The organism is Calyptranema fuscum S582 (assembly GCF_055793305.1).
This window is the reverse complement of record NZ_JBSLYH010000019.1, coordinates 57,672-115,342: the sequence shown is the minus strand read 5'-3', so window position 1 is coordinate 115,342 and position 57,671 is coordinate 57,672. Positions and strand designations below refer to the sequence as shown.

Sequence of the window (57,671 nt, the reverse complement as noted above, 5' to 3'; positions counted from 1 at the left end):
ACTGATTTTGGTGAGTTCCCAGTAGGTCAGACCTGCGATTCGGGTGACGCGCCGGGGGAGCTGATTTTTCAACGTCTTGGCACGAAACAATTCTGCCATCGTCAGGTTGTTCTCTGCCGCCATACAGCGTACCTGCTCTTTCTCCTCAGCGTTGAGGGAGATATGGAACTTGATGGGACGTTTCTGGGAGGACATTCCAGCCAATCAGGAAGACGGTGAGGAGTCTTCTCTAGCTTTGCTGTTCCTTCGTTGACTTGTGATCGACCAGTCGGCTATCTTTTTGATTTCTGCATCGGGCAATAGCCTTCTATGGAAAAACAAAACTCACGGGTGTTGCAATAACACCATTATTTTATCCCAGTAGATGAATATACATTACAACATGGCTTGCTCTGCATCCTGGATTTTGAGCGGGTACTGTAGTCTGCTGTAAGAATGTGGGCCATGGGTGGAATGCTGCGAGAAACCTGTGGGCATTTGAGGGCATTGAGTGTCAACAAGTTCAGCTTATTAGGAGTTCAGCGCCTTGATTGGGTGGTCAAATGAGGGTGGAGACGAACCATTGAGGGAAACTGTGGTCATTTGTGAACCCCTGTGTGTGAGAAAATTCGGGTTTCTCTTTTCTATCCACATGGATGATGAGCATTCATTCAGTGCTCGCTAAGTTGAGGAAGCGCTAACCTAACTGATTAACCCGTGATGTCTGACCTCACGTTGACTTTCGATCCAGGCTCCTCACTCAGTAAAGTGATCTATCACTTAGCGGATGGCAGACCTCGATTGCTGCTTATGCAGCCTGAAGTGATTGAACTCAGCTTGAGTTCAATTGATACCCACTTGAGAACCAGAGGAAGCCTTGGTATTACCCGACCTGAAGATGATGTTTGGCTGCAATGTAGTGATAGTCAACAGTGTCAGGTGGTTGGTTATTTAGCGCGTCAGTTTCTGGCAGCCGTGCGGATGAATGAAGTGAAATACGAGCGGGCGTTGTATAAAGTGCTGGCAGCCGTAGGAGCGATCAACCAACAAGTAAATTTGCCTCAAAAGTTTTCTATCGCCATTTCTGTCCTGTTACCTTACGGCGAATACCAAAATGCTCAGCGCCTTCAGCAACTCCTGAAGCAACATCTCAAGAATTACAGCTTTCGGGGTGAGCGTCTCCAAGTCAAGTTAGAAGCCTTTGAGTGTCGTCCAGAGGGGGGTGGATTGGCAATGGCACGGGTGATGCAGAACGGGGCGGAGTGGTTCCAGCAACAGACGCTGGCTGTGCTAATGTTTGGGCACCGAAATACCAGCCTGCTACTGTTTGAACGGGGCAAGCTGGCGATCGGTAACACCACCGATTTGGGCTTTCATCAACTGGTAGATAAGGTATTAAACCGAACCTCTGGTCAAAGTGCTGATTCATTAACAAGCGCAATCTATAGTATTGACAATCAAATCACCCCTGATAATCCACAACTTCAACATCTGGTAAAAACGCGATCGCCTACTGAACAAAAACTAGAACGCGAACAAATTGTCACTGCTATTTTGACTGCCAAAGAGGAGTACTGGTCACGATTGCAAGATTGGCTTGACACTATGCTGCCAAATGTCACCGAGGTGATTATTTCTGGTGGGGCTGCTCTTTACTTCCATGATGAATTGGAAAGTTATTTCAATCAAACCCCGACTTATTGGGGTACTGACCTTCAGCGACGATTACAAGACCTGTTAGGACTGGATTATCGCTCGCACCGTTCAGATGCGGAAGCGCTTTCCTTCCGTTTAATTGATGCTTTTGGAATGTATTGCGACTTTGTTGAACAGTTGGCGGAGGTCGCATGAACGAGATCGCTCAAACCTCCCGCAAACGCGAAGATTTCAGCTTTCGCTATTCGCCATACACCGACACTCCAGACGGTGTATTGACAGCATTTCTAAAGAAAGGTGATGGCGTGAGGCAGGGTAAAGAGTTGATGTTAGAGTCCGCCAGAGCTTTTTGGATGGTAGCTGCTCATCAGGCAGAAGGTCTGTTGAGCCAGGAAGAACTACGCCAACTGGGATTGAGCTGCTGTCGCGCTTTGGAACGTCAGGCAGACTATATCCGGGAATGTTTACAACTGCCGATTCCTGCTGCTGAATCTTCAATTGAATATACCAATGGCGATCGCCAAAATGGCAGTAACAAGTCCGCTGAACGGGCAACCCGAACAATGTGGCAATAGGAGAGCGCAATGGCAATCATTCATTTCATTGATGGTGAAAAGGGCGGTGTCGGTAAGTCTTTATTTGCTCGGGTGATGGTGCAATATTGCATCGATCGCCAGCTTCCCCATGTGTTGGTAGAAGCCGATCGCAGTAATCCTGATGTAGGGGAAGTCTATCCTGAAGGATGTGAGCGAGCTGTCTTTAGTGAAGCTGAACGCAAAGCCTACGATGCCGATCGCATCTTTGACTTGGCGATCAAAACTCCAGTCATTGTGAATCTTCCTGCTCAGGTCTTTTCAGCTGTTACCGATTGGATTGAACGCAATGGGGTGCTGGAGATGGGGGCACAGCATGGAGTCAGTATCTGCAAGTGGTTTATTTGCACTGGCGGTTATGACAGTGTGCAGCTGTTCATCCAATCCTTAAAACGGTTTAATGGCAGAGTGCAACACGTCTTTGTTCGTAACTGGGGACTATGTGATGATTGGTCTCATCTAGATAGTAGAGAAGAACTCCAACAACTTCTGGCAAAGCAAAAAGTTCCAGTGCTTGATTTTCCTAAATTCAGCTACAGAGAGCGAGATCACCTGGATGCCAAGCGAATTCCTTTCTCTGAAGGCAGAGAAAGCAGTGAGTTAGGTGTTTTGGGCAAGCAGCGACTCCATACGTTTCTGAAGGGTGCTTATCAAGCGATCGATCAGGCAAATATCTGGAAGCTTTCACCATTAGAAGTTAGTCCTTCAAAAGCAACTGCGATCGATGCCAATGGCACATCGGCGGAGGCTGGAGAAGCTGATACTAAAATAGTTGAACCAGCGACAAGTAGCTCTAAATCTCGCAATAGCAAACGTTCTAGCTAAGGGAGGTGAAAGCTCATGACCCATTCCCAACCAGTAGAAGAACCTCTGGATCTAGACGATCAATTTTTAGAATCGATGGCTGCTAGAGGCAAGGGACTGAATCGAATTCCTTACCCAACCCTGCTCGATCTAGCAATTCGCGGTAAGGATGATTCCTTTAAAGCCAGGGTGTGGGAGATTGTAGTGCAAACGGGAATTGACCCGGATGATCCAGCTTTTTTGATGTTGGTTGCGACTGGCAGGCTAGAAGTGCTACTGGAAGACAGTCCCAAAGAGATGGAGACGATGTTTGATCAGTGGCAGACACAGTTGTATGACCGGCTCCAAACCTATGAGAAGGTAGCAGTCAAGGGACATCAAAAGGCGATCGCCCAAACAGTTTCTGCTCTGATTCGCCGTACTGAGTTTGAGCGAGCAATTCACTCAGTTCCTTCACTGATTGCGGCGGGGGTATTGCTCCTAATTACAGCTGGACTGGGAGGACTTCTAGGTGTGGTTGGAATCTCCTGGTATCAATCCAGTCGCCCACTCGATCCCACCGGACCGCGACAACTGACGCTGGAACAAGCCAAAGCATTAGATTGGGCAACTAGTGCTGAGGGACAGTTTTCCCGCAATTTAATGAGTTGGAACCAAGACTTATTGAGCCGAGATCGCAATGGTCGGCTTGCTTGTGCCGACGAGGTTAAACGATTGGGTGTCACCCTAGAAATGCAGCCTGGTCGAAAAGCAACTGCTGGATTCTGCACGTTATGGGTTCAGCCTCCCAATCAACGTGAGTTTGCACCCGTTCAAGGAAAATGAGTATCTATCCAAAATTTGAGGGGATTTACCGATGAGATCTTGTAAAGCTACTCAATACTGGACAGTCGGGGCATTGGTAGGTCTGCTTATCGTTGGCTGTTCTCCTCGCACAACAACAGAAGCAGGAAATGAAGCCACTCAAGCGCAAAGTTCTTCAATTCCAGAGTATTCACCGCTATACAACGTGGATATCAAGATATGCGGCAACATTGTTGCACCACTTGAAGATGGAAAACGCTGTATCACGACTCAGCTTCAACTTTGGGGTCCAGTTGGGGAGGCAAAGTTAGTTCAAACTGGAGTTTCCCTACCATCCGTGTCGGCTGTGCAGCATAAGGTCGCCATCGCCTCCAAAGGGTGCTACCCAGCGTACTCCCAGCCTTCACAAGCACAATTTTATTGGGCAGATACGATTATCCAGGTTAACCGGGGTGGAAAAACTACGATCGAGGTGAAACCTACTCAACTTTCAAATCAGCAAGTTCATGAATTAATCAATGGAAAGCTTTCAAACTCAAGCGTTCCGACCTTTGGCGGTGTTGGTTGCGAACCTGTGCCTGCTAATTGAAATCAAGCATGTTGCTACTTACAAAAGTATTTCTGAAAAACCATTACACCTTAAAACAGCTCACTCATCTGTTTCCGTAGAGGTTTCAATTGCTTTCGCTGCAAGCGTATTTAATTCTATTTCAAGTTGCTCAATGCTGGGTAAATTACTTTGTAATGGCTCCGGAAGCTTATCATTCAGCCGATAAGTTGCAACACCAATTGGTTTTTGCATCGGTTGTAAGGCATACTCAACCGTTGTTTTATCTTTTGTTTTGCAAAGGATGATTCCAATCGTTGGATTATCTATTTCAGTCTTTAGTAAGTTATCTACAGCCATTACATAGAAAGCCATTTTTCCAGAAAATTCCGGCTCAAATTCTCCCATCTTTAAATCAATTACTACATAGCAATGTAAACGGACATGATAAAACAACAAGTCCAATCGGTATTCTTTATTACTAACTTCAATAGGGTATTGACTACCTAAAAATGAGAAACCAACACCCAACTCCAATAGGAAATCACGGATATGATCAACTAAAGCTTTTTCTAATTCGCGTTCTTGAACGTCCCGACTGAGGCTAAGAAATGAAAAGTTATAGGGGTCTTTGAGGAGTTGATGAGCCAAGTCAGACTGGGGTTGAGGCAAGACTTGTTCAAAGTTAGTAATTGCGCCACCTAAGCGATTATATAATCCACTTTCCATTTGATGAACTAGAACATTTCGGCTCCAACCATGCTCAATCGTTTGTTGAACGTACCATAGACGTTCTTCAATATCCTTGACGTACTCTAAAATCCGAACATTGTGTCCCCAAGGAATTTGTCCAACCAGTTGTTGGACAATTTTTTCATCCGAATACGCTTCAGCAAGGGCACGCATATACATCAGGTTAGAACGGGAGAATCCTGTCATATCAGGAAACTCTTTCTTGAGATCTTTTGCTAATTTCTCAATAACTTTTGCTCCCCAACCCTGTTGCTGTTGCCGTGCCAAGATTGCCTTACCAATTTGCCAGTACAGAACAACCAATTCTCGATTGACCGCTGAAGCTGCCCTCATCTGAGCAAGGCGAATCTGCTCTTTTAACTCTCGCAAAAAGCTGTCATAATCGCTGGATGATAGGTTGCTGCCCATATTGACGATACATTTGCATTAAGCCAGCTTTCACTATAGCAGCTTACAAAGCCTTTCCTGATAGGGGTTTCCACAATTGTCCAACAGGTGTTGGACAATTGTGGGTGGGCGGGTGGCAATAGAAAACCCTGACTTATCGCCAGGGTTAAATGGCAGCTTTTGAAGTTGCTCAAGAATTAGTCATCCAGGTTGATGTCTTCTTCCAGGTCAACTTCAAACTCCTCATCTGCATCCATGTCATCCTTTGTACTCAAACCGTTTAGCGCATTCAAGCGCCCCGTGCGAGTTGCCTTGTGAGCGGCACGGCGATCGCGCACTTCATCCAGATTTTGCAATCCGTAGAGCTTGCGAGCGTAGGTCAGCAGATCGCGGAGCGAGGTTTCGGCATAATCTTGGCGGAACTGGGCATTGTGCTGTTCCCAATCGAACTCCTGTCCGTTGAAACGAGCGGATGCTGCCAGTTCCCGTCCAGACTCCTCCCGTAGCACTTCAATCACCATCAATCGAACTTTCTCTTGATAGGGAATCACCCGTTGCAAAGCGGGTGTGTGCTTCGGTGCCTTGCGTGCAGAGGGTTTTGCAGATTTGCGTGTTGCAGTTGCAGTAACCATGAGAATTGCTCCTTTATTGATGAGTTGGATTTCTCACCGCGATCGCATCGACAGATGCCTTCCTCATTCAATTTGAGATTCACTTTCTCTACAGTTGTTGCTGTTCTCCACTTCAACGGGTCAGGGAGGTGGGTGGGAAAAAAGAACTCTGCATCAGTTCAACTAATGCAGAGTAAGCAATGAGGCAGTGAGCAAGGCTGAATGGGTACTATTCGTCCTCCTCCTCCAGATCCTCGTCTAACTCTTCATCCAGGTCATCATCCAATTCGTCGTCCAGTTCATCGCTAAGGTCATCATCAAGATCATCGTCAAGCTCTTCATCCAAATCATCCAGTTCGTCATCCTGCTCTGCTTGGAACGAGTTGCGACGTTCCAGTGATGCCCGGTTAAATTCCACCAGATCTGCAACGGCTTGCTCTGGGTCAGTACGAATGGTGTCATATAGCAAGCTCATAACAACCGCTACGACTTCGGGTGGGTACTTCAGTGCATCTGGTTGTCCGAATAATCGTGGGAATACCTTTGTATTCCATCGCTGCCAATCGAACTTTTTGTTACCACCCTTCTTTTTCACTTGAGCGGCAATGTCAAGTCCAAGTTTTTCGCGAGTGGCGTGTCCAATCTTGGTAGAGACACGAGCATCTCGGAGTTGCAGCTTTACACCGTACTCTTTAAACACCAAATTCCGCAGCTCTTTCAGCAGTGTCGCTGCATGACTTTCCGGTGGTCCCTCAGCGGCGGACGTTTTGGCTTTGGTGGCTGAGGCAGCACCGTTGGGCTTAGCTGCTTTAGAGGTAGCACCGTTGCGAGTGCCATTAGGGGTGCGAGGTTTTGTGGTTGTTGCCATCTTAATAAACTCCCAAATTTGAGGATTTCACCCCCTCGCCGCATTAGCGGCATTTCCCTCCAACACTCCATCACAGTGTTAGGTAAAAGTGTCCAGTTGACTGAGGCAAGGAGTATTTTTGTTTCGTTAGAACCAATGGAAACCCTTAAAGTTTCAGATCATGCGACAGTTGCAGGATTGGATAAAACTGATTGAGCAGAACGCTCCAATCGTGGCGTTAGAGTATCAGACTCCCGATCGGATGGCAGTGTTGAACCAGTTTTATCGATGGGGTGAAGTGCAAAAGCTGCCAGTGTATGTCTGGAACCCTGGTTTCTCAACAATTCAGCAGTTGGCAGCACTTCAAGGACAAACGATTCTGCAATCTACAACGCAAACGATCGAGCAAGACATCCTCCAATTCTTGTTAGAGCAGCCAAAACCTGGTATTTACCTTCTCGAAGGAGTTTTGAATAGCACGGTTCCAGAGATGAGTCAGCAACGTTGCTACCAACTCCTAAATGCCTACCATCAGGCGCTATGGAACTCAGTGCCTCAATATTGGGTTTTGCTAGAAACTTACGTTCAATTGCCACTAGAACTGCAACCATTTATTCCAGTACTGTCTCATACACTGCCTGATCGTCAGCAAGTACAAGCAATAGCTACCCAGTTCTGCAATCAGCATCCGTGGCTGGGTAAGGATGATCCAGAAGCTAAACAAAAACTGATCACAGCTTGTCAGGGGTTGCCAGTGGGTGAAATTGAAATGGTGCTGGGCAGACTGTTGACGTTTGCGAGTACCCCTGAGCAACTGGTTCAACTGATTTTGGATCATAAGATTAACAAGCTACGGGGACGGGGATTAGAGTACATTGCAGAACCAGATGTACCCACCGCTGCCGGATTGGATTTGCTAGAGCGACGGTTGGAGGCGATCGCCGCTCTGTTGCGACCCGAAGCTCAACAATATGGGCTGAGATTACCTACGGGTATGGTGCTGTGGGGACCACCCGGTACGGGCAAGAGCTTATCTGCCAAATTAGCGGCTAAAAAGATGGGATTACCCTTGCTGGCTGCAAATTGGGGAGTTCTTTTGAGCAGTGCTAATCCTGATCGCGCTTTGAAGGAGTTTATTGCCGTAGTCACATCTCTGGCTCCTTGTGTGCTTTACTGGGATGATTTTGACAAGGGCTTTGCAGGCTGGGATTCAAATGCCGATGGTGGGGTAGCCCGTCGTCTTTCGGCAGCTCTACTGACCTGGATGCAGGAACACCAGGAACCGATCTACACGATCGCGACTGTCAATCGTTTGGGGCTGCTACCACCTGAATTGGTACGGCGATTCGAGGACATCTTCTTCGTGGACTTGCCCCACGAGGGAGCCAGATATGAGGTGTTCAATCTGCATCTGGCAAAGTACTTCTTAGCGTTTCAAGAGAATGGTCAATCTCCCTGGAACGACGACCAGTGGCGCAGGCTATTAACGGAGTACCGAATCTGTACCCCTGCTGAGATTGGAAATGCGGTGCGGCGTTGTGCAGAGGAGGCATTTTACAAGGGCAAACCAGGGCGTATTGAACTGGAGGATTTGTTGGAGCAGCGACAGCAGTTTACTCCAGCAATGGAACGGGAGTCAGAACAGATGCAGGCAATTCGGAATTTGGCAACCTATGCAAGACCTGCGAGTGGGGGCGATCGATCAAGATTTGCTTATGTGCATCAAGAGTTGTTCGCGTAGGAGAAGGACTAGGCTACTGTAAGAGAATTGCGATCGCTTCCACCAACGCTTCTGGCTCCACAGGTTTCGTGATGTGTGCCTGGAAACCTGCCTGACGTGCCTTTTGCTGGTCAAAGTTTCTAGCATAGGCAGTCAGGGCGATTGCTGGAACTTGTCCACCCTGGCTAGGAGGGCGAGAGCGAATCTGCTGCATCAGCATATAACCATCTATGTCTGCCATACCAATATCACTGACAATAGCATCGGGAATGAACTGATCCAGCGATTGTAGTGCCTCCAAGCCAGAAGCAACCGCTGTCACCTTTGCCCCGCTTTGTTCCAATAGAAACGCTTGAAACTCACGGGTATCTGGCTCATCGTCTACCAGTAGGATTTGGATGCCATCCAAAGGAATTTCTACGTCTGCTTGCGTGTAGGCTGGTTCAGCGGCAATTGCCGTTCTCTGCTGAATGACAGGCAATTGCACGATGAAGGTTGCGCCCTGATTCTCACCCCGGCTCTCTGCCCAAACGGTGCCGCCATGCAGTTCGACAATTTGGCGCACGATCGCCAGTCCCAATCCCAACCCACCAAACCTGCGGGTGGTCGAGCTATCTTCCTGCCGAAAATACTCAAAGACATGCGGCAAGAACTGGGGGTTGATGCCTTTGCCCGTATCGATGACGCGAATCTGAGCCAGGTGATCCAATTGCCATAGTTCAACCGTTACCTGTCCGCCGATGGGTGTGAACTTGACGGCATTGGTGAGCAGGTTCCATACGACCTGCTGCAAGCGAGCGGCATCCCCAGAGGTGGAGGTAATTGGGGTATCAAGGTTAAGTGTGATTTGAATGTTCTTGGCTTCTGCTGCCAACCGCACCGTTTCAACCGCAGCAGAAATCACAAAGCTCAAACTTGTGGGAGCCGCTGTTAAGGACAGCTTGCCCTGCATAATGCGGGAGATGTCGAGCAAGTCTTCGATGAGCTGCGATTGCAGTTTGGCATTGCGCTCGATCGTTTTCAGGGCTTCGGTTTGGCGATTTGCGTCCAGTTTGCCGTTCTGTAGTAAGCGCGTCCATCCCAGGATGGGGTTGAGGGGCGATCGCAGTTCATGCGACAGCACGGCTAAAAACCCGTCCTTAGTCTGGTTCGCTCGTTGTAGTTGCTCTGCCTGTTGCTGAATTGAGGTCAGCAGGTTGGATCGCTGTAGGGCGATCGCCATCTGATCGCAAACCGATTGCAGTAGGTTCGCTTCTTCAGCAGTAAAGTGAGTGCGGGTGCGGCTGGCAAAAGAGATCGTTCCGAGTAGCCGCCCTTGCACAATTAAGGGCTGCCCTGCGTATGCAGTCACGCCGATTGAGCAGATTAATTGGGCGTTGGGGTGGGCGGAAAGTTGCGGCTGGTCAAGGACAATTTGTCGTTGCTCTTGTGCGACTAGCCCACAAAGATACTGACCGAATTCAATCCATTCGATCGACTGTGTTTCTGCTTCAGAAAGTCCTTCACAGTTTCTTAGATGCAGCATGGAGCGTTCAGAATCGTTCTTTTCTTCCACCATGTAGTTGTAGTAATAGTCGAGTTCTAACTGGGCGGAGAGTTTGCGGAATAAGTTGCCCATCAGCGTTAGGGGCTGATCAGTGACAAGCAAATCGCTCGTGGTGTCATAAAGCAACTGGAAGCGTTGTTCGGCTTGCCGTTGCGCCGTCTTGTCCTGCATGATTTTGATAAATCCCTGCGGCGTGCCTGCCTCGGATTGCAATGGCATAACTAAACCGCTGCCCCAAAAGCGACTGCCGTCCTTCCGCACATGCCAGCACTCATTAATTCCCCGTCCCTGTGTTTGAGCAATTTGCATTTCTTGCTCAGCCCGACTCCACTCGTTGTCTTCGGGCGTATACAGGATGTAACCATCATGATCAATAATTTCTGCTTCCTGATAGCCCAACAAGCGTTCAGCTCCTGAATTCCAGCTTGTGATCACACCATCGAGATCCGTGGTAAAAATTGCGTATTCTTTGGCACTTTCAACCATCAGGCGGAAGCGGGCTTCACTGTGGCGCAGGGCAGCTTCAGCTTGTTTGCGATCGGTCAAGTCGAGAATAAAGGCTACCGATTCTTCTCTGGCTTCTCCCACCAAGCTGTAGCCAACCAGCACGGGCACTCGACTACCATCTTTGCGAATGTATTCCTTCTCGTAAGGAGTGCAGGCTCCTCGCTCCCGTGCCTCAGCGATCGCTTGTTCATCTAGCGGCAAATATTCGGGTGGGGTGATGTCAATCCAGCGCAATTTGCCTACCTGCAAGTTTTCCCGCGTGTAGCCCACCATGCTGAGTAGCTCATCGTTGGCTTCATGAATATTGCCGTAGATATCACCATAGAGTATCCCAACCACATTCGCCTCGACAAATCCCCGCAGGCGAGCTTCGTTTTCGGCACGGGCGGCTTCGGCACGGGCGAGTTCGACGGCTGCCCAGGTGCGTTCAGCCACTTCTTCGGTCAGGGCAATTTCTTCCGGTTTCCAGTCCCGTGGGGCAATTGTGTGAACCGCCAATCCCGCCACAAATTTCCCTGCTTTGACCAGGGGAATTCCAATGTATGCTCCAATCTGAATGGCGGTGTAAGCGGATTGCTGCTCTGAGGAAAGGCTGGGATCGACAGCAACATTGGGTGAGGACACAGCCCGCCCTGTACGATATGCCGCTAGCAGTCTGTCACCAAAGGAATCAATGGGGTAGTGACCCGAAAGCGCATCGGCTCCATTGACATAATCTCGCTCAACCACATAATCAGCGCCACGCACCTCGAAGTATGCGACGCGGTTTGCCCCAAGATATTCACCCAGCACACGGCTAGCGGTCGCCTGAATCTCTACAGGATCGGCAAGGGGGCGCAGGGCATCGGAGAGAGAGATACGGAAAGCATCAGATTCGGCGGCTCGTTGCAAGGTTTCTGCTGTCGCTTTGCGATCGCTGATATCCAGTGTCACTGCAACGGCGGATTCAGGTTTGCCAGAGGCATCTCGAACAATCGACACACTGTTGTTGATCCAAACCTCGGAGCCGTCTTGACGGAGATACCGCTTTTCAATCACAAATTCCTGCCCTTCTGTCACCAATCGTTGAAAAAGCGCCAGGTTATGAGGCAGATCCTCGGGATGGGTGATCTCCTGCATCCGCTTTTGCAGCAACTCGTCCCTAGAGTAGCCGACAATGTCGCAATATCGCTGGTTGACCAGTCTGTACTGACCTGTTAGATCGGTTTGAGCAATGCCTACGGTGACTTGGTTGACAATGGCTCGGAACCGCTCTTCACTTTGGCGCAGGGCCGCTTCGGCACGGATATGCTCGATAAAGTCTGCCGCCTGCCGCACGTACAAATCGAGGCGGCGCAGGTCTTGTTCATTCGGTTGGTGGGGCGATCGCCAATGGGTCGAGAGTATCCCCAGGGGCGCACCATCTCGACCGACGAGCGGTGTAGATTGGACGGCGCGGTAGCCCGCCGCACGAGCCACTGGACGGAATGGGGCAAAGAGCGCATCTGTCTCGACATCTTCGATGATGGTGCGTTCGCCAAACCGTAGCGTTCTGCCGCAGGCTGAGTCATCCGCTGCTGATACTTCGCGGAAGTAGTCGAGGAAGTCCTGTTGGAATCCGTAGTGGGCGGCGATGTAGAGTACACCCCGATCGCTGTCTAGAATCTGGATGTTGCCCATATCTGCGCCCAGCAGTTCGAGGGTGGCTGCCAACATCTCATTGAGTCCCTCATTCAGGCTCAATCTTTGCCACAGCCGCGAACTGGCTTCGTTCAGCCTGATCAGCGAACTGGCCTCGGCTGCTAACTGGGCTTCACTGTCGCGCAGGGCTGCCTCCTTTTGTTGGAGTTCGCGTAGGGCAGCTTGCTGCTCATAGAATGCCGCTTCCTGAAGTTTTAAACTCCGTTTGCTCTGCTGCTGTGCGGTGTGTAATTGCTCAAACAAAACGCTAATCAAACAGCCCTGAAGGACAAATATCAAAATTCTTGTGCCACTGGCAAAGGTTAAATAAAAGTTGAAAATTGGCTCAACAAAAAAATAGGTTGCCAGGAATGCCGATAACAAGGTGGCGAGGATGCCTGCGTTTCTTCCCCCATACCAGCCAGCCACCATCACTGCGCCATAAAACAGGAGAAATGTCGTATTGTTTCTAACCTGAATGTAGGGATCAAGCACCAGCATCAACACCAGCGCGATCAGCACGAATGCGATCGCCACACCATAATTCCAAAGTTGCCGCTTTGAACTAGACCTCCGGTGCATTTCTGCGTTCGATTGCTGATTGTCAACTGCCTTAGGTTGTACCATGACTGCCTCCCGCATTCTGAATCAGCGTGACAATCGCCTGAATTAATATCTCTGGTTCGATCGGCTTAGCGATATGCCGTTGAAAGCCTGCTGCCATTGCCTGCTGATAGTCAATTTCTCCGGCATAGGCAGTCAGGGCGATCGCGGGAATCGTTCCCCCTTGCTCAGATGGTAATGCTCTGATTTGCCGCATCAGCATATATCCATCTATATCGGGCATCCCAATATCGCTCAACAACACATCGGGTTTGAACTGCGTCAGTGTTGTGAGCGCCTCGCCTGCGGTTGCTGTAGCAATCACATTTGCCCCATGTAACTCCAGCAGGAAGGCGAGAAACTCGCGAGTATTGTCATCGTCATCCACGACTAGAATGCGAATACCTTGTAAATTTAGAGAGAATTCAGAGGGTTTCGGAGCTGGCTTCGTGATCGGTTGATGGGGCATCAGTGGTAATTTGACGGTAAAAGTGGCTCCCTGCCCTTCACCAAGGCTGTCTGCTTGCACGGTGCCGCCATGCAGTTCTACCAGGTAGCGGACGATCGCCAGTCCTAAACCCAGCCCACCAAACCGTCGATTTGTCGCGGAACTCTCTTGGCGGAATTGCTCAAACACATAGGGTAGAAAATCAGCAGGGATGCCCTTTCCAGTATCAGTGATGGTGATGCGGGCGTGGGAGGAGTGGGGGGAAGAGGAAGAATCTGCTCCCCTATCTCCTCCATCTTGCTCTAACCGAATGTCAACTCGCCCTCCTTCTGATGTGAACTTGACAGCGTTGGTTAAAAGATTCCAAATGACTTGCTGTAATCGCCCTGCATCTCCGGCAACCTGTCCAACATTCGGTTCAAAGTAAGTGTTTATTTGAATCGATTTGGCTTCTGCTGCGAGTCGCACGGTTTCCATTGCCGCTTGAATGGTGGCAACTAGATCAATGGGTTTAGCATCCAAACTCAATTTGCCGCGCAGAATGCGAGAGACATCCAGTAAGTCGTTAATCAGTTGGGCTTGCATCTGGGCGTTGCGCTCAATCACTTCCAGAGCGCGATCGGTTTTTTGTTCATCTAGCTGGCGACTTCGCAATAACTTCGACCAACCGAGAATTGGATTAAGGGGCGATCGCAACTCATGGGACACGACTGCCAAAAACTCATCTTTGATGCGATTAGCGGCTTCGGCTGCCTCCCGTGCGGCTTGCTCTCTCGCCAAAAGTTGTTCGCGTTCGGCTTCGGCTTGTTTGCGATCAGTAATGTTTGTACACAGGATAGTGATCCCCTCATGGGCTGGATAAACTCGATTCTCAAACCAGGTGTCCCAGGTGGCGTAGTGATACTCAAACTGAATCGGAGTCTGTTCGCGCTTTGCCTGATGCAGGCGATCGTAAAACTCCGTTCCCACTAAATCAGGGAAGAGATCCCAAAAGCATTGGTTTAAGATCTCGTCGCGGGATTTTTGCATCGTTAGCGCAGCTTGCCGATTGAGATAAACGACACGCCAATCATGATCAAACAAAACAAAATCTTCGCGGATGCTTTCTAAAAGTGCGTATAGTCTACGTTCTGCAATTTCTGCTTGCTGACGCAGAGTTTGTTCTTGTTGCAGCAACCGCTCTCGTTCGTGTTCAGCTTGTTTGCGATCGCTAATGTCAAGAAAATAAGCAACGCCGCGATCGCTGTAACCGGGGATTAAAGCACCGCCAATCAAGATAGGAATCTGAGTACCATCTTTGCGGATGTAGGCTTTTTCAAATGGAGAACAAACCCCTTGTGTCAGCAATTGGTCTTGCATCGCCGCATCAATTTCATGAAACTCTGGAGGTGTGATGTCGATCCAATGCACTTGTCCAGATTGCAATTCTTCCTGGCTATAGCCCAGCATCTGGACTGCCATCTCGTTGCCATCGGTGATGCAGCCCGATGTATCCCAGAACAGAATGCCGACCATATTGGACTCCACCACACCCCGAAAGCGAGCTTCACTTTCGCGGAGGGCAAGGCTGGCACGATCGCGCTCAAATACGAGGCTAGCAACCTGGACACCAAAATGAGCCAGTTGATATTCCCAATCGTTTGGCATCCGTGCTTCGTCAAAGCAAAGCATCAGCGACCCGACTGACAACCCTTCTAAACCCAGTATTGGTGCAGAATGACAAGCCAACACCCCATGCGCCACGCACAAGTCGCGCCATTCCTGCGACCAGCGATCGTCGTGGGCAATGTCAGCACAGGTGACAGGTTCGCCACAATAAACCGCCTCGCCGCACGTTCCAATACACAAGTCATTAATGGGAGCATCTTGGAGTCCCTGACCAAACGAGGGCGGAAAATCCGGAGTGATAGAGCGGGGAAAGGTGAGCCGCTGAGCATCAGCCAATAAAATGCAGGCTCGTGTATGCAGACTCAGCATTGATACCGAAGTGCAGATAGCCGCAAGGCATTCGTCCAGAGGGTGACCTGTAGCAATTAACTCCAATAATCGCTTCTGCTCAATCAACAGCAGTTCGTTCTGTTTGCGTTCAGTGATGTCACTAAAGAAAATGGCAACTCCATCCCCTAGCTTGACCGCCATATTGCGAAACCATCCAATAATGCCATCAGCGTTGTAAGGCACTTCGATGTCGTGGGGTTTTCCCGTTCCCACCACTCGTACATAGCGTTCAAACAATTCGCTATTCAATTCATTGCCTGGGAGCACTTCGAGCAGTTGTTGACCGACCAATTCTTCCATCGGATGTTTGAGAATTTCCACCGCTTTGGGATTCACATACGTCCAGACAAAATCGGCGATCGCCCCGGTTTCATCGCGCACGCTATCGAGAATGGTGAAAGCATCAAGGGAAAGTTCTTGACTCACCCGAAGCCGTTCTTCACTATGTCGCAGAGCTTCTTCCGCTTGTTTGCGATCGCTAATGTCATAGTTAATGCCGTCGAAGCGGATTGGTGTACCGTCCGGTGCATAGATTGCTTTTCCAGCCGATCGAATCCAACGATTTTCCCCGGTGTCTGGGTTTATAACCCGATGGTCAATCTGGTACAACGTCCGATGGCGCAGCGACGCTTCAACTGCCAAACGGGTTGGCCCTCGATCATCTGGATGCAAGCGGCTCCAGAATAACTCGACGGTGGGTTCAACATCGGGTGGAACAAAGAACAACTCCCTGGTGCGATTATCCCAATTCAGCTCACCCAATGGTAGCGAGTTTAGCCATAGCCCAACGCCAGTATTATCCAGCACAAAAGCAAGGCGATCGCGGTGCAGCCGCAGATTTTCCTCTGCCTGTTTGCGATCGGTAATTTCCGCCAGAAAAATGGTCAGTCCATCCGGCGACGGATATACTCGATACTCAAACCAGCGATTCCAGGCGGGAAATAGCCATTCAAACTGCACCGGGGTTTGCTCACTGAGTGCCCGCTCAAACTGCCTATGAGCGTCACCACCTGCCGCTTCGGGAAACAGTTCCCAAGCGTTTTGACCTAACAGGGCTTCCCGCTTCATATCAACAATTTCACAGTAGCGATCGTTGACATAGGTAAAATGCCAGTCCCGATCCAGCACTACAAATGCATCGCTAATGCTCGATAGAATCGTTTCTACTTCTTGCTGAGCAGCTTCTGCTGCCGATCTCAGGGCTTGTTCTTGTTGGGTTGCTTCTCGTCGCAGTTGTGCCAGCTTTAAGTTGGCTTCGACTCGCGCCAGCAATTCACGAGCAGAAAAGGGCTTGGTGAGATAGTCATCGGCTCCGGCTTCTAGTCCCTCAATTCGGGCTTCTTCCCCGGCTCGTGCTGACAATAAGATGATTGGAATGTCTTTGGTGATGGGATCAGCGCGGAGCGATCGCAACAGCTCAAACCCGTCCATTCCCGGCATCATCACATCGGTTAACACCAGATCCGGCATCTGTTGCCGAATTGCCGTCAGTACTGCAATGCCATCTGCAACCGTTTCCACCTCATACTGCTGGCTCAACAGACGCTTCAGATAGTCACGCATATCAGCGTTATCGTCAGCTAGCAGAATTCGCGCACTTGGGACAGAGGACGACTGGGATTGAACAGGGATGGAAGTCGAGAGTTCCGATGCTAAAGCATCGGAACTCTCGACCGATTTCGACGACCAGCGTAACATTTCTTCAACGTAGGGCATTGCTCCCGTTGCTGTGGAAGCCAAACTGCGAGTTGCACCGATGCACTCACGGGGCAGATGAGCAAAACCCATTGGAATCACTACCGTAAAGCACGTTCCTTGATCAACTACACTGTTGACTTGAATGGTGCCGCTGTGAAGTTTGACAAGTTCCTGCACTAATGCCAATCCAATGCCTGATCCCTCATAGCTGCGTCCTATGGCTCTCTTAACCCGATGGAACCGCTCGAAAATATGGGGTAGCTCCTCAGCCGGAATGCCCGTGCCTGTGTCTCGCACCTTTAGTTCAATCTGCTGATCAACAGCACGTAGGGAAATGGCAATCTCCCCTTCAAAGGTGAATTTGAAGGCATTTGAGAGGAGATTCAAAACAATCTTCTCCCACATTTCCCGATCGACGTAAACGGGTTCAGGCAGTGGAGGACAGTCCACCTGCAAGCGCATCCCTGCCCGCTCGATCGCAGAGCGAAAGACCCCAGCTAAATCAACCGTCAATGTTGCAAGGTCAGTTGGCTCATAAACCGCTTGAACCCGACCTGCTTCAATGCGGGAGAAGTCTAACAGCGTATTGACCAGCTTCAGTAGTCGTTGGGAGTTGCGATAGGCGATTTCGAGTTGTTCACGATCGCCAGCAAGCAGGCTTGAGTTGGTTAACACCTCTTGCAGAGGATTGAGCATCAGCGTTAGCGGAGTACGAAACTCATGGCTGATATTGCTAAAAAAGGTGGTTTTGGCACGATCCAGTTCTGCCAAGCTCTCGGCTCGTTTTCGCTCTGCTTCGTAAGCATCAGCATCAGAGATCGCCGTCGCTACCTGATTCGCCGCTAAATCAAAAAATCCCCGATAATCGTCATCAAACTCACGTCGAGGACTAATGCCCATAATCAGGAATCCGGTTCGCTGATGCTCCTGCCCGGCTTTCGCGATCGGCATCACCAGGGCATCACTGGGCGAATCTGTCCAGGCTCCTCCCGGCAGCCGCCCAAACCGTTCAGTTAGATTCGTCAGAAAGACAGGGGTGCCAGTTTGATGCACCTCAGTCAGGTGCCAATTATCAATTGCTTCGGTTAATTTTACCTGCTGAGGGCTGGCAGGGGTTCCTGGTGCAATGTTGGTTGTTGTTGCGACTAAATTGGCTTGCTGAGTTTTAGCATCGACTAAATAAAGCAAAGCAAAGGGAATATCGTGAGGATTGGCAGAGAGAGTAGTCGTAGCAAGGTGACAAGCGTCCTCTACCGTTTTGGCTTCTGCGGTATTAGCACTCAATTCTCGCAAGGTTTGCAGTCGCCGTTCGCCAATGATTTGCTTAGTGGTTTCAATCACTGCACAAAAGATGCCGCCCACTTCATTTCGTTCATCCCGGATCGGACTGTAAGAAAAAGTAAAGTAGGCTTCCTCTGTGTAATTATTGCGCTCCATCAGCAGCAGCAAATTCTCAGACCAGGTGGGTTGACCTGTCATCAGCACACTCTCTGCCAGCGGTCCCACCACATTCCATACATCTGCCCAGCAGTCTCTCGCAGATTGTCCTAAAAACTGGGGGTGCTTGCTGCCGAGAATCGGGCGGTAGGCATCATTGTAGAGGTTGGCATACTCGCGCCCCCACCAAACGAACATGGGATAGCGGGAGTTCAACAGGATGCTGACGGATGTTTTCAAGCTCTGTGACCACTCTGACACTGAACCTAATAGCGTTTGCGACCAGTCGGCGTTGCCTTCACACGCAAAGCGTGCTCGCATCAGCCTCGCCATCTCGCTGTCACCAACAAAAATCGCTTCAGGACTATTTGGATTCATCATGGGTCACAAGGGCAGTCCCCCGAATCAACATACTAACCATCAGTCGATCCATAGCTACTGTTCCTTTCAGTCATAGCCATTTGGAAAGCCAAAATCGGGCGAACTGCTACAAAGCATCTCCCAACCGATTTTCTAACATTGGATAGAGGTGCAAATCTATCTATAGAGCGAACTTCCAGCACTAACTTCGAGGTGAAAGCCCAAGGTGTGACCCATTTCGTTTAATTTTTTCTCTTCACCATTTCATTCAGCCGTGCTATGGTCCGCGCTTTAAAGTCTGCCCCAGGTGAGTTGCACGCGCATTTCATCCACCCTATTCTTCCTCTTTGGGGGTAGAGGAACCAGTAATGTCTAGAATCAATAGAGTTATAAATTCAACCACACACGTATAAAGCGAGACAACCTCAATCTGATGAATAAGGATTGGGCTAGTTGTTTGGAAGGAACGTAGAAATCATGGCAGACGAGATGGGGCAAAACAGCTTGGACGATATTTTCATCACCGATCAATTGTCCCGTCGATCGCCCAAAACTCCTGACCTGAAGGCGGAGAACGATGCCCTCCGGACACTCGCACGCCAACGGGTTGAGCAACCCCAAGCTATGCTCAAAACCCTGGTCAACCTTGCCAAAGATCTTTGTCAGGCAGGCACAGCTGGGGTAAGCCTGCTCGAAACCACACCCAGCGGCGAGACCATTTTTCGTTGGGTAGCGATCACAGGTGAGTTAGAACAGCATGAGCAGGGGACCGTACCACGCGACTTTAGTCCCTGTGGAGTTTGCCTGGAGCGTCAATCTCCTCAGCTCTACGCCCATCCAGAGCGGCATTTTACTGACTTACAAGTATTTGATCCGCCGATCGTCGAAGGGTTGGTGATCCCGTTAATGGCAGCAAATCAATCTTTGGGTGCGATTTGGATTCTCTCTCATGACCAACAACGCCAATTCAATACCGAAGACGTGCGGGTAATGACCAGCCTCGCTGATTTCACTGCTGCTGCTTTGCACAATCACCAGATCCGGCAAACGGCTAAGTCTGCTGAGGCAGAACTGCGTCAGCGAGAAGCAGAACTCAGTTTAGTCACGAATGCAGTTCCGGTTCTGATTTCCTTTATTGATTTTGAAAAGTGTTATCGCTTTAATAACCAAACTTATGAAGAATGGTTTGGGCATTCTGCCGTAGACGTGTATGGGAAACCGATGTGGGAGGTGTTAGGTGAAGCGGCGTATCAAACCATTCGCTCGTATGTAGAACTGGTTTTGGTAGGTCAGCAGGTCACGTTTGATACTGAAGTTCCCTATCAAGAGGGCGGCACTCGCTATGTTCATGCAACTTACATCCCTCGCTTTGACAGTCAAGGAAATGTAGAAGGGTTTGTGGCATTGGTGAGTGACATCAGCGAACGCAAACAAACCGAAGCAGCCTTGCGTCAGAGCGATCGCCGCTTTAAGAGTGTTTTTAACCAGCAGTTCCAATACATGGCAATCTTGACTCCAGATGGCAGAATCATCGATGTCAATGAATCTCCCTTGAAATCCACTGGTGTCAAACGAGAAGAGGTCGTTGGTCAGCTATTTTGGGAAACCCCCTGGTGGACACCGTTGCCTGATATGCAAGCAATGTGGATGACTCACGTTGCTCAGGTGGCGCAAGGCGGTGAACCTGTGACAGGTGAAACCTACTATGCCACTGGGGATAGCACATTGCTCTTCTCGCAATACGTCCTAACGGCAGTGAAAGATGAAACCGATCGAGTTGTGAATCTGATCATTCAAGCCAGCGATTTAACCGATCGCAAACAGGCAGAAGAGACCTTACGGACAAGTGAGGAGCGATTGCGAATTGCTCAGCAAGCAGCTAAAGCAGGCGTGTGGGATTGGGACATCGTGACTAACCGAGTCACCTGGTCAGAGGAATACTACCAGCTCTATGGTCTTCACCCAGCCACAACCCAGCCCTCTTACGAAAACTGGTTGGCATCGATCGCAGCACCAGATCGTAATCGCACTGATCAGGCGGCTCGTGAGGCACTAGAGAATCAGACAAATCTCAATGTCGAGTTCCGGATTCTCCATCCCGCCCAGGGTGAGCGTTGGATCACAGCGATCGGTCAGACATTCTACGATGCTCATCAGCAGCCCATCCGCATGACCGGAATTGCGCTGGATATTACTGCTCGGAAACAGGCAGAAGCCGCACTCAACCAGAGTGAATCTAGATTTCAAACATTGGTGAAGAACATGCCGGGAATGGTGTATCGCTATGCTCCTGAAGCAGAGGGTTTTTCTCTGAAAGAAACGCTACGCGATCGCTTTACCTATGTCAGCTCCGGCTGCCGCGACCTGTTTGAGTTGGAGCCAGAAGCCGTTCTGGAAAATGCCAACGCTCTCTGGTCTCTCATCCATCCCGATGATCTGCCGTCCCTCCAAGCCTCTGTAGCGACAGCCATTGCCAACTCAGCAGACTGGTACTGGGAAGGACGAGCCATCACCACATCTGGTCAACTGAAGTGGATTCAGGGCAAGTCTCGTCTGGAGGAAACCGAGTATGGCAAGGTGTGGGATGGCTTGTTCATTGATATCAGCGAAACAAAGCGCGGTGAAGCAGATCGCAAACGAGCCGAAGAAGCCTTAGCTCAAAGTGAAGCACAATTACGGTTGATTATTGAGAGTGCCAAAGATTACGCCATCCTCACCCTCGATATGAACGGTTTCGTCACCCATTGGAATTCGGGGGCACAGCGGCTGCTCGGCTATCAAGACCATGAGATTTTGGGGCAGGATGGACGGATTATCTTTACCCCGGAAGACCTTGAACGCGGGGAGGCTGAAAAAGAGCGGCGCAAGGCCCTGCATGAAGGACAAGCAGAGAACGAGCGCTGGCATGTCCGAAAAGATGGCACTCGTTTTTGGGGCAGTGGATTGGTCATGCCCCTCCGAAATGAGGAGAACCAAATTCAGGGTTTCCTCAAAATTATGCAAGACCGAACCGCTCAACGGCAGGCAGACGAACAATTGCATTTGCTCTATGAGATGACAAGCGATTTACTCGCTACAGAAAAACCTCTGGCACTGATGAACACTCTGTTTAGCAAGCTCTCAGCCCAGCTAGACCTGCACTATTACTACAACTTCTTGATTGAGGAAAAAGACAACCAGCAAAAATTACACCTGACCAACTACGGTGAAATTTCGGAAGCCGTAGTCACCCAAATTGAGTGGGTCAACTTTGGTCAACACATCTGTGGCTTGGTTGCTCAGGGGCAGCAACAGATTGTCCTTGACCAAACCCAAATCGCAACTCATCCCAATGCAACATTCATTCGTTCAGCGGGCATCACGGCCTATGCTTGTCAACCTTTAATTGCCCAAGGACGGTTACTGGGCACGCTCTCGTTTGCTAGCTTAACCCGGACTGGCTTTACTCCAGAAGAGGTGAACTTGCTGCAAGTTACCTGCGCCCAAATTGCGATCGCCATTGAACGGGCAAATTTGACAACATCCCTTCAGCAGCAAACCGAGCAATTACAACAAGCAAACCGCATCAAAGACGAATTTCTCGCCGTGTTGTCTCACGAATTGCGATCGCCCCTCAACCCCATTCTTGGTTGGGCGAAGCTACTACAAACTGGCAACCTGGATGAAGCCAGAACAAAACAAGCCCTCACCACGATCGAACGCAATGCCAAACTGCAATCTGAATTGATCGAGGATTTGCTCGATGTTTCCCGAATTCTTCAAGGTAAACTCAGCCTCAACATGGTTGCCGTTGATCCGGTGTCCACGATTGAAGCAGCAATGGAAACGGTTCGCTTAGCAGCAGAAGCTAAGTCTATCCAAATTCAGACGAAACTTGATAGTTCAGTTGGAAAAATCCTGGGAGACCCCGCTCGCATCCAGCAAGTGATTTGGAACCTTTTAACCAATGCCGTCAAGTTCACCTCTGAGGGAGAACGAGTGGAGGTGTCATTAGTCATTGGTCATCAATCACTGGCGCAGACAGGACAAAGGACGGAGGATAAAGGACGAATGACTCACTATGCTCAAATCACCGTCAGTGATACAGGCAAGGGGATTTCTCCTGACTTTCTTCCCTATGTGTTTGACTATTTCCGTCAAGCCGATAGTGCAACCACTCGCAAATTTGGTGGACTGGGACTGGGATTAGCGATCGTGCGTCACATTACTGAGTTACATGGCGGTACGGTCTGGGCGGAAAGTTCGGGTGAGGGCATGGGAGCTACATTTACAGTGCAACTGCCTCTAATGTCAATTCCAGTCAAAGTTAATGAAAAAGATGAACCTTCAACCCTTGCAAACCTGTCTGGATTACGAGTTTTAGCCGTCGATGATGATGAGGACATCCGCGAATTACTTGAATTTATTTTGCAGCAAGCCGGGGCAGAGGTGCGTGTTGTGGCTTCTGCATCTGAAGCACTACAACAGTTAGAAGTATTCTCACCCAAAATAATAATTTCGGATGTGGGAATGCCCGATATCGATGGATACATACTAATGCGACAAATCAGAACCCTTTCAACAGAGCGAGGAAAGATACCAGCAATCGCCCTAACTGCTTACGCCGGAGAAATCGACCAACAACAGGCGATCGCGGCAGGATTTCAGATGCACCTTGCAAAGCCAGTTGAGCCAGAGCAATTGATTAGTGTGATTAGTAATCTTCTGAAGGAAAATAGTATCAGTGAACTTTAGCAGAATCCCCTGGTAGCTTCTGAATTCACCAATCTATAACCGGAAAACCACATGAGTAGCAATCAGTTATTCGACTACATTGAGCAGGTTAGCGGAATCAACGATACTGAACACAACAATCTTTGGATAGAAAAGCTCATTCTTAAGTGAGAGTGAACTGAGCAACTCCAATAATGAGAATAGAATTGTTTCTTTCTGTGTCCAATTTGTGATTGCTTGATGAATAGCCCGTCTCCTGAAACCGTTACTGATGTCGATCGCATTCTAGTGGTTGATGATTTACCTGATAACTACGTTCTACTGCAAACTGTCTTAGAGGCTGAGGGCTATCAAGTTGAAGTTGCTGATGATGGTCATGCAGCATTGGAAAAAATTGCATCTCATCCATCCACCAGATTTAGTATTGCTCGATGTCATGATGCCGGGAATGAATGGGTTTGAAGTGACTCGTCGTATTCGGCAGAACCCATCGCTCCCGTTTATTCCTATCCTTCTAGTAACGGGCTACAGTGAACCTATGCCTGCGGATGGATTTGATGCCGGAGCTGACGGTTTCATTCGCAAACCTATTGACCTTGACGATTTACTAAACCGAGTTCAGACAATCCTACAGCCCAAGCAACTTATTGATCCATGATGCTACATGGATCAATTCATACAAAAAAGGCAGTCCTCCTCAAGACTGCCCTACGACCACAACAGCAACGCGAATGCGCCACCATCGTCTTCATCGTTTAATACTTTTGACATCACTTTGCTGGAATTGAAGTGAAATACTTTAGAATTCCTGTTCTATCCTGTTTAAGATGATTTCACCAGTAGCATTGAACTAAGCACTAATTGCCAACTCAGAGGAAGGGGTCATAGTTTGGGGAACCAAATCAGCTTCGTTCAACAAAACAGTCGTTTCGTAGCCAATCCTACCCATTTCCGGCTCTGTCCCCATTGCCATCTCAACTGTATAAGTCCAACTACCCGCTTCTAGTTGGTAGCTCTTAACAGTGCCAGCCCCACCCACAAACTTGACGTTTTCACCTTTGCGAAATGGGGGTACTTTTGTGATGGTTGCAGCCATAATGACCTCGTCCTTGTAGAGTGATGTCTTCATAGTTAATGTTGTACTGGTTAAGCCATCTTTTCTTTCTCTACCAAGGGTTCCACTTTAAATTGGGGATCGTATTTCCTGGGGAGCAATTTATGCAAGTATTCAGATGTGTTGCTCGCTCAGTTATCTTTGCTTTGTTACCGTAAGAGACTGGCAATGCTTGGCGCTGCCTCAATTAAGTTGTCTGGGATGACAGGTTTGGAGAGGTGTCGCTGAGTCCCTGCTGTCGTTGCTTCTTGTTGACCTCCTTCTTTGACAAAAGCAGTCAGGGCAAATCAGTCACTCGGCGCTTCGAGGAGACTGAAGTGTTCTAATTCGACGGATTAAAGAATAGCCTTGTCAACTTGAATGTTTGCTTCAGGGTAGAGCCAACAGACAGGCTATGGTGAATTAAGCATGTCTCAAGGTAGATGCGCTGCCTTTCCTGACGTGAAATACTCACTTGACGCATCACGTGTTAATGTCCGATTAAGGTGATTTATGTCCTTAACAATGTGTAAAGCTAAGCCCTCTGCCGCTGCTCTAAGTGTTCTTGTTCGTGAACTGAGAGCGCTGTGTGAGCTAACTCAAGAGCAATTTGCTGCCAAACTCGGCGTGACATTAGTAACCGTAAACCGTTGGGAGAACGATCGCGCCAAGCCGATGCCCTTAGCCTTGCGGCAACTGAATGCTTTAGCGATCGAAATAAGTCAGAGTGGCAGCGAAGCGAAGCGCGAACTAGCTCACCGTTTATTGACACAGTATTTTCCAAAAAACTTCTAATCCTCCCACTTTTAATTCTCGAATCATCAGTAGTGTCCGTATTATTTATGACTCACCCCCCCCCCGAAAATTCACTTGAATCCAACCCTTCTGAAAACATGGATCTAGAGCCTCTCGCCAAACCTGATGCTCCTTTTCCGGTAGTGGGGATTGCTGCTTCAGCCGGGGGGCTGGAGGCATTCACAGACCTGATTCGTCATTTGCCGCCGGATACAGGCATGGCATTCGTGCTGATTCAACATCTCTCTCCCGATCACGAAAGTTTACTACCCGAAATCTTAGCCAGACACACCCAAATGCCCGTGCGTCAAGTGCAAGACCAGATGGTGGTTGAGCCAAATCAGATCTATGTGATTCCGCCTAACGCTCAGATGACGCTGGTAGACGGCATTTTCCATCTCGCTCCCCGCCAGAAAATTCGGGGTCACTTTGTACCCGGAGATGTGTTTTTTAACTCGCTAGCCGTGGATCGGGGAAACAAGGCGATCGCCGTCGTTCTATCAGGCATGGATGGAGACGGGTCGCAGGGGTTAAAAGCGGTGAAGGTGGCGGGTGGTGTGACGTTTGCTCAATGTGAAGCAACCGCTAGATTTGACAGTATGCCGAATACCGCTGTTGCGACTGGGCGTGTCGATTTTGTGCTGCCACCGCAAGCCATTGCTACAGAGTTAACAAACATCAGTCGCAGTCCCTTTTTACAGCGATCAGAGCCGATTCAGGTGGTGCAGGAGTTGCCCCAACCCGGTAACGCCCTGGCGACCATTTTTGCGCTGTTGCGAACCACAACTGGTGTTGACTTTACGCTGTACAAACCCACAACGATCGATCGCCGGATGCAGCGTCGAATGCTGTTGTATAAGCTCGAAAGTCTGGAGGAGTATGCCGAGTATCTGCAAGAACATCCGGATGAAGTTCAAGCGCTCTATGAAGAAATTCTGATCCATGTCACCAGTTTTTTCCGTGACCCAGAAGCCTTTGAGCAGTTAAAAACCCAGGTTTTTCCCACCATTAGCCAAAACAAAACGGCTAGCACTCCGCTGCGGATTTGGGTCGCAGGGTGTTCCACAGGGGAAGAAGTGTACTCGATCGCCATTTGCTTATGGGAGTTCTTTAGCGATCGGGCTACCATGCCGCCAATCCAAATTTTTGCCACCGATATCAGCGAAGCCGCGCTCAATAAAGCAAGGGCAGGCTTCTACTTAGAAAGTCAGCTTGAAGGGGTTTCACCCGATCAAATCAACCGCTTCTTTGTCCCTGTACCCGGAGGAGGATATCAGATTTGCAGCAACCTGCGGGAACTATGCGTCTTTGCTCGACATAATTTAGGGGCTGATCCGCCATTCTCTAATCTGGATCTGATTAGCTGTCGCAACGTGCTGATTTATTTATCAGATTCGTTGCAAGAGCGCATCATGTCCTTGTTTCATTACAGTCTCAACTTAACTGGCTTTTTGATGTTGGGCACATCCGAAAGTATCAAGACTGCCTCAGACTTGTTTACCTCAGTTCATGAAGCCACCAAAATTTATGCTCGCAAGTTGACCTCGACTCGTCCACTGTTTTCCTTCACGACCAGTTCTTATCCGGTGGTACGGGGCGGGAGTCAACAGGGAATTGTTGAAACCATTGCCCATAATTTTGATTTAGCGCGAGAAGTAGATCAACTGATCTCAAACCGCTATGCGCCAGTGTCCGTGGTGGTGAACGACCAAATGCACATCCTCCACTTGCGCGGAGACACCGATCCCTACCTGAGACTATCGCCTGGAACTACTGACTTAAACTTGTTGATGATGGCACGAGAGGGCTTGGCGATGCCGCTACGCACGGCCATTTATCAAGCTCAAACCCAAAACACCTCGGTTCGACAAGAACAAATCCAGCTTGAATTGGGTGAGCGAGGGGCTTCGACCAACCAAAGCTCAGCGACTTGCCTCAATCTAGAAGTGATTCCCTTCCAACCCACGATCGCCAACGGTCTGTATTTTTTGGTCATTTTTGAAGCGGTTTCACCTGCCGCCACTCCCTTGACATCCACTCCAGTGGAACGCCAGGAACCCGAAGATCTAGAGCGTGAAATCATTCAGTTGCGTCAATCCCTGGCAGCCTCTACCCAACGCGAACTTTCGACCCAAGCGCATTTGCAAGCGGTGATTCAGGAACACAACTATCTCAACCAAAGCCTACGAGTGGCAAACGAAGAGATCTTGTCGAGCAACGAGGAGTTGCAAAGCACCAATGAAGAACTCCAAACGGCGAAAGAGGAGATTCAGGCAGCGAACGAAGAACTGAGCACCACCAACGAGGAACTCCGGAGTCGCAATTCGCAACAAAACCGAGACAATAGCGACCTGAACAACTTTGTTGACAGCATCAGTGTGCCAATCTTGATGCTGACGAATGATTTGAGAATTCGCCGCTTCACCCCCACTGCCCAGCGCCTGTTTAACTTTATTCCCGCCGATGTTGGACGACCGTTTAACGACTTCCGCACCGATTTTGATGCCTCTAACTTAGAAGCCATAGCGTTGGAGGTACTGGAGACACTCAATACCAAAGAGCAGGAAATTCAAACCCAAGCAGGCTACTGGTATAGCCTCAGAATTCGACCCTATCGCACAACCGAAAACCAAATTGACGGGGTAACGATGGTGTTTCTCGATATTGACGCGCTGAAACGCCATGCGGCAGTCTTAGAGGCGGCACTGAACTACGCAGAAGCGATCGTCGAGACGGTGCAAACCCCCTTAGTCGTGCTGGATGCCGATCTGCGCGTGAACACGGTGAATCGAGCCTTCTACAACGTGTTTCAGGTCTCTGAATCTGAAACCCGGCAAGCTTTTTGGTTTGAGCTAGGCAACGGCCAGTGGAACATCCCTCCCCTGCGATCGCTGTTGGAAGAGGTGCTGATTCACAATCGACAGGTTCAGAATTTTGAGGTGGAACAGCAGTTTGAGCAGATTGGGCAAAAAACGATGCTGCTGAATGTCTGCAAGCTGCAACGAGAGGACAACGTTGGCATGATTTTGTTGGCGATCGCCGATATCACCGAGCGGAAGCAATTTGAAGTGGAGCAGGCAGCCCGTCAGCTAGCTGAAGATGCTAACCGAGTTAAAGATGAATTTCTCTCAAACCTCTCCCATGAACTCCGCAATCCCCTCAACGCCATGCTGGGTTGGGCACAACAACTCCGTTCCCGCACCCTGAATGAAGCAACTGCTGCTCGCGCCTTAGAAGTCATTGAGCGGAGTGCCAGAGCGCAATCCCAACTCGTTGAAGATCTTTTAGATACCTCTCGGATTGTCAGTGGCAAGCTCAATCTTCGCACTCGCCCGCTGGATCTACGCTTGGTGGTGCAAGCTGCGATCGAGAATGTTCAATTAGCAGCCGAAGCCAAAAATATTCAAATCGTTGCTCAATTGAGTTCTCAAACCACCGTCGGTGATGGCGATCGCTTGCAGCAAGTCGTATGGAATTTGCTGTCCAATGCGGTGAAGTTCACCCCAACAGGTGGACAGGTTGAAGTGAAGTTGGAACAGGTAGGGAGTGAAGCCCAGATCACTGTTACCGACACTGGTCAGGGTATTTCAGCCGATCTGTTGCCCTATATTTTCGATCGCTTCCGGCAAGGCGATTCCAGTACCACCAAAGCGAAACCAGGACTAGGGTTGGGACTCTCAATCGTGCGCCATCTGGTGGAACTGCATGGCGGTACCGTTGAGGCAACCAGCCCCGGTGAAGGACAAGGAGCGACGTTCATCGTTCGGTTGCCGCTGCCAACCAGTGTTCGCGCAGCGTCGCCAAAGGCGTTAGGTGCTGGGGAGTGGAGGAGTGAAGCAGCCACCCCCCCACTCCCCAACACTTCACTTACCGGATTGCGGATTTTAGCAGTTGATGATGAAGACGATACCCGTGAGTTACTCGAGTTTGTGTTGGAACAGTATGGGGCTGACGTGCGGGTGGTGGCATCGGCTAGAGAAGCTGTATCCGTGCTGAATGAAGCTCCCGATCGTTATAATTTGCTGATTTCCGATATTGGAATGCCAGAAGAAGACGGCTACTGGTTGATTCAGCAAGTGCGACTCTTCGAGGCTTCGCGAAGCGAATCGCTCAATGCAGAAGCGGGAGGGCAAATTCCCACCATCGCCCTGACTGCCTATGCCAGCGAGACCGAACAAGAACGGGCGATCGCTGCCGGATTCCAACGCCATATTGCGAAACCCGTAGAGCCAGAGGAATTAGTCAGAGCAATCCTGTCAATCCACCCACTTTCAATAGAAGAAACTGAATAATCGATGCTATTTCGCTTTCTCTCCTTTTTAACCGCTTAACTCTTATTGCTGAGCCTACTCATGCCTGATACATTTCTTGAGCGTCTATCCGCCAGCCTTACCTAAATAAACACTCTTCAACCCCATCGCTCCCTTCTTCGTTACTCCCCAATAGCGGAGATAACGATAAGGACCATAAGCCTTACCCGTCTTAGAATCAGGAATCATTTTCAGCTCAATATGCCCTCGCCCTCCGTGTTTCCCCAATGGTGTTCCATCCTCACGAGTCTCCTGGTTCTCCTCCTCTGCCTCCTCCCGCCGTGACTCTAATAGCCCCTGAATCATTTCAGCCAGATCCCCTAATTCTTCATCACTCCAATCCTGGAGTTCCTGAATCAACCGCGCTGATTTGCTCCGCTTTGGCATCTCCCACCCCTGATCCCGCAAAATTTGCTTAGGGAATATTTAGGGATCTTTAGCTTGTTTTTATTCCCTAAGTCCAGATTCACCCGTACTGCTTTTGCTTAGGGAATACTTAATTCGTCCTAAAGGCAAAACTATTCCCTAAGCTTCATCGCCACCCCAACTAGCTGAAACTTTGATGTCTACGACTACTGGGATCGGATGCAGAAACTTCCGAGCTGCTGCAACCATGCCGTGATGTAAGAGATAACTGATGTGCTTTGCCTCAGCAACAGGACACTCCAGCAGAATTTCATCATGAATTGTACAAATCAGCTTTGCTCCTGTCTCTGCCAGTACTTTATTGAGTTTCACTAACGCCAATTTCGTGATGTCAGCATTCAATCCCTGGACTGGATGGTTCAGCAACTCCGCTAGTCTAGGTTTATCTGCCCATCTGCGTCGCCTACCTGCCAGGGTTCGGCTTTCCTTCGTTCCCCGGATGTAACTACGCTTGATCGTCTCATGCCACTCTGCCACTCCGGCGTAGGCATCAAAGAAACATTTTCGGAATGCCTTTGCCTGCTCTAAAGACAGAGTGACTCCATACTTTGTCTCAGCATAGCTCTGAAGTTTGGCAGCACCCATGCCGTAAATCAGCCCAAAATTGATGGCTTTGGCAAGCCGTCGATCCTCCTCGCTCACATCAGCGATCGCTTTCCCCGTCACAAGAGCTGCTGTCAGCCGATGCAGATCCTCACCCTTACGATAGGCTCGTTGCATCCGGACATCGCCACTTAATCGAGCAACAATTCGCAGCTCAATTTGCGAATAGTCGGCTCGCACTATTTGATAACCTGGTGCAGCAACAAAACAGGTTCGAGCTGCGGCATCGCGAGGAATGGTTTGCAAAGGTGGATTGCGACAAGAGAACCGACCCGACCTGGCTCCAAGCTGGTAGTACGTTGGGTGAATCCTTCCTGTTACAGGATGGACGTGCTTGGGCAAGCTATCAGCAAAGGTGGCAGTGATTTTGGAGAGGTGCCTGTAATCCAACAACGCTCGGATCACAGGATACTGTTTCGCCAGGGGCACCAGTTCCTTCTGGTTAGTCGAGTTCACTGGAATTCCAGCCGCTTGCAGTGCTGCAAGCACCTGTTGTGGAGAGTTGGGGTTGATTGTATCTGTCATCTCCGGCAGCAAGGACATTTGAGCGTTACCCGCAATTCGGAGTTCCCTGATCTGATGAAGTGCAGCATCGCGATCGCTCTCCAGCTTTGCCCCTAACGTTTGCCAGCGAGAAAGATCTAATAACATGCCATTTAGTTCCATCTGAGCCACCGCAGGCATACAGTGAAACTCAAGTTGGGCAATTTTGAGAAGCTGCGATCGCTCCAGTTTCTTGACCAAGATCGGATACATCTCCAGCAAAACTGCGGCATCCACTGCTGCATACTGTAACTGCTGTGATGTCAGCGGTTTGCTCCAGTCACTCACCTGTTGAGTTTTATCCAGTTCTAGATTCAGGAGCTTTTGAGCAAGGGTTTGCAATGAGAGACCCGTTTTTAACCCTGCCGTCAGCACTCGATAGGCAAGTTGTGTGTCGAAGAAAGGAGCACTGGGCTGGAGTCCTGCTTGAGCAAGGAACTGCCAGTCAAATTTACCATTATGGGTAATTTTGATCGCGGATCTGGAGAGAAATTTGTGGAGCGGGTAGTAATTGCAGGGGGCAATCTGGGGTAAATCGATTAGAATCACTGGCTGATTGGGGACTGCGAGTTGAATTAATCGAATGGTGTGCCTGTGAGGATCTAACCCAGTTGTCTCGCAGTCCAATCCAAGAATCGGAGACTTTTCTAGCGATCGCAGTGCAGTTTCAAGTTCTTGATTTGATGTAATCAAGTGATAAGGAACATCTTTCAAATTAGGGTAAGTTGTGGAAACGGACATGACTGGAAATAGATGGAGGACTATCCTGAAGGGGCGATAGCACCAATCATTCGGGTAGCTGTCATGATTCAAAACAAACTACCCTGCTCTGGTTGATCGATTGTTTGAACTGGGTCAACCGCGTTCGGCTTTGCCGTCTCGCAGAGAATCGCTTCTGCCTTTATCCGATTACGCCGCTTTCCCCATCCCTGTTGAGCTGCGTGTTTCACTACACTTTGGCGAATCGATCTGCTCAAATTATGAAACTCAGTTTTGACAGTCTTGAACTCAATCACATGACCACCAATCAATTCATAAAAATTGTCAGCACCTTCCGGTAGTTTGTTATGCTTCCGCACTACCTCATTACCTGCCCAAATGTAAAGGTCAGAATAGTCGCGGTGCATGGGCGCTTCAAAACTGGCAGGCATCATGTAAGCCAACACTTCAGTCGGCGTGGCGTAGTCTCCAACTTGATCCTGTTCATACTCAGAAATAATGAGGTCAAATCGATCCTGCACACAGGCAATCTTTAACCAAGTTGGAATCACATCACCCCACAAACTTCGATGTAACACTAAGGGTCCCGCTAAATAGCGAACATGATGGATGGAAAACTCTGCCATCTCCAACATGCACGCTAGTAATTCCTTGGGAACATCAAGGGATGCCAAAAGCCGCAACATTTCCAGGGTGCTGGATGAGCAACGGGTATCTTCATTACCAGCATTTTGTTGAAGGGTTCGGACTAACTCTTCAGGAATAAAACTCAGTTGATCCACAGTGCAAGTCTCCTCTAAAGCCGTTCCCCACAAACAGCCAATTGGCTGAAGCACTGTTGTCCACCTGGTTGAGGTGATCACTGCGTCAAACTTTATAGGCTGACAGGCATATCGTTTCGTATGGACGGCTTGCGCGATGAACACCGAACCGACACCAGATTTCAATACGAACCCTGAAAGCAATAGTGGTTATCAAATCGTTGGTCATCAAACCGATGGATATGGCAGCGAACAGTCGATCTCTGGAGCAGGCACAAATCCCTGGCAAACCGACCACTTCAGCGATGGCTACCAGGAGAATATCTTTGAGCAAAACTTTGGTGATACGCCTTACTCAGAATCCGCCACGAACCCCAACCCTCACCTAAAGGGCTATGGCAAGGGTTCTGGTTATCAGCCAAAGACGGAGCGCACTTTTTCTGCACCGGAACTGGAGCTTTAATCCCCTTTAACTCTGCCTGATGTCATGAATACCCCACTGAGAATGCCAGAAGGCTTCAAAAGGCAGCGTGTTCTGGCATGGCTCATTTCGCTGTGCTTGATTGTCATGGGTCTTTGCGGGTTCAACACACCTGCATTTGCTCGTACCATTGACGACGGCAGCCTACCCACGCGAATTCTAGAAGTTGCAGGAAGTCAATCTGGGCTACCTGCAACTCAAGTTTTGTTGCCTGACTGGAACCGAATCTCTTTATCGCAGATGCCGGGTATCAGCCGTGCTGGCTCAATCGATGGTAAACCCTATGTGCAAACGTTGGGGTATGACCTGAGCCGCCGTTGGAATGCTGGCATGACTCCCGATCAATATTTGAAGTTGGGGGACATTTCCCAGGCATTTCAGGCAGAAGTCTTTTCGCCAGGGGCGATCGCTCAACTCACCAATCTCGATTTCAATCAGGTTGCCTTGAGTACGTTTACACTGGCAGCCGATCAAACCTTGAGCCATTTGGCAAAGGTAGTGCCAGGGTTGGCACAGACCAATGTGCGGGCGATCGCCCCTGTCGCTGCGCTTCTAGCTGCCAAAGCTGTCGGCATTAATATCTCTGATCAGACGCTGGCCGAAGTATTGGCACAGCATCCCCAAGTTGGACAGTTACGCTTAAAAGACATTGATCTGTCTGGTTTTCCGATTACCTCCATTCCCAACCTGCAAGCCGTTCAACTCCAACAATTTGAGGGCTGGATGAACAGCTTTGTGAAAGGTATTCCAGGATTGGGTCAGGTGCCATTAGGGTCAATGCCCAACCCGATCGCTGAACTGGGTAGCCTGGTCATGCGAGTTGATCAGGTGTATGGCCCAGCAGAGGCACAGCGAAATAACACTATTTCTGGCTCCGATGTTCAGGGCTTTTCTGTCCCCTGTGCTGAAACGGATTGCGCCTATGTTGAACTGGATGATCTGGAGAACGCCGGACGTAGTGCGCGTGGCAGGCTGGAAGGTAAGCAATGGATTTCAGGAAAATATCAGGAAGTCCAGGGTGGCTGGGGTGTCTTGCGATCGGTAAATGGTGGTCGAGAACCTACAGGGCGCTTGCCCTTTGGTTCTGCTTTCAAAGTTGTGGTGATGGAGCCAGATGAAACCACGGATACCGTAGACACTGCCTTATTCTTCCGTTTCTGCGCCAACGCGCTGGGTTGTACACCCTACTTCATTGGTCCAGTGCCGTTCTTCACCTACAAAGTCAATGCTTTGATGTTTGTGGGCGATTTGAGCGATCAACGAGCTGCTGCGGCATCTCAACCCATCGGAGCTAGCCGAGAACCTGGAAGTAGCCAAACCATTGCTGGCGATCGGGATGGGGAAAATCCTTGTAGTTTAGGTGGCAGTAGTCAACCCGTGTCGGCACGATCCTTGCAAGGGATTGATTTAGATGCGCTGGCGGAATCGATCGCCAGCATCGAAAGTGCTGGAAGCGGAGGCTACCAAGCAGTTGGAGTTCATACGTGCGCGGATGGGGGCAGTAACTGCGGACGGGGGTTAGGTCGCTACCAGTTCATGAGCTACAACCCTTACGCCGTGCAATTAATTGCTGCAAAGCCAGGTGGGCAGGGATTCTTAAATCGCATTGGGCAGGGCTATCAACCCACCGAAGCAGAACTGTTTCAGTTCTTTCCACCCGCCGATCAGGATCGCGCCTTTATGGCAGATCTCGCCAATAAAATTCAGGTAACACGGGGACAGATTGATCCAACGACGGGACAACCCTTCACGGGCGATCGCTTATTAGAACGAGTTGCTCAAAAACATTTTGGTGGCGACTACAGCCGTGTCGATGGTGGCGGTTCCGATGCATTGGGTCGTTTGAGCCTACGAGATTACGGTCGCGCTGCTCTCACCCGTTATCGCAACGGTGGCAACGGCACACTCACTTGCGCTCCCAGTGCAACCCTGACAAGCGCTAATTCCTCTAGAGTCAAAAGCAACGAGGCAACCCAGAACAATGGAACACCAGGACAAGTCACGGGTAGGCTGACCAACCCTGCTCCAGGCTTTCCAGTGACCAGTGAATTTGGTCCTCGCTCCAGTCCTTGTGCTGGTTGTAGCTCGAATCATGCTGGCATTGATATCGGCACACCGATCGGGACACCGGTTCGTGCGGCTGATGGTGGCAGAGTGCTCTACGCAGGTTGGCTTTCGGGCTATGGCAAAACCATGATTGTGGACCATGCCAATGGCAGGATGACGCTCTATGCTCACCTAGATTCAATGGACGTGAGCGCGGGTACCCCGGTGCAGCAGGGACAGGCGATCGCCCGCAGTGGTCAAAGTGGATTGGGCACCGGACCCCACCTCCACTTTGAAGTGTTAGAAGGTGCTACCCCTGGTAATTGGCGCAGTGGCTCTCCCATCAATCCTAGACAACAGGTTCAATTCTAAGGAGGAATCAATGCAACCTCGTCGAAGATTCTCATTTGGCTCCATTAGCAGACGCTTGACCTCACATTTCTGGCGACTAATCGTGGTAGGAATGCTGCTTACTGTTGGGCTGGGATACCTTCCTCTCGACGCTCAAACTACAAGCATTCCAGAAACCGTTAGTCGCTGTATTCCTCAACAAACCCGACAGCCTATTGTCCGGAGTGAGCTAATTGGCTCTAGTCGCTTGCAGGGCAAAGACTATTACCTGCTGGCAACTTACACCGAAAATAACCAACAGCCGACTAATCTGATTGTTGCAGTTACGAATGGACGCTGTGAGGAATTGTTTTTTAACCCAATGGGCGATCGCGTTCCCTTTGCCAGTGTTGTCCCCCAGTCCGTTGCTCAACAATTGACGTTGGCACGATTCCGGCGAGAGATTCAGCGCCTTGGTAAAGATCGCTTCCAGCAACAGGTCAACCAGGGCGCAGCCTCCACCCAAAATCCCACTTGGTTTGCAGAGGAAGTCTGGGCGCTGCGGCAGTTGGGCATTGCTATCCCTGCTAATGTTCAGGTTCAACAGTGAATGCAAGTTGAGAAGGAAACTCGCTATGACAGATTCGGCTTCCAACCTGGCTCCAATTCAGCAAGAACTGAGCGCACCCACCATCCCTGCACCACCTCACTGGTTGTGCCAAGTAGGGTACTGGTTTCGCATTGGCTTTAGTCTTTTTTTGTTGTTATCGGTACTCATTGGTGGAGCAGGTTGTAGCTCTAGTGCAGCAACCGTTCCCTGGCAAAAAGCGACAGCCATAGTCCCAGAAGCTGTTATAGAACAAGTGATTCAAACAAACACAGACATGGATGTGGCACAGGCAAAAGAAACCTTGCTTGCCTGGTCTGTAGATGGCAAAGAAGGCAAATTGACTCTCTTCAATTTCAACACCCCCAATTTATGCGGAGCTTTGGGTTGTCTCTACACTGGCTACTGGTTGAGAGAGAACCAATCCGCAGTAGAGGTGTTTCAAAACTATCTCAACCCTAACCTTCCAACAAATAAACCTCTGATTCAGGTGGGAGAAGATCGGGGTCAGGCTTTGCCCTGTCTAGAAGTGTTGCAGATGGAGGGCGATCGCTTACGGCAATTGAATTATTGTTTCAATGGCGATCGCTACCAGCTTGCAGACAGCCAACTTCTCTCGTCTTGAACTTACGTCCAACATTGCTCCTTCAGCTACAAGCAAAAAATCTGCCATAGCCAATCTGGCTATAACAGAGGTTGATCTAGAACAATCAATAAAGATAAATTGGTTCACTCCTCGTCATCATCTAGGTCATCATCATCGAAATCAAAGTCCTCATCATCTAACTCTGTGCCCGAATCATCCAAGTCATCAAGGAAATCTTCCTCCTCTTCAATTGTTTTGATTTTTCGTAGAGGCTTAGTAGAAGGTTTGGTATTCAAGGCTTTAGCAGTCCCACCATTCTTGTGAGGCGGTAATACCTCTACTTCCACAGCTTCTACCTCTCCTGGCAAGGCGGGTAAGGACTGAGGTTCTGTGAATCCTGCGATCGCATCATGCTGCTGCCAGATCAGCGCCTTTGCTGTAGGAGTGCCCAAATAGAGGAGAGGCAGGGTTTCGATCGTTGGTTTGGTATACGCCACCGTCTTGCAGCAATCATGTTTGTTCTTGCCCTCCCCTTCCTTGACTGCTTTGAATTCCACTTCCAACACGCCCAAACTCCGCCATTTGTCGTTTTTGCCACTGAACGGCACGTTGAAATAGTCAGCAAACGTTTTTTCCAGAGCACGGTAGAACTCCTCACGAACTGATTTAAAGCTCCAAAGCGCAACATTTTTGAACCGAACCACGATCGGCATTGTATGCAGCGGTTGGTTATCTTCATCCAGAAACAGCAGCGCATGTTCTGAACAAACATCCATCGATTTCTTGTCAAGGCTATTGCGGTACTCGTCATAAAGTCCAACCACCGTACCACCCAAATCTTCCACATCCGACTTGTAGCGAATGTATTCCGGCACAAATGCCAGCACGAGCAACCGGGCTTCCGTAATCAAAAGACCCGTGACATCTTCAGTGAAGGTAACGGTCGTAAGGTCATCTGCATCGGGCATGGCAATCCAGCCTGCCTTTTCCAACTGATCGATCGGAATCAAGATTCCGGCTGGCTTATCATTGACCACAATGCCGTAGGGCAACTGCGGTCGGCGCACCTGATTGTAGGCATCGCTGAGCAAGTCTGAATCAACTTCAAACTCTTCTGGCTCCATTCTTTCAGTTCGAGCTGCACGAGAGCCAGTTGCCGTAGTTGATTTTGGTGATTTGGGAGTAGCCGCTTTAGCACCCGTTCTGGTAGTGCTGGTAGAGCTATTTTTGGAGTTCGTTGATTTAACCATTGCAGTGCAGTCAAATGAATTATCCCCGCTCTGAGGCGTTAGCCTGAAAAGTTGCTTGATCAGAAACAATACGATTTGACGGTTGAGCTATTGGATATCCCTACTCCATTCCCTCACCCCCTAATCACCCCCTAAAAAAATGTCCAGACGGTTGAGCCATTGCCTGACCTGCAATCGTTAAAATTCCTGCCAAGGTTTCAGACATTCGCTATGCCTCTTCCCTTGCCCGCATACTTAAATCATTTCTCCGGCAGCAACAGCCCTAAGTCTACTGCCCTAATTCAGGTGTCATCTCATTCCCAACCACTAGCAGCGATCGACTTTGGCAAAATGCTTCGGCAATACAACAATCCTCAAGGTTGGGCGATGCTGGGTGGATTATTGGTTGTGTTAGTGCTGCTCCGCATCAGTGGATCGGGTAAGGGCAAGATTACGACAGGCAAGCTATGCGGCACTGCGGAGAAACTATCTGCAACCAGCTTCTCGCTCAAACAAATTCGAGAACGCAAACACAATAAGGTAACGCTTTGGTCTGGCACCCCCCGTTACTGGGCGAAAGGAGCGTGGCGCGGGATGATGACAACCATCCAAACCACATTGGGAGCATCCCCAACAGTTTGGTTCCCCAGCTCGGAACGGGGCACACTGGTAATTGGTGCTCCTGGTTCTGGAAAGACGTATTCTACAATCGATCGCATGTTAGAAAGCGCAATGCAGCAGGGGTTCCCGATTCTGCTCTACGACAAGAAAGGCGATCAAATGCGCCTTCACGCCCCCCTCGCCGCTCGTTATGGTTATCAGGTCAGAGTCTTTGCACCGGGAGAGTCTTTTAGTGGTGTGATCAATCCCCTGGACTATATGAGAGATGCCAGAGATGGAGTGATGGCGGGGGAAATTGGTAAAGTTATTAATCGCAACGCCAGAGAGGGCGATGGTGGACGGAGTGACGAGTTCTTCACCAAAGCAGGCGATCTACTAGCAAAGGCATTGCTGCAACTAGTTAAGGGTTCCCGTTATCCCGACATGGCAATGCTCTACGCGGTGTTGCGCTTGCCTAACTTAGTACATCGGATTGACTATGCCGTGCAATCCAAACAACTGGATGAATGGGTTGCTACTTCATTTGTGCAGTTTCTTAGCGCGAAAGATGCTGAAAAAACAATCTCCGGCATTCTGACCACCGCCGCAGGCACTTTTTCATCATTCATTCAGGCAGACTTGCTACGAGCCTTTATTGGCAAATCTACAATTCCAACTCGTCTAGAAGGACGAGAGATGGTGGTGTTCAAACTGGATGATGAGCGCCGGAGCGTGGTAGGTCCACTGCTGGCTGCTGCAATTCATTTGATGATTGTGGGAAATCTCAGCACACCTCGTAAAGACCCGCTAATTATTTCTCTAGACGAGCTGCCATCGATCAAACTTGATCGCTTACCACAATGGATTAACGAATACCGTTCCAATGGCGCTTGTTTCATTTTGGGCATCCAAAGTTTAGATCAGCTCTATGATATTTATGGGGATAAGATGGGTGCCGCGATCGCTTCCGCCTGTAGCACCCACGTCTTGTTCAATCCCGGTAATCATAAAACGGCTGAAGATTACTCAAAACGGTACGGGGAAAAAGAAGTGCTGATCAAAAATCGAACGACGGGGCGATCGCTCGGCGGACAAATGAGCCGTTCGATTAGCTGGAGTGAGAATCTGCAAAAAATGCCGGTGATCAGTGCCGATGAAATTCTCAAATTTCCTCAAGGCAAATGCGTGATCACTAGTCCTGGCTATAGCTCAGGCGGACAGGCATCGATTCCTTATCCATTGATTATTCCTGTCCCTAAAGCAGATGAGAAACGCGCAAAGGAGAGTGAGGCATTATGGGAATCGCAAGTGCGAGCAGGCTTGGAGAGCCAAGTAATTATGCCAAACGTAGACGCACTAACTCAAGCCTTGTATGAGCGAATTGAAGAAGCAGAACGAATGTTACCCCTTCCAGATGAAGGAGAGTTATCAGCACCTTCATCTGGAAGGGGTGTTGAAACCGATGCACTTGATCATTTCCCTAAACGAACTTTTACAGCACCAGGATTACAAGAATAATCATTGCTAGCAAAACAAACCCATTAACGATTCTGTCTGCGATCCAAACTGCGAAGTTGCAATTCTTGCCACCAAGTTGTGCTTCTTTCTATCGATCCTTCTAACCGATACAGCCATTGATAAGACTGTTCTTCTGTTTGTACACACCACATTCCTACAATTGTTCCAACTTCCTTTGTTGTTCTAACTTTAACAATTTGGAAGAATGAAAATTCTGGCATTGGAACAGTTGGATTCAACACTGGAATTGCGCGCGTAGGATCATTGGATTGAGGCGATTGTGTTGTCATGACTAATACCTTGCATTCTTTCTAATAGGAAGTGGAGTGAAATACTGTTAACTCCTTACTACAAAGGCACTTCTGGAATTGTGTCCAGGTTCAACAACAATGAGTAATCAGCGTTGTTCTGGAATTGAGAAGTTTGAGGAGTAGTAGGCTGCGTTAGGAGTTGAATTAACCATTGCTGTGTTTGATCTTGTTGCTCTCGATCCCACTGCAATCGAAGTTTTTGAGCCGATCGGGATGGATGAAGTACCAAAACAATCAGGGATAACTTCTCTGGGGGAATGGCATAATGCATAGTCACTGCCCAAAGCTTTACAGCATCTTGCCAAGTCATTTTTTCAGGACGCATTGCCCATTCATATAGCCTTGGTACTCCCTGTCGGAGACCATAATTGATATGGGCTTGAATGAAAATTGAAGTATCACCTGTTGTGAGAGGAGTAATTATTGGTGCATCAACCCACAGTTTCCTACTCCTCTTAAACAGCTCTGGAGCTAATTTTTGGACTTCAGCTACCCAGTGAGCCATTAATGGATAGGCATCCAAAAGAGATTGCACTGGCAACCCTAGGAATAATTGCCTCATCAATAACTGGAAGTTAGCTAGGTCGGTTGAGCTAATTACATACTCAGATTCATGAGTACATGATCTTGAGAGGGGAGTTTGATTCTGGTGGATTTGATGCAAATCAGCAAGAGTTAAAAGTGCCATTGGTGAGACAAGATTAATTGCTCATCAATGCGGCGTTAGTCGCCGTTGCATCCTCTATCTGGGCAATACAGATCCTACAGATGGTTGCTCAACAAGACTGGCTTCTAGCAGCTTTTCCCAGGTGCGATCGTCCAGTTGCCCCATTGCTTGAATGCAAGTTGAAAACTGCTGCCATTTTTCTTGAGCGTGTTGAAACTGTGGATCAAACCCAGTTACTCGGCAGAAAGTTTCATAGCCATTATCCCAATAGAAAGTACCAAGAGCTTTTCTAAGTTGATGAAATTGAGCAGGTTCCATGAGTAAATCGAGATGAAATTAGGACTGCCTGCTTCACCCCGGTAGGGGAGAAAAAAGAACTGCCTGAGTGCAGGCAGCGCAAACCTCATTAGCGACATAGCAGCAAATCGCTAGCCATTTTTCCATTCGGTGCAACAAACTCATTTTGAGCATTTGCATTGAAGATGCCCTTGCCAAAGATCATGTCAACTTCTGCAACTCGAAATGGAGGTGCGATTTTGTTCTTCGCTACTTTAACTTTGACTCGAATGCCGTATTCCTCCATCCCTCGCTTTAACGTTTGAATCCGGCGAGTATCCAGTCGCATTGAAGCATAGTATTTGAGGGCATGACCGCCTGTGGTTGTTTCAGGATTGCCATAAACGACACCGATCTTCAAACGCAATTGATTCAGGAATATTAACGTACATTGACTGTGCAGGCAGTTCATCAAGCGTCGAAGCGCTTTGCTCATCAACCAGGCAATGGAAGTCGTTGGAAAATCGCCCATATCCGTTTGGAGTTCTGCCTCTGTCACCAATGCAGCTACAGAATCTACTACAATCAGATCAACACTCTTGGAACGTACCAGTTGTTCAACCAGTTCCATTGCCATTTCCCCGCTATCAGGCTGGCTGACCAACACCTGATCAATATCCACTCCAATCGCAGATGCGTAGTGTGGGTCAAGAGCATGTTCCATATCGACAAAAGCAGCAGTGCCTCCTAACTTTTGCATTTGGGCGATCGCCTGTAATGCTAGCGTGGTCTTACCGCTACTCTCTGGTCCGTAGATCTCAATAATGCGTCCTCTAGGGTATCCTCCTCCTAATGCCAAATCTAGTTCAGTTGAGCCACTAGAGAAGGTTTCCACCTTCATGTGACTAGCGTCTCCCAACCGCATGATAGAACCATCTCCCAATTCTCGATTAATCGCTGCTAGAGTTCGTTCGAGGTTTGATTGCTTAGCTGCCAATTTGTTAGCCATCGCTCTAAAAAATGAACAACCGATCCCCATTGCTGAAGATCGGTTAAATGTGCAGCGATAGCTGAGTGTTATTCAGGCGTTATTTCTACTTCGGTTTGTACGCTAGGTGGGGCAATGGCATCCAACAACACCAATCCCATTTGTTTCAATAAAGCGGTATTGCCATCAGGACAGCCATGCTGAATCAAACACTTGGCACAACCCGCATCACAATCACAACCACGAGCGATCGCAGCAGCAGCACTCGCAAGTTCAGTCATGTGCTTGAACACAGCTTCAGAGGCTCCATTGCCTCCATCGCTGGTGTCATAGAAATAACCTGCATAGTGGTTGCTATCTCCCGGCTCCTTAACTATTGAAAAGTTCACCTCTCTGGGGTCAACTCTGGCAAACAGTTGCAGCGATCGTAGAATCTGATGCCCAAAGGTATGGATTGCGATCAGAGTACTGGGATGTTCCCATAATTGTTGATACCCTGGCGGAATCGGCTGTCCACTACGAGATAGGCTGGTTCTGGCTTCTCTAGCAAAGGTTTGGAGATAGTCTCGTGCTGTTGCGTCGATCGCAACTTTAACGATTGGAGCCGAAAACTGAGTCCGGTAAGGCTGCTCAAAATTCTCTTCAGATAACGTCTTGACGATCAATGCTTTGCGAGTTGGTTTGCTACAGATGGAACAGCGTCGCTCTTGTGGTAGCGGCTCTTTGTAATTCAAACAACGGCGATTCAAACAAGTCTGCTCGTACAGTTGGGTCAACACACTGTAACCGCTGGTGATGTGACTCACTTGTCCATAACTCAGTTCAAGCATCAAGCAAGCTTTATTTCCACTACTTTCCATCTCTTCAGAAAATTTCAGCGGCAGTAACACCGGATCAGTTAACACCTTCAAACTGCTGGTTTCAGATTGCGTGACTGCGACAGTAAAAAGTGGACTCTCAACAATGGGTTTTAAGATTGCTCGCTTGCTGTGTAGATCCAGTGAGATGCATTGATAGGTGAGCATCTTGCCATCACCATCTTGCCGTTTATAGATTGCTTGAGGATGCACTTCCCGATAGGCAATATCCTCGGAAACTTCCTCCATCTCCTCACTAGATTCCGCATCCACTAACTTGATCGTGGTTTGAGACACTCCTCCGCGAAAGTTAATATCTCTGTGTGGATACCCCCTTGCCCACAAACCATTGCGACCTTTATTCAGGTGTCCTTGAGCCATCAGGAGTTTTACAACCTCGATCGCAGAATTCCCAAAGTAGTATTTGATCTTGTGGGTGGGAATACCCGTTTCTGCTGCGGCACAAAGCAGATGTTTAGCTGCAAAGATGGGATATTCGTCATTGAAGAAAACATCTTCAGCTTCACCAGTAGTCAACATTTCTGGATGCTCTATGATGTAGCGATCGATAGGATTCAGAGCATTAGGAATCAACACTGTCAATCCGGACTTAGAACGCCCTGCTCGACCACTCCGCTGCTGATATGCCATCTTGGAGCCGGGCCATCCCCGCAGAACACAGCATTCCAATTCAGGTAAATCAATACCAGCTTCTAAGGCTTCCGTCGCAACGATCCATTTGACGATACCGGACTGGAGTTGCTGAACCATCTCCGCCCGACGCTCTGAGCTGATACCGCCATAAAAAGCAGCGATCTGAGGTGACTTCAATAATCCTGTCAAATCTCTGGCACTCCGGCGCGAGTTGCAAAAGGCAATCCCGCTCTTTCCTTGAGCTAACAGAAATTGAATGATACGAGCTGTATCAGCAGTCAGGTTATGGCTGGGTTGAGTGACAACTACTTGGCGATCGGGTGCCGCAGCTCCACTCTTATGAATCCAGACAAGAGGCTTTGGGTTCCGTTTGGTTGACTTCAGCCCTGACAACTTTCGAGCAAGCTGTTTAGGATTGCCACAGGTGGCACTTAGAAGGATAAATTGCAAGTCTTTAGAGCAACCCCCATAGTGATCCACGGCTAGCCGCAGGCGACGAATCAGCCACGCCATATTTGCACCATAGCTACCCGAAAATGTGTGTGCTTCATCGATCAACACATAGCGCAGATGTTGGTAGAAGTTCGCCCAGCGCTCTGATTTCCAGGCTTGCTTGAGTTGAAAATGGATCAGTTCTGGAGTGACTCCCAGAATGTGTGGATCGGATGCAAGAATTTGCTCTCGCTCATCGGTCTTCACATCTCCTGTCATCATTGCTAAGCCAGGGCGGGAAGCAACAGGCATTGCAGAAAGCAATTCCGAAATTTTATGAAATTGATCTAATGCCAGTGCGCGGAGTCCATAAAACGCCAATGCTCGATGCCCTTGTCTCATGCAACCTTCCAAGATGCCAGGGTAGGTACTGAGTGTTTTTCCACTGGCAGTCGGAGAGGTGAGAATGAGACTTTTATCTAAACGGATGACTTGCAATGCTTTGAGTTGATGGGAGTAGAAATGATAAATTCCTTGAGCATGAAGGGCTTCAATCAACTCAGAGGGTAGATCAGCCGGAATGTCCTTTAAATCTGGCTCTTTGGTGGGAATGGTTTGCTGCCAAAGCAAGTCTTCCCCAAGAAATTCAATGATGTCAGTCGGTTCAAAAGGATGATTGTCAGTGGAATCTGGATGTTCCTCAATAGAGATTGTCGGGGGTGTCCAAAAGCTCTGAAGCAGGGCACCATAGTTTGGTGTAGTTGTCATGGTCGTTGTCTTCGCTCACTGCCCAAAAACATCCCCTGTAGGGGAAGGGCAGAAGCCTGCACAATTGCAGGCACTCAGGTTTCAATCCCCTGAACTATCCAAATCACTTTGAATGAACAGGCTGGAACAATCGTGTAATCACAAGCAAGAACGGCAGGATAGAGTTTGCGTTGACATAACCTTGCTTAATTGCCATTTCTAGATCCACCAGCTTTGTGACTGCTTGGATTAATGATTTGATAGGCATGGTTGCTACCTCTTGTCGCAGGTAGTAAAGCCGATTTGGATTACCCACATTACAGATTTGAGCAATCTCCGTGTTGTTCTTGATTCCGCTTGAAATTGCACTCTTAACCCATAACCAGGTTCTAAATTGGGTTAGTAGCGTAGCAACCAGAACCATCACTGGTTCAGAACGGGCAAGTAATTCATCGATTAGACGCACCACTGCTTCACTTTTCCCATTGCGAACTGCTTCCGCCAGTTGTAAATTACTCTGTGTTTGACAGGGAATTAGACTTTGAACTTCTGCTAGATAAATGGGTTGACCATTCGCGTGAGTTTCTAGCTTACGGAGTTCTGACGCAACCCGGATCATGTCATTGCCGATTGCTTCTGCTAAATATTCAACGACATCTTTGGGTAGTCGTAGTTTCATGCGCTTTGCCTGAGTGGCGATCGCTTCTTCAATTAAATCTGTTCGCCAAGGTGGAATTAATGACAGCTCAAAACACTGACCATACTTAATCAAATGCTTGTAGACTTTCAGGCGCTTATCCACATTCGTTGCCATGAATACAAGCGTTGTAGAATCTGGCACCTGAGCAAGCTGTTGCAAATTCTCTAACTGGGCATCACTCCACTGCTTGAGATTGCAGTCCTCGACGACAACAAGCCGTTTACCGCCACTCAATGAAGGGGTTCGTGCCGCACTTATTGCTTGCTCCAAAGCACTGGCGGGGAAACGGTGATAGCAAAATTCTAACCACTGCGGATCAAGTTCTGATTTGTATTGCTCTAGTTTTTGTCGAATGGCAAACTGATCATCTCCAGTTAACAGAACAATCATCCCGTCCTCCCATTTCTGCTAGCTGTGAGGGTTTTGATCATTATGGTTATTGGCTTCTGGCTCTGAGTAGCTCGCTGAAGCATTCGGGCGATCGCCTGTTGATTCGCCTCAAACTTTGCCAATGAAGCAGGCGCAACCTCCAGGATTGCCTTATTTTCTTGCAACTTGGTCAATCGTGCCTGACTCAGCAACTTCTGAGTTCCTGGCTTAGCAGAGGCAATAACTCGTTGCCAGAGAGTTGATAAATCGGAGGAATTTTGATCTGTGGCTGCTGAAGATGGCTCTATGACTGCTTTATGGTCATGTCCGTTTTTGTCTGCTGACTGCTTTTCACTCGCATAGTTGGAAGCATTTGATCGTAGCAGCGGCATCAAGTTTAACAGACACGTTTCCAGCCAAATAGCCGCGTTGGTGGTATTGCGAAGATAACCTTCTGCCTTCTGCAATTGCGTCAACGATTGATTGAGCGCATCAAAATCCCAGTGAGTGGCGATCGCCCTCAATTGCTTATAGTTGGCAGAACTGGTGAGCAGGTCGGATGCAGTCGGAGCCGATTTGAGAATGAGTAGATCTCGATAGGTTTGGAGTAAGCTGTTGAGAATCAGTTTAGGAGTTTTGCCAGAATCTACCAGTGTTCGTGCCAATTTAAGGATTTGAAATGTATCGTTGGTGGCGATCGCATCGAGTATTGCCAACAGGTCTGTTTCTGTAACTCCACCAGTCATCTCGATTACATGGTTTGCGGTCACAGCTTCACCCAACAGACTAACCTGACCCAAAAGCTGAAGGGCATCTCGCAAGCCTCCCTCAGCAAGACGGGCGATCGCCATTAAAGCATCATCCTCGACAGCGATCGCTTCAGCATTGGCAACCTCTTGCAAGTGTTGGGCAATTGTCTGAATTGAGAGCGCCCGAAAATGAAACACTTGACAGCGACTCACAATGGTGGGCAATACCTTATGCACTTCCGTCGTACAAAGAATGAAGACTACATGGGGTGGTGGCTCCTCAATGGACTTCAGCAGAGCGTTTTGAGACTGGGTGGTTAACATGTGGCTTTCATCAAGCAGGAAGATGCGATAACGCCCCCTGACAGGAGCAAAGCTACTGCGTTCGATTAACGCTCGTGCATCATCCACCCCATTGTTGGAAGCTGCGTCAATCTCGCTGACATCTAAACTGTTACTAGTTTCGATCGAGCGACAAGATTGGCAGGTACCACAGGGTTCATCCGTGGGTCCATCAAAGCTTAAACAGTTGAGAGACTTGGCAAAGATACGTGCAGTAGAGGTTTTACCAGTTCCCCTGGAACCTGTGAAGAGGTATGCCGGAGCAATGTGCATTCGGTCAATGGCATTGGTCAAAGCCGTTTGGACATAGGGTTGTCCAACTAGCTCTGCCAAAATTTTAGGGCGATATTTTTGATGGAGGGCGATGGTCGGCATGGTGATATGAGTTTAATCATCATGGCGATCGCCCCTAGTCAGGGGCAGCTTGCTCTAGAAGGGATAAGTTAAGTGTTTGATGCTCTATACGTCTTATGATCAAAGCCGTTGTTGAATCTTCTCATTCTGTTGAACCGCACCATTCAGCTACTGCAAGTTCACAATCAACAGATCGTTGATGCCATCCTGACGGAGGTGACTGACAAGCACCTTGAGGATGCCAAGACGCTTTGGGAGCCGATCTTGGAAGGAAGCGGTCAAGATGATGAGTATTGGAACTGGGTGGGCAAGAGCCGTCGATCGAAGTTACTCCCAGGTGATGAGTTGTACGGGATAGAGTGCGAGGGTGTCACTCAAGGGCTGATGATGCTCGATGTCTTGAAGAAACGCTGTCAGATTGAATCCCAGTTGCGACGACGGTTGGTATACATTAGTGCTTTGGCAACCGCCCCCTGGAATCGACCTGTCATCACTAACCCTCCAACCTATAAAGGTGTTGGGGGCAATCTGGTAGATTTCGCGATCGTCCGCAGCCACGAACTGGGTTATCAAGGCAGAATCGGGTTACATGCCCTTCCAGGTGCGCTAGGATTTTACAGAAAGCTACGAGTTGGACTGCTCAATTGCGGTCCTGACCCTGAAGAACCTGATAACCTCGTTTACTTCGAGACGCTGAGGATAGACGACCTATGACCCAATCGATTCCCGCCCAGCCAAAAGCCACTTCTGATCAATCAGCGCGCCATCAGCGTCTGCTAGAGCTGATTGAAGCCGAGGACGCTGCTAATGGCGAAGTGGGTTGCGGGCGGGATTTGCGAAAGGGGCTTTCAGGGTATCTCAGTACTCGCGTGGTTGTTCTTGACGATGAGCAATTGAAGAGCCTGTTACGAGAGCACTTAGGGCACATTCTGATGGAGCCGGATTTTGATTCCATTGCAACCCAGATTCAACGTTGGTTTGAATCTTTGGTTGTGCAAACCCGAAATAGTTCTTCGAGTTCTACACCTTTGTTAGATTCAACAAATGTCATAGAGCATATTCCAACGAAGGAACTCAAAGAACTATTTCAACCACAACTTGCTGATTTTTGCTCTGAGGATGCTTTAGAACAACTGATTCAGTGGAGCCATCAGATTATTCACAAAGCAGTACTTCAACCCCGACATACCTGGTCTAAGCCAATATGGGTACTGCGAGGTGAAACCCAGATTTACATTGTTCAGGAAACTGGAATTGAAGCAGCGATCGCCAAAGTCAAGACTCAGCATCCTCAAGAAACAGGAAAATTGGAAGTCATCACAGTTGGAGGTATTTTGGCACCCGATCAGGTGATCTCTCTGGATACAAGCTTGTTTTAACGTTCTTATCCTGAGAGAACCTTTCAGAGTAAGGATAGCGATTGAGTTCAGCGTTTGACCAGTCGTTTATCTAGCGGACTCATTTTTCCTCCGATGCTCCCCGTTCTTCTAATTTTTCTTTCAAATTCTGGCATTCTTTTGCCAATGGAATGCCCAACTCCGTCGCCAACTCCAACGCCTGATGACAATACTGCCGCGCCACCTCGACTTCGCCCAAGGCTTGATGCAGTTCCGCCAACTGTTTGAGGGCTTCGGCTTCACCATCGCGACCACCAATCTCTTGAAAAATCTCCAGAGCTGTCTGATTGTTGGTCAACGACTCTGGATACTGTTCTAGTTTGAGTTGAGTCGCTCCCAGATTGCACAGGGTATTGCCTTCACCGCGCCGATCGCCAATCTCACGCGCGATTGTCAATTTCTGTTGAAGAAAGTCGATTGATCGCTCATACTGCCCCAAATTGTTGTACGCAGTCCCCAGACTGCCCAAAGCATTGCCTTCGCTCCGACGATCGCCAATCTCGCGCGCGATCGTCAAGCGTTGCTGATAGAGGTCGATTGCCCGCTCGTACTGCCCCAAACTGCCGTACGCAATCCCCAGATTGCCTAGGGCATAGCCTTCGCCCCGACGATCACCAATCTCTCGCGCGATCATCAATGGCTGTTGAAGATATTCGATTGACCGTTCGTACTGCCCCAAACTGTCGTACGCAAGCCCCAAATTGCCTAAGGCATAGCCTTCGCCCCGACGATCGCCAATCTCACGCGCCAGGGTCAGCGTTTGTTGAAGATATTCGATTGACCGCTCATACTGCCCCAAATTGTTGTACACAGTCCCCAGATTGCCCAAAGCATTGCCTTCACCTCGTCGATCACCAATCTCACGCGCGATCGTCAATTGCTGTTGAAGATATTCGATTGACCGCTCATACTGCCCCAAATTGTTGTACACAGTCCCCAGATTGCCCAAAGCATTGCCTTCACCTCGTCGATCACCAATCTCACGCGCGATCGCCAGACGTTGCTGGTAGAGGTCGGTTGACCGCTCGTACTGCCCCAGATCTTTGTACGCAAGCCCCAAATTGCCTAGGGCATTGCCTTCGCCTTGGCGATCACCAAATTCCCGCGTGATCGTCAGGTGTTGCTGATAAAAGTTGATCGCCCGCTCATACTGCCCCAGACTGTAGTATGCACCTCCCAAATTGCCTAGGGCATTGCCTTCACCTCGCCGATCGCCAATTCTCTGCGCCAAGATCAGCGTTTGTTGAAGATATTCGATTGATTCAGCATATTGTCCCAACTCTTGAAAAACGCTACCCAAGTTGTTGAGCGCTTTCCATTGTCCTTGCTTGTCATCAATTTCTTTAGCTAATGCCAGACTTTGCTGATAACGCAGAATCGCTTGAGGGTAATTGCTGAGGCAGTAGTAGGCATTACCTAGACCCTTTTGGCAAGCCACTTCATCCAATGTTTGTAAGTGCCCCGTCAAGCGACGGTAAACAACCAGCATTTCCTGATAATTGCCCCAGGTTTGCAGTTGAAGTCCGATTTGCTGGTCTAGCAAGATTGTTTTAGCAGCATCCCAATTCTCAACTTCACAGTAGTGTTCAAACGCTTCCAAATAGCCACGCACCGTTTCCAGGTTCGAGGCATCGGATGCAGGTTCATAGGCTGTTAGCCAGAGGTGGGCAGCTTTAAGTTCCGACTGATGCCACATTTGAGTATCAGCCTTGAGCAGATCATAGGCAACAGCCCGAACAAGGTTATGTTGGCGAATCAAAAACTGATTTTGGTGGATACCTTCTCGTTCTACTAGAGCACGTTCATTCAATACCTGATAACCCTGCTGCCGTCGTTGGGATGGAGGCTCTTCAAACAGCGACAGCCAAAAAGTTTCAGGGACAGGACGGCGATATACCGAACTACGACAGAGCAAATCCAACGCATCAGTAGGTAACCGCTTCAGCGACATTTCCACTCGACGGCGAACTCGCCTTTGCAGTGCTTGATTGTAGAGTTCTAGGCTAACCCGCTCAACTTCTAGCTCCCGTGCGACCTGTTCAAACTCATTGCCATAGCGTTCCCAGTACGTTGCCACATTGCCATCAAACGGCAAAGCCAGAATTTCTTTGGCAATTACCTGCAACACCAACGGATGACCTTCATATACTTGTCCAATTCGCTGCAAAGGGCTTGAACTGGTATCATCTACATGCAAGCCATTCTTAGCAAATAGTTCTAGATGTTCATTAGGCTGCTGATCATCCTGCTGATTCGCCAATAATCCCTGTAAAGTAATGAGCTGCCAAAGATTGGGATAGCGATCCTCCCATTCCGCCAATGAACTTGGCAAAGCTTGCGCTGTAAACACCAATCGACTCACAAAATCTGGCTCTGTTAAACAACGCTGAAGAAATGTAACCCAGTAATGATCGGCAAATACTGTCTCAGTCTGCTGTTCAGGATCGAGCAATCGCTCTAGTGAGTCCACCTGAAGCCAATAGCGATTACCTTTCAGTTTTCGTAATAGCCGCTCCGTCAACCGTTTTGGGTCATTACGTTCCTGTGGATCGAGTTCTACATCACCCAACTTCGCCAGTATATCCGCCACAACCGAGATAAACTCTGGGCTTTGCCCCTCCAAAATCTCCAGATACAGCCATCGGAATGAAGGATCACCCTCCCAAGCTTGGCTGGCGAGACATTCTCCTAGTGCCGTCTTCCCGATCCCCGAAATACCCGTAATCCACAGGACTCTTGCCTGCCCTTGTAGTTTAGGCAAGCATTCATCAATGATCGCCTTACGCCCTACCCAAGTTTGAGGATTGTAGATCGATAACAGCGGCTGCTTCGGTATCAGTTCGCCCAATTTCCAGCGTTTTTCCAACGCTCCTTCAAAACTAGTTTTGCTGACTTTCTGCCCTAAAGCTTTGGAAAGCAAGCCCCACAGTTTCTGTCCCTCATTTTTGATGTGTTGGGGCGCATAGCCTTCCATTCGCTCATAGCCCTTACCTGCCAGGGATTCACGCAAAATTAGGCGCTGAATATCCGTCAAAGGGTTGCCAGCGTGAGCAAGCAGCACTTCATCAGCAACCTGGATGGCTTCTTCTGGGGTCATGACTTACCGCAAGATGTTGGACAGAAAAATCATCTCAATCATAACCTTACTTTTTCGGAACTTCTCGTAACGACAGTGGTGGTAGGGGTTGCGAGAATTGGAGCATCCAGTTCACAAGGTAATTCAAATGAATCAGCAACAGCCCACCTTAACCCATCAAGCCATTTCGCAGATTGCTCCTATCGATCCCACGCCCATCAGTCAATCTGAATCCCCAACAGCGGTGATTCTAGCAATCGCCATCCTGATTTCAATTCTGGTCAGCGGCATCACTGGATTAGTACGGGTCCTTGTGGCAACTCGATCGTATCGTTAGAGTGTCTGGAGCGATCGTGCTTTAGGAAAGGTGCGATCGCTCCAAATTGAGTTCTATGGTCTTGACAAGTCAGCTTTCATCATGCCCTGTAATGCTCCGCTAAAGGTGAGTAGCCAGAATCTTTCCGCTCATTTTCAGTTCGCTACTGAGATGATTAATTGTAATATTAAGCACACTGTAACAACTTACTCCGGCTGCTTATAGAGAGGAAAGAGAAAGTGACGCATATCCATCTCTAGTTCTGGATTGGTGAAATCCCCAGCAGGAACCAGCATTACTGGATAGTCTGGTTGCTTCAAATGCATCTTGATTCCAGAGCTAGGAATGGCTTTAACTGCTTCTCCCAGATACTTAAGATTGAATTGGATATTCAATGTCATATCTGTCGGGATATGAGCACTAATTGTTTCATCACCCTTGCCAAACTCTCGCTCGATCGAAAGATGAATCTGTTGTGTCGTTCCATCAAATCGAAACTGAATCCCTCTCTCCTTTTTGTCAGTCAGTACTGACAACCGCTCCAATGCTTTGAGTAATGCTGATTTCTCCAGCACTACTTCCTTGTCAAAGCTGTATCGTGATAACAACTGCTCACAGTCTGGATATTGTCCTTCAATACACTGGCAGCTCAAAATAATATCCTGCCATGCAAAACTTGCACGGGTTGCTTGAGCGTCGTACAGCAATTGGATTGCGTCAACTGAATCAGCGAGATTACGAATGAGTTCCTTCAGTGCTTTACCAGGTATTGGAAATTGAGTGAGTTCATCCGTTCCCGATCGCTTGCGCCGCTGTCTACCAATCCCCTCTGTCGATACTTCAGCGATCGCTACTCGATGCCCATCTGTTGCAACAAATTTCAGTGCATTTTGCCTAATCTGAATGTAAACGCCTGTCAAAATGCGCTTAGTTTCATCCGTACTAATTGCATACAGCACACCCTTCAGCCCTTCTCTAAGAATATTAGTCGGTAGGGAAACAGGAGTCGCTTTGGGTATTGTAATCGGCGGAAACTCGTCAGCCGGAATTCCTCGGATTTCATAGTTGCCATCTGCATCGGACAAGGTAATCGAGCAAGTTTTGATGGGTTGCTCCTCTCCAGATATAGGTTGTGTAGTCTGCATCTGACTGTTGAGGTTGATGCTACCCGTTGGAAACTGCTTGACCATTCCTGAAAGCATCTCAACCGGCACCGTAATCTCACTACCCAAAAGCACCTGAGCTTCAAAGCTTGCCTGAATGGTCATCGCCAAATCAGTTACAGTCAGATGAATCTGTTGAGCGTCAGCATCTGCCACTACCAACACATTTGCCAGTACTGGATGACTGGGTTTTGTTGGAGCTGCACAACTTGCGATCGCCAGCGCATCATGGAACTGACTTTGAGAACAAATTACTTGCATTCCTTGCTCAGTTGCAGAGGTGTCCTTTGGCTGAGATCTGGCTGCCCGTCTTCGCGATGACTTCTTCGGCACAGGCTCTGCCGATACTTCAAGCTCAGCGGAATTTTTAGGCTCATCAACCGCTGCTTCGGCTTCACTCACCTCGGATGTGTCGGTAGGTTGCTCTAGAGAGGTGAGTGTCTCAGGAAACCGCTGTGCAATCGCCGCTTTAGAAGTTGGTTGCTCAGTCTGCTTTTTTTGCTTTGCAACCGTGTCCCTCGATCGTTGTAATACTTGAGTCATAATCAGTGTCTCTGGTTGAATGGTCGTCGAAGGATGCCTGCGTTAGCAGATGAAAACTGCCAGAGACCTTATGAATCAGGCTTCTTGGCGGAATGATAAAACTTATTAGGGTACAGCACGGAGCCAAAATGCTTTTAAGTATTCCCTAAGTAAATAAGGTTGTTGGAAGCAGACCAGCATGGGTGAACCCGATCGATGTCTTCTAGCAGTTGGTTTTAATTAGGGAATACTTTTAGATATTTTTGTCCAAAGATATTCCCTAATTAAAGTCTTAGGGCACAACCAGAATCCGACGACGCGCACGGCTGGCTCCGACATACCATAAGCGATTGTGCTCCCTTATCTTTGCCAACAAGTCTTTTGCCGTATCACCACGCTCAGGGTTAAGCCGTTTACTTAAATCCTGACCATCAACGCCACATTCCAGAAATGTACTGCCCTGGCTGTTGTGGACTGTGATTGCAAAGCAATTTCGCACGTTGGCAAACTGCTCCAGGTGTCGGTAATAGTCGCGCCAAAGAAATGGATTGCATTTGGCGATCGCCATTAGCCGACGAGCTTCTACATCAAATCGGTTCTGCTCATCTTCATGCAAAGCGTAGATTTGCCGCACGATACCATCATCAGTTGCAACCTTTAGCCTCCAAGCTTTGTAATTGCTGTAGCGATCTTCTGAAAATTCTTGAATCGTGAATTCAGTTGAAGTTGAGAGGATGATCGCTTTACCATCCGGAGCTAAAACCGGATCGCGCGTGATCAGCCGTTCACCGGGAAGAAACCGAGTGGTAGTCTTGCCATACAAATGATTACGAATCTGCTGGTTATAGTAATCCACTTGAGCATTGGTCCAGCAGAGAATCCTGAAACAATCAGGGTTTTGTGTGAATTCCCTGGAGATTTTCTTGAACGCATATCTGAGGAGCGATCGTCGCTTCACTAGCAACGAACCGTTACTCTTATCCGTTAGATATTTTGCAAATGGCTCAAAGGGTACTTTGCTTTTAGTTACTGCATAACGGCAAGCCGTGATGAACTCCAACAGCGGACTATCCGTGCCTTGACGCACCACTTGAGTCAACATAGCTTTATTGGGTATGTTGAAAGCTGGCGATCGCCCTTCATTCACTGGGTTGAGCTGAGCCGGATCACCCATCAAAATCATTTTGAACGGGTGCCACGTTGACGTTCTTTTAGATGCCTCCTCAATCCAGTGCCAGAGCTGCTCACCAATCATGGAACACTCATCAATGAACACTATATCGAACAGTCCAATGTATGACGTTCCGGTTGGTGCCAACACTTTTTCGTTACCTCTGGAAACCATCCCCAGCCCTAGCAATTGGTGGATGGTAAAGAAGTCCACGCCAGTCACACCGTTCTCCAGCGCCATTCGTTGCAACACACCAACAGCCTTATTGGTGGGGGCAGTTAAAACCACTCGTTTCCCCTGGCTGACCAAAACTTTAATCAATTGGAATACGATGGTACTTTTTCCAGTTCCGGCGTAGCCAACCAACAGAAACAGCGCAGCCGCGACCGTCGGTTGCAGAAATGTCCACATCGCGTCCAGTGCTTTATACTGCTGCTCAGTCAGTTGAAACGGAAAAGAGACAGCCGGGGAGGAAGCAGGAAGGGTTTGCATCATAACAACTCCGCTAATTTCATCCACAAATCGGCTTGGTACAGCGGTAGCTGGTTATTTTGGTCTTCTCGAAGTTCGCAACACAAAGATCGCACTTCCGAGTCGCGCTATGTTGCTCTCCAATGTTGACCGATCGAGGGATGCAAACTTAAAACATGATTCAGAGGTACCAATGGTTTTTGTCCACCTGGCTAGTTCTCTTATACAACAGTTGGCAGATCAATCCGTTTCTTATACAAGAGATCTAGAGAGCTATTGAGATTCTCAATCAGAATTTAAATTCTGTGGTATCTCTTATATAAGCGATCATGGGTAACTATGAACACCGATAAGGAAAAGCGGAGCCGTAAGGGGCAGGGACAGTATTATGCAGAGCCTAAAAAGCCAACAATGATTGGTCTTACTCCCACAGCGGTTGAACAACTGGATGAGCTTGCCGCAGAGTTTCAGCTTTCTCGATCTGAGTTTGTCGAACAGATTGCCCGGCGGTTGATCCCAGTTGGAGCATCTGTTACTACTCATTAAGTTACCAGGATTCAGGTTCTTACCAATTGTGTGCGAAGGAGCAACAATGTCTCGTCAAGCGAACTGCAACATGCGTGATCCAACCAATGCTTCAGATCAAAGAACACCAAGGTCTCGTCTTGGCGGGTGAAACCTTGGTGTTCTCGATGTTTTTTTGTTATAGCCAGAGCGACCATATTAAATATGTGCCTTCCGGGCTGGATTGGTTGCCGCCTCTCCACGCTTTTGCATCATAGCAAATTGCCATGCGGCTGAAAAGACACATCGGTTCTGAAACTGAAAGAACTGATAGAATGGCGTTTCTGGCTCCGAGTAATCTCTTTAACTTTCGTGAGCCCTTATGAAACAAGCCGGAACTCCTGGGAATGACATTCCACTGGCGATCGCCGCGATCGAAGTGGATGTCGTAGCCTCAGAAACAGAAACCAAAAAAGCTGCCACAACTAAACCAAAGCGTAGAGGGCGTTATAACTCTTTTGAACGTCCACCAACCCATGCTGATCTATTCCCTAACGGCGAAACCGATCGCATGGCTTCTAACAAAGTCATTTGGGAAGGTTGCAATATTCTTTCTCAAGGAAGGGATATTGGTTGGGTCGAAGCAGGTCCAGGATCACCCTACTACGAAAGCAGCGTTGCTAAGGGTAAAGGTTACCTCTCCTTCTGGATTACGAATGAACTACACGTCAAACATCCAACTGTGCTAGAAGAGGAAGCTGCTCTGGCATTGATCGATCAGTTTGACATCCGGGCTGCATGCTTGCATCTGATTTATGCCGCTTACGCCACTCAACTAGAACGTCCCTGGGAGCAACAGTTTGTTCTGAACGATCGCCAGCTTGAGCGCTATCTCGGTCTGGATAAAAACAAGAAGCTCAATAAGCAGCAGAAGCTAGAGCTGTTGCTGGAGCTGGCAAAACAGCCCTGTCATTTACTGGTGTATGTCTCCTGGCCCGAAAAAGGAAAGGTAAAGTCTTTCAGCGTTAGCCGCACCTGGCTTTGGGAGATTTCAGAACCCATTTTGCACTTCCAGGAAGACCTGATGGGCAACTCTGAGATGGTGGGTTTCACCCTGCAAGTCAAGGCAGGCAACTGGGCGCAGTATTTTCTCAATCCCAGCCGATGTAAAGATGGTAATGGCTATTACGAATACGGCATCTTGTCCCAGTCCATTCTGCAAGACTTGATGACCATCTGGTATAACCACGAGGGAGCTGCACGGCTCATTCTCTGGCTATTATTCAA

The 57,671-nt window shown here is 48.8% G+C and carries 41 protein-coding genes and 1 pseudogene (2 of these 42 cut by a window edge); 21 read left to right on the top strand and 21 right to left on the bottom strand.

Annotation, left to right across the window (positions count from 1 at the left end; translation table 11 throughout):
- A protein-coding gene (locus ACR6Z4_RS14780) for a plasmid mobilization protein (RefSeq protein ID WP_479718059.1) crosses the window boundary here: on the bottom strand, nt 1-195 show its 5' portion. 192 nt of this gene lie to the left of the window's left edge; 195 of the gene's 387 nt are visible here — the first part of the coding sequence; the start codon lies at nt 193-195; its stop codon lies beyond the left edge, outside the window.
- Between the two features lie 504 nt (nt 196-699).
- On the opposite strand from ACR6Z4_RS14780, the gene ACR6Z4_RS14775 reads away from it, so the two are divergent.
- The 5 genes from ACR6Z4_RS14775 to ACR6Z4_RS14755 are packed head-to-tail and all read left to right on the top strand — an operon-like array spanning nt 700 to nt 4,425.
- Nucleotides 700-1,830: a ParM/StbA family protein gene (locus ACR6Z4_RS14775; RefSeq protein WP_479718058.1), complete on the top strand. Its 1,131-nt coding sequence runs from the start codon at nt 700-702 to the stop codon at nt 1,828-1,830.
- The gene (locus tag ACR6Z4_RS14770; protein ID WP_479718057.1) at nt 1,827-2,210 is read left to right on the top strand and encodes a hypothetical protein; all 384 of its coding nucleotides are present in this window, start codon (nt 1,827-1,829) and stop codon (nt 2,208-2,210) included. Before ACR6Z4_RS14775 ends, ACR6Z4_RS14770 begins: the two co-directional genes overlap by 4 nt.
- 9 nt (nt 2,211-2,219) lie before the next feature.
- Nucleotides 2,220-3,053, top strand: coding sequence for a P-loop NTPase family protein (locus ACR6Z4_RS14765; RefSeq protein WP_479718056.1), 834 nt, complete (start codon nt 2,220-2,222; stop codon nt 3,051-3,053).
- Between the two features lie 15 nt (nt 3,054-3,068).
- The gene (locus tag ACR6Z4_RS14760) at nt 3,069-3,857 is read left to right on the top strand and encodes a DUF6753 family protein (protein WP_479718055.1); all 789 of its coding nucleotides are present in this window, start codon (nt 3,069-3,071) and stop codon (nt 3,855-3,857) included.
- Between the two features lie 31 nt (nt 3,858-3,888).
- Nucleotides 3,889-4,425, top strand: coding sequence for a hypothetical protein (locus ACR6Z4_RS14755; RefSeq protein ID WP_479718054.1), 537 nt, complete (start codon nt 3,889-3,891; stop codon nt 4,423-4,425).
- Between the two features lie 60 nt (nt 4,426-4,485).
- On the opposite strand, the gene ACR6Z4_RS14750 is transcribed toward ACR6Z4_RS14755, so the two are convergent.
- From ACR6Z4_RS14750 to ACR6Z4_RS14740, 3 genes are all read right to left on the bottom strand, one after another.
- Nucleotides 4,486-5,544 (bottom strand): PDDEXK nuclease domain-containing protein, encoded by a 1,059-nt coding sequence (locus ACR6Z4_RS14750; RefSeq protein ID WP_479718053.1) that lies wholly within the window; start codon nt 5,542-5,544, stop codon nt 4,486-4,488.
- A 176-nt stretch (nt 5,545-5,720) separates the two neighbouring features.
- A complete protein-coding gene (locus tag ACR6Z4_RS14745; protein WP_479718052.1) occupies nt 5,721-6,155 on the bottom strand; it encodes a hypothetical protein in 435 nt (144 codons plus the stop codon).
- A 208-nt stretch (nt 6,156-6,363) separates the two neighbouring features.
- On the bottom strand, nt 6,364-7,002 hold the full coding sequence (locus ACR6Z4_RS14740) for a primosomal protein (RefSeq protein ID WP_479718051.1): 639 nt from the start codon (nt 7,000-7,002) through the stop codon (nt 6,364-6,366).
- Between the two features lie 160 nt (nt 7,003-7,162).
- Between ACR6Z4_RS14740 and ACR6Z4_RS14735 the strand changes: the two genes are divergently transcribed.
- Complete coding sequence (locus ACR6Z4_RS14735; RefSeq protein ID WP_479718050.1) at nt 7,163-8,722, top strand: ATP-binding protein; 1,560 nt, start codon at nt 7,163-7,165, stop codon at nt 8,720-8,722.
- A 13-nt stretch (nt 8,723-8,735) separates the two neighbouring features.
- Here the strand turns inward: ACR6Z4_RS14735 and ACR6Z4_RS14730 are convergent, their stop codons facing one another.
- Together ACR6Z4_RS14730 and ACR6Z4_RS14725 are read right to left on the bottom strand one after the other, a co-directional pair.
- Complete coding sequence (locus ACR6Z4_RS14730) at nt 8,736-13,040, bottom strand: PAS domain S-box protein (protein ID WP_479718049.1); 4,305 nt, start codon at nt 13,038-13,040, stop codon at nt 8,736-8,738.
- On the bottom strand, nt 13,027-18,978 hold the full coding sequence (locus ACR6Z4_RS14725) for an ATP-binding protein (RefSeq protein WP_479718048.1): 5,952 nt from the start codon (nt 18,976-18,978) through the stop codon (nt 13,027-13,029). The genes ACR6Z4_RS14730 and ACR6Z4_RS14725 overlap by 14 nt, the downstream gene beginning before the upstream one ends.
- Before the next feature lie 456 nt (nt 18,979-19,434).
- Between ACR6Z4_RS14725 and ACR6Z4_RS14720 the strand changes: the two genes are divergently transcribed.
- The 3 genes from ACR6Z4_RS14720 to ACR6Z4_RS14710 all read left to right on the top strand — a co-directional run bounded on the left by ACR6Z4_RS14720 (nt 19,435) and on the right by ACR6Z4_RS14710 (nt 24,328).
- Nucleotides 19,435-23,691, top strand: coding sequence for a PAS domain S-box protein (locus ACR6Z4_RS14720; protein WP_479718047.1), 4,257 nt, complete (start codon nt 19,435-19,437; stop codon nt 23,689-23,691).
- A 219-nt stretch (nt 23,692-23,910) separates the two neighbouring features.
- Nucleotides 23,911-24,132, top strand: a complete 222-nt coding sequence (locus tag ACR6Z4_RS14715; RefSeq protein ID WP_479718046.1) for a response regulator — start codon at nt 23,911-23,913, stop codon at nt 24,130-24,132.
- Nucleotides 24,107-24,328 carry a response regulator gene (locus ACR6Z4_RS14710; RefSeq protein WP_479718045.1) on the top strand — a complete coding sequence of 74 codons (222 nt, stop codon included), beginning with the start codon at nt 24,107-24,109 and terminating at the stop codon, nt 24,326-24,328. The genes ACR6Z4_RS14715 and ACR6Z4_RS14710 overlap by 26 nt, the downstream gene beginning before the upstream one ends.
- A gap of 192 nt (nt 24,329-24,520) precedes the next feature.
- On the opposite strand, the gene ACR6Z4_RS14705 is transcribed toward ACR6Z4_RS14710, so the two are convergent.
- Nucleotides 24,521-24,766: a hypothetical protein gene (locus tag ACR6Z4_RS14705; protein ID WP_479718044.1), complete on the bottom strand. Its 246-nt coding sequence runs from the start codon at nt 24,764-24,766 to the stop codon at nt 24,521-24,523.
- Between the two features lie 510 nt (nt 24,767-25,276).
- Between ACR6Z4_RS14705 and ACR6Z4_RS14700 the strand changes: the two genes are divergently transcribed.
- Nucleotides 25,277-25,558 (top strand): helix-turn-helix domain-containing protein, encoded by a 282-nt coding sequence (locus ACR6Z4_RS14700; protein ID WP_479718043.1) that lies wholly within the window; start codon nt 25,277-25,279, stop codon nt 25,556-25,558.
- Between the two features lie 47 nt (nt 25,559-25,605).
- Nucleotides 25,606-29,850, top strand: a complete 4,245-nt coding sequence (locus ACR6Z4_RS14695; RefSeq protein WP_479718042.1) for a chemotaxis protein CheB — start codon at nt 25,606-25,608, stop codon at nt 29,848-29,850.
- 84 nt (nt 29,851-29,934) lie between these two features.
- Here ACR6Z4_RS14695 and ACR6Z4_RS14690 read toward each other — a convergent pair whose 3' ends face one another.
- From ACR6Z4_RS14690 to ACR6Z4_RS14680, 3 genes are all read right to left on the bottom strand, one after another.
- Nucleotides 29,935-30,255: a hypothetical protein gene (locus ACR6Z4_RS14690; RefSeq protein WP_479718041.1), complete on the bottom strand. Its 321-nt coding sequence runs from the start codon at nt 30,253-30,255 to the stop codon at nt 29,935-29,937.
- A gap of 138 nt (nt 30,256-30,393) precedes the next feature.
- The gene (locus tag ACR6Z4_RS14685; RefSeq protein ID WP_479718040.1) at nt 30,394-32,181 is read right to left on the bottom strand and encodes a bifunctional 3'-5' exonuclease/DNA polymerase; all 1,788 of its coding nucleotides are present in this window, start codon (nt 32,179-32,181) and stop codon (nt 30,394-30,396) included.
- Nucleotides 32,182-32,249: 68 nt separating this feature from the next.
- Complete coding sequence (locus ACR6Z4_RS14680; protein ID WP_479718039.1) at nt 32,250-32,996, bottom strand: hypothetical protein; 747 nt, start codon at nt 32,994-32,996, stop codon at nt 32,250-32,252.
- Nucleotides 32,997-33,078: 82 nt separating this feature from the next.
- Here ACR6Z4_RS14680 and ACR6Z4_RS14675 point away from each other — a divergent pair, with 82 nt between their 5' ends.
- The 4 genes from ACR6Z4_RS14675 to ACR6Z4_RS14660 are packed head-to-tail and all read left to right on the top strand — an operon-like array spanning nt 33,079 to nt 37,010.
- Nucleotides 33,079-33,384, top strand: a complete 306-nt coding sequence (locus ACR6Z4_RS14675) for a hypothetical protein (RefSeq protein ID WP_479718038.1) — start codon at nt 33,079-33,081, stop codon at nt 33,382-33,384.
- 24 nt (nt 33,385-33,408) lie between these two features.
- Nucleotides 33,409-35,820, top strand: coding sequence for a M23 family metallopeptidase (locus ACR6Z4_RS14670; RefSeq protein WP_479718037.1), 2,412 nt, complete (start codon nt 33,409-33,411; stop codon nt 35,818-35,820).
- Nucleotides 35,821-35,830: 10 nt separating this feature from the next.
- Nucleotides 35,831-36,388 carry a hypothetical protein gene (locus ACR6Z4_RS14665; protein ID WP_479718036.1) on the top strand — a complete coding sequence of 186 codons (558 nt, stop codon included), beginning with the start codon at nt 35,831-35,833 and terminating at the stop codon, nt 36,386-36,388.
- A gap of 25 nt (nt 36,389-36,413) precedes the next feature.
- On the top strand, nt 36,414-37,010 hold the full coding sequence (locus ACR6Z4_RS14660; protein ID WP_479718035.1) for a hypothetical protein: 597 nt from the start codon (nt 36,414-36,416) through the stop codon (nt 37,008-37,010).
- Between the two features lie 104 nt (nt 37,011-37,114).
- Here ACR6Z4_RS14660 and ACR6Z4_RS14655 read toward each other — a convergent pair whose 3' ends face one another.
- Entirely contained in the window at nt 37,115-38,221 is a 1,107-nt protein-coding gene (locus tag ACR6Z4_RS14655) for a DUF5895 domain-containing protein (protein WP_479718034.1), read from the bottom strand.
- Between the two features lie 210 nt (nt 38,222-38,431).
- On the opposite strand from ACR6Z4_RS14655, the gene ACR6Z4_RS14650 reads away from it, so the two are divergent.
- Entirely contained in the window at nt 38,432-40,318 is a 1,887-nt protein-coding gene (locus ACR6Z4_RS14650; RefSeq protein WP_479718033.1) for a type IV secretory system conjugative DNA transfer family protein, read from the top strand.
- 23 nt (nt 40,319-40,341) lie between these two features.
- Here ACR6Z4_RS14650 and ACR6Z4_RS14645 read toward each other — a convergent pair whose 3' ends face one another.
- The 7 genes and pseudogenes from ACR6Z4_RS14645 to dnaX form a co-directional block, all read right to left on the bottom strand.
- Entirely contained in the window at nt 40,342-40,608 is a 267-nt protein-coding gene (locus ACR6Z4_RS14645) for a hypothetical protein (protein WP_479718032.1), read from the bottom strand.
- Between the two features lie 58 nt (nt 40,609-40,666).
- Nucleotides 40,667-41,317, bottom strand: a complete 651-nt coding sequence (locus ACR6Z4_RS14640) for a hypothetical protein (RefSeq protein WP_479718031.1) — start codon at nt 41,315-41,317, stop codon at nt 40,667-40,669.
- Nucleotides 41,318-41,371: 54 nt separating this feature from the next.
- The gene (locus ACR6Z4_RS14635) at nt 41,372-41,614 is read right to left on the bottom strand and encodes a hypothetical protein (protein WP_479718030.1); all 243 of its coding nucleotides are present in this window, start codon (nt 41,612-41,614) and stop codon (nt 41,372-41,374) included.
- Nucleotides 41,615-41,777: 163 nt separating this feature from the next.
- Nucleotides 41,778-42,581 (bottom strand): annotated as a pseudogene (recA, locus tag ACR6Z4_RS14630) (recombinase RecA); the annotation flags it as partial.
- Nucleotides 42,582-42,649: 68 nt separating this feature from the next.
- Complete coding sequence (locus ACR6Z4_RS14625) at nt 42,650-45,271, bottom strand: DEAD/DEAH box helicase (protein ID WP_479718029.1); 2,622 nt, start codon at nt 45,269-45,271, stop codon at nt 42,650-42,652.
- 103 nt (nt 45,272-45,374) lie between these two features.
- Nucleotides 45,375-46,340: a DNA polymerase III subunit delta gene (gene holA / locus ACR6Z4_RS14620; protein ID WP_479718028.1), complete on the bottom strand. Its 966-nt coding sequence runs from the start codon at nt 46,338-46,340 to the stop codon at nt 45,375-45,377.
- Nucleotides 46,337-47,785 carry a DNA polymerase III subunit gamma/tau gene (gene dnaX / locus ACR6Z4_RS14615; protein WP_479718027.1) on the bottom strand — a complete coding sequence of 483 codons (1,449 nt, stop codon included), beginning with the start codon at nt 47,783-47,785 and terminating at the stop codon, nt 46,337-46,339. Before dnaX ends, holA begins: the two co-directional genes overlap by 4 nt.
- Before the next feature lie 108 nt (nt 47,786-47,893).
- Here dnaX and ACR6Z4_RS14610 point away from each other — a divergent pair, with 108 nt between their 5' ends.
- On the top strand, nt 47,894-48,478 hold the full coding sequence (locus ACR6Z4_RS14610; RefSeq protein ID WP_479718026.1) for a hypothetical protein: 585 nt from the start codon (nt 47,894-47,896) through the stop codon (nt 48,476-48,478).
- Nucleotides 48,475-49,143, top strand: coding sequence for a hypothetical protein (locus tag ACR6Z4_RS14605; protein WP_479718025.1), 669 nt, complete (start codon nt 48,475-48,477; stop codon nt 49,141-49,143). The genes ACR6Z4_RS14610 and ACR6Z4_RS14605 overlap by 4 nt, the downstream gene beginning before the upstream one ends.
- Nucleotides 49,144-49,222: 79 nt before the next feature.
- On the opposite strand, the gene ACR6Z4_RS14600 is transcribed toward ACR6Z4_RS14605, so the two are convergent.
- The gene (locus ACR6Z4_RS14600) at nt 49,223-52,258 is read right to left on the bottom strand and encodes a tetratricopeptide repeat protein (protein ID WP_479718024.1); all 3,036 of its coding nucleotides are present in this window, start codon (nt 52,256-52,258) and stop codon (nt 49,223-49,225) included.
- A 127-nt stretch (nt 52,259-52,385) separates the two neighbouring features.
- Between ACR6Z4_RS14600 and ACR6Z4_RS14595 the strand changes: the two genes are divergently transcribed.
- Nucleotides 52,386-52,574 carry a hypothetical protein gene (locus ACR6Z4_RS14595; protein WP_479718023.1) on the top strand — a complete coding sequence of 63 codons (189 nt, stop codon included), beginning with the start codon at nt 52,386-52,388 and terminating at the stop codon, nt 52,572-52,574.
- 185 nt (nt 52,575-52,759) lie between these two features.
- On the opposite strand, the gene dnaN is transcribed toward ACR6Z4_RS14595, so the two are convergent.
- Together dnaN and ACR6Z4_RS14585 are read right to left on the bottom strand one after the other, a co-directional pair.
- Nucleotides 52,760-54,259, bottom strand: a complete 1,500-nt coding sequence (gene dnaN, locus ACR6Z4_RS14590) for a DNA polymerase III subunit beta (protein WP_479718022.1) — start codon at nt 54,257-54,259, stop codon at nt 52,760-52,762.
- 271 nt (nt 54,260-54,530) lie between these two features.
- Nucleotides 54,531-55,904, bottom strand: a complete 1,374-nt coding sequence (locus ACR6Z4_RS14585; protein ID WP_479718021.1) for an ATP-dependent DNA helicase — start codon at nt 55,902-55,904, stop codon at nt 54,531-54,533.
- Between the two features lie 315 nt (nt 55,905-56,219).
- Here ACR6Z4_RS14585 and ACR6Z4_RS14580 point away from each other — a divergent pair, with 315 nt between their 5' ends.
- Together ACR6Z4_RS14580 and ACR6Z4_RS14575 are read left to right on the top strand one after the other, a co-directional pair.
- Complete coding sequence (locus ACR6Z4_RS14580; protein ID WP_479718020.1) at nt 56,220-56,426, top strand: ribbon-helix-helix protein, CopG family; 207 nt, start codon at nt 56,220-56,222, stop codon at nt 56,424-56,426.
- Nucleotides 56,427-56,766: 340 nt separating this feature from the next.
- Nucleotides 56,767-57,671, top strand: partial view of a helix-turn-helix domain-containing protein gene (locus ACR6Z4_RS14575; protein WP_479718019.1) — the 5' portion only. 760 nt of this gene lie beyond the right edge of the window; only the first 905 of its 1,665 coding nucleotides appear in the window; the start codon lies at nt 56,767-56,769; its stop codon lies beyond the right edge, outside the window.

Coding starts and splice junctions, on each gene's coding strand:
- ACR6Z4_RS14580 (WP_479718020.1), top strand. CDS start 56,220: ATGAACACCGATAAGGAAAAGCGGAGCCGTAAGGGGCAGGGACAGTAT.
- ACR6Z4_RS14725 (WP_479718048.1), bottom strand. CDS start 18,978: ATGATGAATCCAAATAGTCCTGAAGCGATTTTTGTTGGTGACAGCGAG.
- ACR6Z4_RS14665 (WP_479718036.1), top strand. CDS start 35,831: ATGCAACCTCGTCGAAGATTCTCATTTGGCTCCATTAGCAGACGCTTG.
- ACR6Z4_RS14770 (WP_479718057.1), top strand. CDS start 1,827: ATGAACGAGATCGCTCAAACCTCCCGCAAACGCGAAGATTTCAGCTTT.
- ACR6Z4_RS14730 (WP_479718049.1), bottom strand. CDS start 13,040: ATGGTACAACCTAAGGCAGTTGACAATCAGCAATCGAACGCAGAAATG.
- ACR6Z4_RS14585 (WP_479718021.1), bottom strand. CDS start 55,904: ATGATGCAAACCCTTCCTGCTTCCTCCCCGGCTGTCTCTTTTCCGTTT.
- ACR6Z4_RS14750 (WP_479718053.1), bottom strand. CDS start 5,544: ATGGGCAGCAACCTATCATCCAGCGATTATGACAGCTTTTTGCGAGAG.
- ACR6Z4_RS14600 (WP_479718024.1), bottom strand. CDS start 52,258: ATGACCCCAGAAGAAGCCATCCAGGTTGCTGATGAAGTGCTGCTTGCT.
- ACR6Z4_RS14635 (WP_479718030.1), bottom strand. CDS start 41,614: ATGGAACCTGCTCAATTTCATCAACTTAGAAAAGCTCTTGGTACTTTC.
- ACR6Z4_RS14715 (WP_479718046.1), top strand. CDS start 23,911: ATGAATAGCCCGTCTCCTGAAACCGTTACTGATGTCGATCGCATTCTA.
- dnaN (WP_479718022.1), bottom strand. CDS start 54,259: ATGACTCAAGTATTACAACGATCGAGGGACACGGTTGCAAAGCAAAAA.
- ACR6Z4_RS14595 (WP_479718023.1), top strand. CDS start 52,386: ATGAATCAGCAACAGCCCACCTTAACCCATCAAGCCATTTCGCAGATT.
- ACR6Z4_RS14700 (WP_479718043.1), top strand. CDS start 25,277: ATGTCCTTAACAATGTGTAAAGCTAAGCCCTCTGCCGCTGCTCTAAGT.
- ACR6Z4_RS14745 (WP_479718052.1), bottom strand. CDS start 6,155: ATGGTTACTGCAACTGCAACACGCAAATCTGCAAAACCCTCTGCACGC.
- ACR6Z4_RS14760 (WP_479718055.1), top strand. CDS start 3,069: ATGACCCATTCCCAACCAGTAGAAGAACCTCTGGATCTAGACGATCAA.
- ACR6Z4_RS14625 (WP_479718029.1), bottom strand. CDS start 45,271: ATGACAACTACACCAAACTATGGTGCCCTGCTTCAGAGCTTTTGGACA.
- ACR6Z4_RS14660 (WP_479718035.1), top strand. CDS start 36,414: ATGACAGATTCGGCTTCCAACCTGGCTCCAATTCAGCAAGAACTGAGC.
- ACR6Z4_RS14695 (WP_479718042.1), top strand. CDS start 25,606: ATGACTCACCCCCCCCCCGAAAATTCACTTGAATCCAACCCTTCTGAA.
- dnaX (WP_479718027.1), bottom strand. CDS start 47,785: ATGCCGACCATCGCCCTCCATCAAAAATATCGCCCTAAAATTTTGGCA.
- ACR6Z4_RS14705 (WP_479718044.1), bottom strand. CDS start 24,766: ATGGCTGCAACCATCACAAAAGTACCCCCATTTCGCAAAGGTGAAAAC.
- ACR6Z4_RS14655 (WP_479718034.1), bottom strand. CDS start 38,221: ATGGTTAAATCAACGAACTCCAAAAATAGCTCTACCAGCACTACCAGA.
- ACR6Z4_RS14640 (WP_479718031.1), bottom strand. CDS start 41,317: ATGGCACTTTTAACTCTTGCTGATTTGCATCAAATCCACCAGAATCAA.
- ACR6Z4_RS14720 (WP_479718047.1), top strand. CDS start 19,435: ATGGCAGACGAGATGGGGCAAAACAGCTTGGACGATATTTTCATCACC.
- ACR6Z4_RS14740 (WP_479718051.1), bottom strand. CDS start 7,002: ATGGCAACAACCACAAAACCTCGCACCCCTAATGGCACTCGCAACGGT.
- ACR6Z4_RS14650 (WP_479718033.1), top strand. CDS start 38,432: ATGCCTCTTCCCTTGCCCGCATACTTAAATCATTTCTCCGGCAGCAAC.
- ACR6Z4_RS14765 (WP_479718056.1), top strand. CDS start 2,220: ATGGCAATCATTCATTTCATTGATGGTGAAAAGGGCGGTGTCGGTAAG.
- ACR6Z4_RS14755 (WP_479718054.1), top strand. CDS start 3,889: ATGAGATCTTGTAAAGCTACTCAATACTGGACAGTCGGGGCATTGGTA.
- ACR6Z4_RS14735 (WP_479718050.1), top strand. CDS start 7,163: ATGCGACAGTTGCAGGATTGGATAAAACTGATTGAGCAGAACGCTCCA.
- ACR6Z4_RS14685 (WP_479718040.1), bottom strand. CDS start 32,181: ATGTCCGTTTCCACAACTTACCCTAATTTGAAAGATGTTCCTTATCAC.
- holA (WP_479718028.1), bottom strand. CDS start 46,340: ATGATTGTTCTGTTAACTGGAGATGATCAGTTTGCCATTCGACAAAAA.
- ACR6Z4_RS14605 (WP_479718025.1), top strand. CDS start 48,475: ATGACCCAATCGATTCCCGCCCAGCCAAAAGCCACTTCTGATCAATCA.
- ACR6Z4_RS14645 (WP_479718032.1), bottom strand. CDS start 40,608: ATGACAACACAATCGCCTCAATCCAATGATCCTACGCGCGCAATTCCA.
- ACR6Z4_RS14670 (WP_479718037.1), top strand. CDS start 33,409: ATGAATACCCCACTGAGAATGCCAGAAGGCTTCAAAAGGCAGCGTGTT.
- ACR6Z4_RS14710 (WP_479718045.1), top strand. CDS start 24,107: ATGATGCCGGGAATGAATGGGTTTGAAGTGACTCGTCGTATTCGGCAG.
- ACR6Z4_RS14690 (WP_479718041.1), bottom strand. CDS start 30,255: ATGCCAAAGCGGAGCAAATCAGCGCGGTTGATTCAGGAACTCCAGGAT.
- ACR6Z4_RS14775 (WP_479718058.1), top strand. CDS start 700: ATGTCTGACCTCACGTTGACTTTCGATCCAGGCTCCTCACTCAGTAAA.
- ACR6Z4_RS14675 (WP_479718038.1), top strand. CDS start 33,079: ATGAACACCGAACCGACACCAGATTTCAATACGAACCCTGAAAGCAAT.